The 55,242-nt window shown below is 40.3% G+C and carries 72 protein-coding genes (1 of these 72 only partly in view); 49 read left to right on the plus strand and 23 right to left on the minus strand.

All coding sequences use genetic code 11. From position 1 onward, the window contains the following. Positions 1-94: 94 nt before the first annotated feature. Genes AMR95_RS16440 through AMR95_RS16450 form a run of 3 tightly spaced genes read right to left on the minus strand, consistent with a single transcriptional unit; the run spans position 95 to position 1,349 of the window. Positions 95-220 (minus strand): hypothetical protein, encoded by a 126-nt coding sequence (locus tag AMR95_RS16440; protein ID WP_003215584.1) that lies wholly within the window; start codon positions 218-220, stop codon positions 95-97. A 42-nt stretch (positions 221-262) separates the two neighbouring features. Next, on the minus strand, positions 263-658 hold the full coding sequence (locus AMR95_RS16445; RefSeq protein WP_039179411.1) for a reverse transcriptase-like protein: 396 nt from the start codon (positions 656-658) through the stop codon (positions 263-265). 1 nt (position 659) lies between these two features. Next, a complete protein-coding gene (locus AMR95_RS16450; RefSeq protein WP_041085802.1) occupies positions 660-1,349 on the minus strand; it encodes a queuosine precursor transporter in 690 nt (229 codons plus the stop codon). A gap of 94 nt (positions 1,350-1,443) precedes the next feature. On the opposite strand from AMR95_RS16450, the gene AMR95_RS16455 reads away from it, so the two are divergent. The 3 genes from AMR95_RS16455 to AMR95_RS16465 all read left to right on the plus strand — a co-directional run bounded on the left by AMR95_RS16455 (position 1,444) and on the right by AMR95_RS16465 (position 2,651). Beyond that, on the plus strand, positions 1,444-2,115 hold the full coding sequence (locus AMR95_RS16455; protein ID WP_058838888.1) for a ribonuclease H family protein: 672 nt from the start codon (positions 1,444-1,446) through the stop codon (positions 2,113-2,115). Between the two features lies 1 nt (position 2,116). Beyond that, the gene (locus AMR95_RS16460; RefSeq protein ID WP_024422748.1) at positions 2,117-2,299 is read left to right on the plus strand and encodes a zinc-finger domain-containing protein; all 183 of its coding nucleotides are present in this window, start codon (positions 2,117-2,119) and stop codon (positions 2,297-2,299) included. A gap of 169 nt (positions 2,300-2,468) precedes the next feature. Then, positions 2,469-2,651, plus strand: coding sequence for a hypothetical protein (locus tag AMR95_RS16465; protein WP_039179402.1), 183 nt, complete (start codon positions 2,469-2,471; stop codon positions 2,649-2,651). Between the two features lie 51 nt (positions 2,652-2,702). On the opposite strand, the gene cspD is transcribed toward AMR95_RS16465, so the two are convergent. Continuing rightward, on the minus strand, positions 2,703-2,903 hold the full coding sequence (cspD, locus tag AMR95_RS16470; RefSeq protein WP_024422747.1) for a cold-shock protein CspD: 201 nt from the start codon (positions 2,901-2,903) through the stop codon (positions 2,703-2,705). 263 nt (positions 2,904-3,166) lie between these two features. Here cspD and AMR95_RS16475 point away from each other — a divergent pair, with 263 nt between their 5' ends. Continuing rightward, complete coding sequence (locus AMR95_RS16475) at positions 3,167-3,868, plus strand: AIM24 family protein (protein WP_058014857.1); 702 nt, start codon at positions 3,167-3,169, stop codon at positions 3,866-3,868. 33 nt (positions 3,869-3,901) lie between these two features. Here the strand turns inward: AMR95_RS16475 and AMR95_RS16480 are convergent, their stop codons facing one another. Both AMR95_RS16480 and metA read right to left on the minus strand, forming a co-directional pair. Beyond that, positions 3,902-5,053, minus strand: a complete 1,152-nt coding sequence (locus tag AMR95_RS16480) for a diglucosyl diacylglycerol synthase (RefSeq protein ID WP_024422744.1) — start codon at positions 5,051-5,053, stop codon at positions 3,902-3,904. Between the two features lie 227 nt (positions 5,054-5,280). Further along, positions 5,281-6,189, minus strand: coding sequence for a homoserine O-acetyltransferase MetA (gene metA, locus AMR95_RS16485; protein ID WP_058838889.1), 909 nt, complete (start codon positions 6,187-6,189; stop codon positions 5,281-5,283). 139 nt (positions 6,190-6,328) lie between these two features. On the opposite strand from metA, the gene AMR95_RS16490 reads away from it, so the two are divergent. The 12 genes from AMR95_RS16490 to AMR95_RS16545 all read left to right on the plus strand — a co-directional run bounded on the left by AMR95_RS16490 (position 6,329) and on the right by AMR95_RS16545 (position 17,185). Continuing rightward, positions 6,329-8,011: a formate--tetrahydrofolate ligase gene (locus AMR95_RS16490; protein WP_058838890.1), complete on the plus strand. Its 1,683-nt coding sequence runs from the start codon at positions 6,329-6,331 to the stop codon at positions 8,009-8,011. A 74-nt stretch (positions 8,012-8,085) separates the two neighbouring features. Beyond that, the gene (locus AMR95_RS16495; RefSeq protein WP_041085791.1) at positions 8,086-8,568 is read left to right on the plus strand and encodes a glutathione peroxidase; all 483 of its coding nucleotides are present in this window, start codon (positions 8,086-8,088) and stop codon (positions 8,566-8,568) included. A 1-nt stretch (position 8,569) separates the two neighbouring features. Further along, positions 8,570-9,193 (plus strand): HD domain-containing protein, encoded by a 624-nt coding sequence (locus AMR95_RS16500; RefSeq protein ID WP_058838891.1) that lies wholly within the window; start codon positions 8,570-8,572, stop codon positions 9,191-9,193. Positions 9,194-9,223: 30 nt separating this feature from the next. After that, on the plus strand, positions 9,224-10,360 hold the full coding sequence (locus AMR95_RS16505; RefSeq protein ID WP_058838892.1) for a conserved virulence factor C family protein: 1,137 nt from the start codon (positions 9,224-9,226) through the stop codon (positions 10,358-10,360). Positions 10,361-10,667: 307 nt separating this feature from the next. Beyond that, positions 10,668-12,344, plus strand: a complete 1,677-nt coding sequence (ilvD, locus tag AMR95_RS16510; protein WP_024422739.1) for a dihydroxy-acid dehydratase — start codon at positions 10,668-10,670, stop codon at positions 12,342-12,344. Positions 12,345-12,425: 81 nt separating this feature from the next. Continuing rightward, a complete protein-coding gene (locus tag AMR95_RS16515) occupies positions 12,426-12,860 on the plus strand; it encodes a BrxA/BrxB family bacilliredoxin (protein ID WP_058838893.1) in 435 nt (144 codons plus the stop codon). Between the two features lie 66 nt (positions 12,861-12,926). Next, complete coding sequence (locus AMR95_RS16520) at positions 12,927-13,715, plus strand: class I SAM-dependent methyltransferase (RefSeq protein WP_058838894.1); 789 nt, start codon at positions 12,927-12,929, stop codon at positions 13,713-13,715. A gap of 283 nt (positions 13,716-13,998) precedes the next feature. Further along, positions 13,999-14,616 (plus strand): YpjP family protein, encoded by a 618-nt coding sequence (locus AMR95_RS16525; RefSeq protein WP_058838895.1) that lies wholly within the window; start codon positions 13,999-14,001, stop codon positions 14,614-14,616. Positions 14,617-14,634: 18 nt separating this feature from the next. Further along, positions 14,635-15,162, plus strand: a complete 528-nt coding sequence (locus tag AMR95_RS16530) for a phosphatidylglycerophosphatase A family protein (protein ID WP_047203262.1) — start codon at positions 14,635-14,637, stop codon at positions 15,160-15,162. A gap of 103 nt (positions 15,163-15,265) precedes the next feature. Continuing rightward, complete coding sequence (locus AMR95_RS16535; protein ID WP_041085780.1) at positions 15,266-16,060, plus strand: thymidylate synthase; 795 nt, start codon at positions 15,266-15,268, stop codon at positions 16,058-16,060. Continuing rightward, the gene (gene folA / locus AMR95_RS16540; RefSeq protein WP_058838896.1) at positions 16,057-16,542 is read left to right on the plus strand and encodes a type 3 dihydrofolate reductase; all 486 of its coding nucleotides are present in this window, start codon (positions 16,057-16,059) and stop codon (positions 16,540-16,542) included. Before AMR95_RS16535 ends, folA begins: the two co-directional genes overlap by 4 nt. A gap of 19 nt (positions 16,543-16,561) precedes the next feature. After that, positions 16,562-17,185 carry a lysophospholipid acyltransferase family protein gene (locus AMR95_RS16545; protein WP_058838897.1) on the plus strand — a complete coding sequence of 208 codons (624 nt, stop codon included), beginning with the start codon at positions 16,562-16,564 and terminating at the stop codon, positions 17,183-17,185. A 36-nt stretch (positions 17,186-17,221) separates the two neighbouring features. Here the strand turns inward: AMR95_RS16545 and trhA are convergent, their stop codons facing one another. Together trhA and AMR95_RS16555 are read right to left on the minus strand one after the other, a co-directional pair. Beyond that, the gene (gene trhA, locus AMR95_RS16550; RefSeq protein ID WP_024428144.1) at positions 17,222-17,860 is read right to left on the minus strand and encodes a PAQR family membrane homeostasis protein TrhA; all 639 of its coding nucleotides are present in this window, start codon (positions 17,858-17,860) and stop codon (positions 17,222-17,224) included. Positions 17,861-17,874: 14 nt separating this feature from the next. Further along, complete coding sequence (locus tag AMR95_RS16555; RefSeq protein ID WP_058838898.1) at positions 17,875-18,828, minus strand: sigma 54-interacting transcriptional regulator; 954 nt, start codon at positions 18,826-18,828, stop codon at positions 17,875-17,877. A 181-nt stretch (positions 18,829-19,009) separates the two neighbouring features. On the opposite strand from AMR95_RS16555, the gene ilvA reads away from it, so the two are divergent. The 7 genes from ilvA to ypmT all read left to right on the plus strand — a co-directional run bounded on the left by ilvA (position 19,010) and on the right by ypmT (position 23,840). Continuing rightward, entirely contained in the window at positions 19,010-20,278 is a 1,269-nt protein-coding gene (gene ilvA / locus AMR95_RS16560; protein ID WP_025093104.1) for a threonine ammonia-lyase IlvA, read from the plus strand. Positions 20,279-20,314: 36 nt separating this feature from the next. Then, positions 20,315-20,566: a YpmP family protein gene (locus AMR95_RS16565; RefSeq protein WP_024422728.1), complete on the plus strand. Its 252-nt coding sequence runs from the start codon at positions 20,315-20,317 to the stop codon at positions 20,564-20,566. Positions 20,567-20,753: 187 nt separating this feature from the next. After that, entirely contained in the window at positions 20,754-21,596 is an 843-nt protein-coding gene (locus AMR95_RS16570) for a DegV family protein (RefSeq protein ID WP_024428148.1), read from the plus strand. A 23-nt stretch (positions 21,597-21,619) separates the two neighbouring features. Next, positions 21,620-22,210: an SCO family protein gene (locus AMR95_RS16575; protein ID WP_058838899.1), complete on the plus strand. Its 591-nt coding sequence runs from the start codon at positions 21,620-21,622 to the stop codon at positions 22,208-22,210. Between the two features lie 69 nt (positions 22,211-22,279). Beyond that, on the plus strand, positions 22,280-23,041 hold the full coding sequence (locus AMR95_RS16580; protein WP_058838922.1) for an SGNH/GDSL hydrolase family protein: 762 nt from the start codon (positions 22,280-22,282) through the stop codon (positions 23,039-23,041). A 10-nt stretch (positions 23,042-23,051) separates the two neighbouring features. After that, the gene (locus tag AMR95_RS16585) at positions 23,052-23,618 is read left to right on the plus strand and encodes a YpmS family protein (RefSeq protein WP_041085768.1); all 567 of its coding nucleotides are present in this window, start codon (positions 23,052-23,054) and stop codon (positions 23,616-23,618) included. Positions 23,619-23,642: 24 nt separating this feature from the next. Then, positions 23,643-23,840, plus strand: coding sequence for a protein YpmT (gene ypmT, locus AMR95_RS16590; protein ID WP_024422723.1), 198 nt, complete (start codon positions 23,643-23,645; stop codon positions 23,838-23,840). Positions 23,841-23,870: 30 nt separating this feature from the next. On the opposite strand, the gene AMR95_RS16595 is transcribed toward ypmT, so the two are convergent. From AMR95_RS16595 to AMR95_RS16605, 3 genes are all read right to left on the minus strand, one after another. Further along, entirely contained in the window at positions 23,871-24,536 is a 666-nt protein-coding gene (locus tag AMR95_RS16595; RefSeq protein ID WP_058838900.1) for a DUF4397 domain-containing protein, read from the minus strand. A 119-nt stretch (positions 24,537-24,655) separates the two neighbouring features. Beyond that, positions 24,656-24,916, minus strand: a complete 261-nt coding sequence (locus AMR95_RS16600) for a hypothetical protein (protein ID WP_024422721.1) — start codon at positions 24,914-24,916, stop codon at positions 24,656-24,658. A 54-nt stretch (positions 24,917-24,970) separates the two neighbouring features. Then, positions 24,971-25,402: a MarR family transcriptional regulator gene (locus AMR95_RS16605; RefSeq protein WP_007500780.1), complete on the minus strand. Its 432-nt coding sequence runs from the start codon at positions 25,400-25,402 to the stop codon at positions 24,971-24,973. Positions 25,403-25,540: 138 nt separating this feature from the next. Between AMR95_RS16605 and msrA the strand changes: the two genes are divergently transcribed. Both msrA and msrB read left to right on the plus strand, forming a co-directional pair. After that, a complete protein-coding gene (gene msrA / locus AMR95_RS16610; protein WP_024422720.1) occupies positions 25,541-26,074 on the plus strand; it encodes a peptide-methionine (S)-S-oxide reductase MsrA in 534 nt (177 codons plus the stop codon). Beyond that, positions 26,074-26,505 carry a peptide-methionine (R)-S-oxide reductase MsrB gene (gene msrB, locus AMR95_RS16615; protein ID WP_058838901.1) on the plus strand — a complete coding sequence of 144 codons (432 nt, stop codon included), beginning with the start codon at positions 26,074-26,076 and terminating at the stop codon, positions 26,503-26,505. The genes msrA and msrB overlap by 1 nt, the downstream gene beginning before the upstream one ends. A 51-nt stretch (positions 26,506-26,556) precedes the next feature. Here msrB and AMR95_RS16620 read toward each other — a convergent pair whose 3' ends face one another. Further along, positions 26,557-27,585, minus strand: coding sequence for an SDR family NAD(P)-dependent oxidoreductase (locus AMR95_RS16620; RefSeq protein WP_058838902.1), 1,029 nt, complete (start codon positions 27,583-27,585; stop codon positions 26,557-26,559). A 251-nt stretch (positions 27,586-27,836) separates the two neighbouring features. On the opposite strand from AMR95_RS16620, the gene AMR95_RS16625 reads away from it, so the two are divergent. Beyond that, positions 27,837-28,559 (plus strand): acylneuraminate cytidylyltransferase family protein, encoded by a 723-nt coding sequence (locus AMR95_RS16625; protein WP_058838903.1) that lies wholly within the window; start codon positions 27,837-27,839, stop codon positions 28,557-28,559. A gap of 29 nt (positions 28,560-28,588) precedes the next feature. Here AMR95_RS16625 and AMR95_RS16630 read toward each other — a convergent pair whose 3' ends face one another. Beyond that, on the minus strand, positions 28,589-29,551 hold the full coding sequence (locus AMR95_RS16630; protein ID WP_058838904.1) for a CgeB family protein: 963 nt from the start codon (positions 29,549-29,551) through the stop codon (positions 28,589-28,591). Between the two features lie 15 nt (positions 29,552-29,566). Continuing rightward, entirely contained in the window at positions 29,567-29,968 is a 402-nt protein-coding gene (locus AMR95_RS16635) for a hypothetical protein (protein ID WP_039179354.1), read from the minus strand. Between the two features lie 207 nt (positions 29,969-30,175). Between AMR95_RS16635 and cgeC the strand changes: the two genes are divergently transcribed. The 7 genes from cgeC to AMR95_RS16675 all read left to right on the plus strand — a co-directional run bounded on the left by cgeC (position 30,176) and on the right by AMR95_RS16675 (position 36,262). Further along, positions 30,176-30,496 (plus strand): spore maturation protein CgeC, encoded by a 321-nt coding sequence (gene cgeC / locus AMR95_RS16640; protein ID WP_041085753.1) that lies wholly within the window; start codon positions 30,176-30,178, stop codon positions 30,494-30,496. A 17-nt stretch (positions 30,497-30,513) separates the two neighbouring features. Next, positions 30,514-31,809: a glycosyltransferase family 2 protein gene (locus tag AMR95_RS16645; protein ID WP_058838905.1), complete on the plus strand. Its 1,296-nt coding sequence runs from the start codon at positions 30,514-30,516 to the stop codon at positions 31,807-31,809. Positions 31,810-31,954: 145 nt separating this feature from the next. Continuing rightward, positions 31,955-33,331, plus strand: a complete 1,377-nt coding sequence (locus tag AMR95_RS16655) for a sigma-54 interaction domain-containing protein (RefSeq protein WP_058838906.1) — start codon at positions 31,955-31,957, stop codon at positions 33,329-33,331. 117 nt (positions 33,332-33,448) lie between these two features. Continuing rightward, positions 33,449-34,849 carry a lysine 2,3-aminomutase gene (ablA, locus tag AMR95_RS16660; RefSeq protein ID WP_047203279.1) on the plus strand — a complete coding sequence of 467 codons (1,401 nt, stop codon included), beginning with the start codon at positions 33,449-33,451 and terminating at the stop codon, positions 34,847-34,849. A 2-nt stretch (positions 34,850-34,851) separates the two neighbouring features. Continuing rightward, complete coding sequence (locus AMR95_RS16665; RefSeq protein WP_012010281.1) at positions 34,852-35,133, plus strand: YokU family protein; 282 nt, start codon at positions 34,852-34,854, stop codon at positions 35,131-35,133. Positions 35,134-35,212: 79 nt separating this feature from the next. Next, the gene (locus tag AMR95_RS16670; protein WP_024422709.1) at positions 35,213-35,437 is read left to right on the plus strand and encodes a YozE family protein; all 225 of its coding nucleotides are present in this window, start codon (positions 35,213-35,215) and stop codon (positions 35,435-35,437) included. A gap of 144 nt (positions 35,438-35,581) precedes the next feature. Further along, positions 35,582-36,262: a hypothetical protein gene (locus tag AMR95_RS16675; RefSeq protein WP_039179337.1), complete on the plus strand. Its 681-nt coding sequence runs from the start codon at positions 35,582-35,584 to the stop codon at positions 36,260-36,262. Here AMR95_RS16675 and AMR95_RS19540 read toward each other — a convergent pair. Then, positions 36,259-36,393, minus strand: coding sequence for a hypothetical protein (locus AMR95_RS19540; protein ID WP_255290989.1), 135 nt, complete (start codon positions 36,391-36,393; stop codon positions 36,259-36,261). The genes AMR95_RS16675 and AMR95_RS19540 overlap by 4 nt on opposite strands. 119 nt (positions 36,394-36,512) lie before the next feature. Between AMR95_RS19540 and AMR95_RS19010 the strand changes: the two genes are divergently transcribed. The 5 genes from AMR95_RS19010 (at position 36,513) to AMR95_RS16695 (ending at position 39,421) form a co-directional block, all read left to right on the plus strand. After that, complete coding sequence (locus AMR95_RS19010) at positions 36,513-36,683, plus strand: YozD family protein (RefSeq protein WP_064497481.1); 171 nt, start codon at positions 36,513-36,515, stop codon at positions 36,681-36,683. Positions 36,684-36,733: 50 nt separating this feature from the next. Continuing rightward, positions 36,734-37,342 carry a phosphatase PAP2 family protein gene (locus AMR95_RS16680; protein ID WP_058838907.1) on the plus strand — a complete coding sequence of 203 codons (609 nt, stop codon included), beginning with the start codon at positions 36,734-36,736 and terminating at the stop codon, positions 37,340-37,342. A 54-nt stretch (positions 37,343-37,396) separates the two neighbouring features. Further along, entirely contained in the window at positions 37,397-37,714 is a 318-nt protein-coding gene (locus AMR95_RS16685; RefSeq protein ID WP_039179333.1) for a hypothetical protein, read from the plus strand. 112 nt (positions 37,715-37,826) lie between these two features. Further along, positions 37,827-38,522: a purine-nucleoside phosphorylase gene (gene deoD / locus AMR95_RS16690; protein ID WP_012010274.1), complete on the plus strand. Its 696-nt coding sequence runs from the start codon at positions 37,827-37,829 to the stop codon at positions 38,520-38,522. Between the two features lie 68 nt (positions 38,523-38,590). After that, positions 38,591-39,421, plus strand: coding sequence for a M15 family metallopeptidase (locus AMR95_RS16695; protein WP_039179330.1), 831 nt, complete (start codon positions 38,591-38,593; stop codon positions 39,419-39,421). A 50-nt stretch (positions 39,422-39,471) separates the two neighbouring features. Here AMR95_RS16695 and AMR95_RS16700 read toward each other — a convergent pair whose 3' ends face one another. Further along, a complete protein-coding gene (locus AMR95_RS16700) occupies positions 39,472-39,723 on the minus strand; it encodes a hypothetical protein (protein WP_024422704.1) in 252 nt (83 codons plus the stop codon). 92 nt (positions 39,724-39,815) lie between these two features. Continuing rightward, positions 39,816-40,514, minus strand: a complete 699-nt coding sequence (locus tag AMR95_RS16705; protein ID WP_039179329.1) for a class I SAM-dependent methyltransferase — start codon at positions 40,512-40,514, stop codon at positions 39,816-39,818. A 150-nt stretch (positions 40,515-40,664) separates the two neighbouring features. On the opposite strand from AMR95_RS16705, the gene AMR95_RS16710 reads away from it, so the two are divergent. Next, the gene (locus AMR95_RS16710; RefSeq protein WP_058838908.1) at positions 40,665-42,050 is read left to right on the plus strand and encodes a S41 family peptidase; all 1,386 of its coding nucleotides are present in this window, start codon (positions 40,665-40,667) and stop codon (positions 42,048-42,050) included. Between the two features lie 356 nt (positions 42,051-42,406). After that, positions 42,407-43,321, plus strand: coding sequence for a class I SAM-dependent methyltransferase (locus tag AMR95_RS16715; RefSeq protein ID WP_058838909.1), 915 nt, complete (start codon positions 42,407-42,409; stop codon positions 43,319-43,321). A 95-nt stretch (positions 43,322-43,416) separates the two neighbouring features. Here AMR95_RS16715 and AMR95_RS16720 read toward each other — a convergent pair whose 3' ends face one another. From AMR95_RS16720 to AMR95_RS16730, 3 genes are all read right to left on the minus strand, one after another. Further along, positions 43,417-44,904 carry a sodium:solute symporter family protein gene (locus AMR95_RS16720; RefSeq protein WP_039179321.1) on the minus strand — a complete coding sequence of 496 codons (1,488 nt, stop codon included), beginning with the start codon at positions 44,902-44,904 and terminating at the stop codon, positions 43,417-43,419. Further along, the gene (locus AMR95_RS16725; protein WP_024422700.1) at positions 44,904-45,107 is read right to left on the minus strand and encodes a DUF3311 domain-containing protein; all 204 of its coding nucleotides are present in this window, start codon (positions 45,105-45,107) and stop codon (positions 44,904-44,906) included. The genes AMR95_RS16720 and AMR95_RS16725 overlap by 1 nt, the downstream gene beginning before the upstream one ends. A 237-nt stretch (positions 45,108-45,344) precedes the next feature. Continuing rightward, positions 45,345-45,962, minus strand: a complete 618-nt coding sequence (locus AMR95_RS16730) for a nitroreductase family protein (protein WP_058838910.1) — start codon at positions 45,960-45,962, stop codon at positions 45,345-45,347. Positions 45,963-46,100: 138 nt separating this feature from the next. Between AMR95_RS16730 and AMR95_RS16735 the strand changes: the two genes are divergently transcribed. Both AMR95_RS16735 and AMR95_RS16740 read left to right on the plus strand, forming a co-directional pair. After that, the gene (locus AMR95_RS16735) at positions 46,101-46,433 is read left to right on the plus strand and encodes a winged helix-turn-helix transcriptional regulator (protein WP_024428324.1); all 333 of its coding nucleotides are present in this window, start codon (positions 46,101-46,103) and stop codon (positions 46,431-46,433) included. A gap of 75 nt (positions 46,434-46,508) precedes the next feature. Next, positions 46,509-46,727 (plus strand): hypothetical protein, encoded by a 219-nt coding sequence (locus AMR95_RS16740; protein WP_024422697.1) that lies wholly within the window; start codon positions 46,509-46,511, stop codon positions 46,725-46,727. A 40-nt stretch (positions 46,728-46,767) separates the two neighbouring features. Here AMR95_RS16740 and AMR95_RS16745 read toward each other — a convergent pair whose 3' ends face one another. After that, positions 46,768-47,241 carry a hypothetical protein gene (locus AMR95_RS16745; RefSeq protein ID WP_058838911.1) on the minus strand — a complete coding sequence of 158 codons (474 nt, stop codon included), beginning with the start codon at positions 47,239-47,241 and terminating at the stop codon, positions 46,768-46,770. 86 nt (positions 47,242-47,327) lie between these two features. On the opposite strand from AMR95_RS16745, the gene rarD reads away from it, so the two are divergent. The 5 genes from rarD to AMR95_RS16770 all read left to right on the plus strand — a co-directional run bounded on the left by rarD (position 47,328) and on the right by AMR95_RS16770 (position 51,188). Then, positions 47,328-48,239 carry an EamA family transporter RarD gene (rarD, locus tag AMR95_RS16750; protein WP_039179314.1) on the plus strand — a complete coding sequence of 304 codons (912 nt, stop codon included), beginning with the start codon at positions 47,328-47,330 and terminating at the stop codon, positions 48,237-48,239. Positions 48,240-48,317: 78 nt separating this feature from the next. Then, positions 48,318-48,599, plus strand: a complete 282-nt coding sequence (locus tag AMR95_RS16755) for a hypothetical protein (RefSeq protein ID WP_024428326.1) — start codon at positions 48,318-48,320, stop codon at positions 48,597-48,599. After that, entirely contained in the window at positions 48,596-48,946 is a 351-nt protein-coding gene (locus tag AMR95_RS16760; protein ID WP_008359999.1) for a YojF family protein, read from the plus strand. Before AMR95_RS16755 ends, AMR95_RS16760 begins: the two co-directional genes overlap by 4 nt. A gap of 18 nt (positions 48,947-48,964) precedes the next feature. Then, positions 48,965-49,630 (plus strand): bacillithiol biosynthesis deacetylase BshB2, encoded by a 666-nt coding sequence (gene bshB2 / locus AMR95_RS16765; RefSeq protein ID WP_039179311.1) that lies wholly within the window; start codon positions 48,965-48,967, stop codon positions 49,628-49,630. 349 nt (positions 49,631-49,979) lie between these two features. After that, positions 49,980-51,188 carry an MFS transporter gene (locus AMR95_RS16770; protein ID WP_058838912.1) on the plus strand — a complete coding sequence of 403 codons (1,209 nt, stop codon included), beginning with the start codon at positions 49,980-49,982 and terminating at the stop codon, positions 51,186-51,188. A gap of 118 nt (positions 51,189-51,306) precedes the next feature. Here AMR95_RS16770 and AMR95_RS16775 read toward each other — a convergent pair whose 3' ends face one another. Further along, the gene (locus tag AMR95_RS16775) at positions 51,307-52,662 is read right to left on the minus strand and encodes an MATE family efflux transporter (RefSeq protein ID WP_058838913.1); all 1,356 of its coding nucleotides are present in this window, start codon (positions 52,660-52,662) and stop codon (positions 51,307-51,309) included. A gap of 59 nt (positions 52,663-52,721) precedes the next feature. Then, positions 52,722-52,847: a hypothetical protein gene (locus AMR95_RS19545; protein ID WP_008359993.1), complete on the minus strand. Its 126-nt coding sequence runs from the start codon at positions 52,845-52,847 to the stop codon at positions 52,722-52,724. 82 nt (positions 52,848-52,929) lie between these two features. Here AMR95_RS19545 and cdaS point away from each other — a divergent pair, with 82 nt between their 5' ends. Next, positions 52,930-53,556 (plus strand): sporulation-specific diadenylate cyclase CdaS, encoded by a 627-nt coding sequence (cdaS, locus tag AMR95_RS16780; protein WP_058838914.1) that lies wholly within the window; start codon positions 52,930-52,932, stop codon positions 53,554-53,556. Between the two features lie 404 nt (positions 53,557-53,960). Beyond that, positions 53,961-55,242: the 5' portion of a C40 family peptidase gene (locus AMR95_RS16785; protein ID WP_058838915.1), read on the plus strand. The gene runs 41 nt beyond the window's last position; 1,282 of the gene's 1,323 nt are visible here — the first part of the coding sequence; it begins with the start codon at positions 53,961-53,963; its stop codon lies beyond the right edge, outside the window.

Raw genomic sequence — 55,242 nt, forward strand, 5'->3', positions numbered from 1 at the left:
CAAAGGTTTTCTATCACGCTGAAAAGAAGACAAAGGACTAAAATAAAAATCATTTTAGCCCTTTGTTAGAGATCAGCTAAGCTGATCTCTAAGGTCATCTTTTTGTATTGCTTTTCTTCGCTCTATTTTCGAGCTGAGATAGTGGCTGCTTATCTTTTGTTTGCGCATCACCTTGAGGGGTTGTCCCATTTGTGACACGACCTTTATTCTCTTTATCCAATCAGTATCACCTCATACATTAGCATAACCGAAAAAAAGCGATTCATCCTTTAGAAAGGTGAATCGCTTTTCTAGCGAGCTGATCAGCTACTTGATTTTCCTTGCTTGGAATCCACTTAATGAAAAATAAATCAAACTGCCGTTGAAGCTCGATCATCTCTTTTATAAAAGGCTGAAAGGCTGGATTTTTAGCAAATCCTGCATTGGCCGCACGGTCAACTACCTGTGAATCTGTTCGAAATGAAACGGAACGCAGTCCTTTTTCTACGCAGATTTTCATCCCTTCAATGAGAGCGGAAAATTCTGCTTCGTGATTGCTCATTGATCCGAGAGGAATCGAGAAAGATTCTGCCTTTCCATCATATTTAATGAAAATGCCGATGCCAGAAGGACCTGGATTACCTGCGCTAGCACCATCAATGTATATTTCAGCTGGCAATTTATTTCACCCTTTCATCAAGCGGAACCATTCTTTTCGCTGCATACGCATATGGTGTCCCAATCGCGGCCACGATAAATTTAATCACATAAGTCGTGATGAAGATTTCGATCCATACATGAAATGGATAGGTGCCAAGAAAGGCAATGGTTGTGAAGATCAGTGTATCAAGCAGCTGGCTGATCATCGTACTTCCAGCGTTGCGCACCCAAAGCGCACCATCGGAAGGAAATATCCGCCGAATAAACGAATATACATAAACATCTAACATTTGACTGATGATATAAGCAGCAAGACTGCCAAGTGCGACCCTTGGCATAAAGCCAAATATCGTTTCGAGCGATGTTTGAGAAATGTCAGATGGAGCGGGATGGAAAAGCAAAGCCTCCTGCATGACAACGGTTAGTGTTAAAAGGGTGGCAAAGCCAATCCAGACAGCTTTCCTCGCTTCATTTTGTCCATATTTTTCATTCAATACGTCCGTTGCAAAGAACACACTGCCATATAAAATGTTTCCAAGTGTTGCCGTTAAGCCAAACAATTCAACGGTTTTGACCACTTGTAAATTTGCAGCAACCGTCGCAAAGCCAATCCAGACGAAAAGGCCCATCTTGCCAAATCCTTTATAAAATAGAAGAACAATGATAAAATTAATGATCGCAAATAAGATCCAAATACCTTCATTAAACAAGTGACATGAACTTCCTTTCTCATTGTAAAATGTAACTTTTTGATTATAGCATAACGAACGTTTACCTTAAAAGCACGGGAAGGCGATGTGATCAATGAAATTAAGAGCGCACTATACAATGAAAGTGAAATCGATTGGGTCCATTGCTTTTTTCCAAGAAGATTGGATGGAGCTAAAAGAGGCCTTGCTTTTAGCAAAACATATCGATAAAAAAGAACCACAGTCACTCCTATCATTTGAAGATGAAAAAGGGGCGATGTGGTCTATTAAAGAACTTGAAAAGCTAAATGAAGAACTAAAGCTTGAACCTGATCAGCTTCAGGTCTATTTTGATGCAAGTTTTCACAAAGAAACAGGCGACTCTGGCCTTGGGGTTGTCGTCTACTATAAGCTCGGAGAAGATGCTTATCGTTTGAGAAAAAATCAGCCCTTCCAAGGAATCACCAATAATGAAGCGGAGTATGCAGCTTTATTTGAGGCAGTAAAAGCTTTGAAAGACCTTGGGGCAAGCAGAAATTCTGTCACGATTAGAGGCGATTCACTTGTTGTCATGAATCAATTAAAAGGAGAATGGCCTTGTTATGATGATATACATAACAAATGGCTCGACCGGATTGAAGCGGCTTTAAAGGAGCTGAGCCTTACGCCAACATATGAAGTCATCGATCGTAAACAAAATGCAGAAGCGGATCAGCTTGCAAGGCAGATACTTGCAGACGTCCCAATTGAAAGTAAATTGAAATTAGAAGCAGACGGAGCTGAATAATGTGGATAAAAAAACAGCAGTACAAGAATTGACGGATCTCCAAGACACGTATTGTTCAGATTGCTTGATTAAGAAGCACTTTCGAAAAGAATATGGCAAAAAATACGCCCACTCCTTTTGTATTCAGCAATGCACAGTAGGAGAGAAAATAAAAGAATACGGACAGACGCTGCTTAAAAAGTAAGCGGCTGCCCCGGTTTTCCTTACTCAAACATCCGCTCGTGAAAAAAAACGGATAGAATGTGTTAAAAAAGAACATATTCTGAAAAATGAGCCGATATAACTATAGAAAGTTTTGGTTGAGTTACTTTTTGACTAAGTGACGGATAATAGAGGAAAAGGGGAAGGCCGGCATGAATAATAAGGATTTCGAAACGGTATTACATCGAACATTTCAAGAGGTATACAGCGATCTAGAGCAGCTAGTAGATGTAGCAAAGAAGGGAAGACCTTTTCTCGAAAAAGATATTTCTGAAATTGAACAACGACTGAAGCAAAATATTTTAGCCATTGAAATTCAGCTGAAAATCAAATAAGAGAGGCATATGCCTCTCTTTATTTTGTCGTTTCATCATTGATTTAGTTGATTAAAGTTTTGTTACGTTTGCAGCTTGAGGTCCACGATTACCTTCAACGATTTCAAAAGAAACTTCTTGTCCTTCTTCTAAAGACTTGTAGCCGTCACCTTCGATAGCTGTGAAGTGAACGAATACATCGTCTCCGCCTTCAACTTCAATGAAGCCGAAACCTTTTTCATTATTGAACCATTTTACTTTACCGTTTTGCATATTGCTTTTTCCTCCTAGTACTGTAGCACACCTTTTGGGCATACTAAAAAAAATTTTCATCACCTAACGACTTTGCAGTTGTTAAATGATGGTTCCACTATACACCATCAAAAGTAACGCGTCAAGCAGGCGAGCCAAATTTTGAGCAGAATGTTTGATTTTTTTGTTTTTTTGGTGAATAACAATGAAAAATAAAACGTTCTTTTCGGAACCTAACGTGCAGCTTGTCCGTATATAAAAAAAATACAGAAAGAGGTGCAATCATGAATCGTTATACACTTGAAGAATTTGTTCAGAATACGCAGCAAGAAGATAAAGGAGAAGGGGTCTTCGAACTTGAAACACCAAGACTTTTAGAAATTAATTTGACAGACACCATTTGGGCAAAAACAGGTTCCATGGTTTCCTATCGAGGGAAAATCAAATTTGAACGTGAGGGTGTTTTTGAGCACGGCGTCTCAAAGATGTTCAAAAAAATGCTCTCGGGAGAAGGCACCTCACTAATGAAGGCGACAGGTGATGGGAAATTATATGTGGCAGATCAAGGCAAAAAAATCTCAATTCTCCGTTTGGCCCAAGGGGAATCTATTTTTGTGAATGGAAACGACCTGCTCGCATTTGAACCGTCTGTCCGCTGGGATATCAAATTGATGAAAAAGGTATCAGGCATGCTTGCAGGCGGATTATTTAATGTCAAATTAGAAGGGCCTGGCTTAGTTGCAATCACAAGTCATTATGAGCCGCTGACGCTCATTGTTCAGCCTGGTGACTCTGTTTATACAGATCCGAATGCGACTGTTGCGTGGTCAGGGGATCTAAAAACTGAATTTGTGACAGATGTTTCCTTTAAAACCTTTATTGGCAGGGGAAGCGGAGAGTCCATTCAAATGAAGTTTAGCGGAAGCGGCTTTGTTGTCGTTCAGCCGTTTGAAGAAGTATACACAACAAATGGAAATCAAGGGTAAAGAAAAAGGTGTCCGTCAATGACGGACACCTTTTTATGATAATGCGCGAGCATATGTTTTGTTATTCATGATGAGATCTGACTGCTCGACGATATCTTCCAAAATGGTTTGAGAAGATTGTTTTAAGTGCAGTTTTTTCATGTTTTGTTTCATTGTTTCTAATTTTTCTTCGTCCTGCAGCAAGTTGGTCACAGATTCTAAAATGTCTTCATGTCTGTTAATGACAATAGCAGCGCCATAATCCTCGAAGAAAAGAGCATTTTCTTTTTCTTGGCCAGGGACAGGCTTGTAAAGAATGACTGGGACACCGATTGCAGTTGCTTCTGTTAAAGTAATGCCGCCTGGTTTTGTAATCATACAATCTGTTACTCTGAACAATTCATCAATTTGTTCCACATATCCAAGCGCCTTCAATTGATCTGGGTGTGCCTGCTCAAGAACGCTAAGCGATTGTTTCAGTGCGGCGTTCTTTCCGCATACAACAACAATTTGTACTTCACTGTCGAGAAGCAGCGCCTCACATAATTCCTTCACATTTTTTAGTACACCGTGAGCACCGGCCATGATAAGAAGTACTTTTTTGTCGGATGATAATCCATATTTTTTATAGATCATCGATTTTGGCACGTCGGCTTCAAACTGTGGTCTAATAGGAATACCTGTCACTTTGACATCGCTTGGATGTGTGCCGATTTCCACTAATTTCTGTTTCACATAATCGGTTGCAACATAGTATCGGTCGATGTTTTCATGTACCCAAATCTTATGGAGACAAAAATCGGTCATGACATTAAAAGTCGGAATCACTTTACCTGTTTTGTTTCGATATTCTGGTACAACAATCATCGGGAATGTAATAATGATGATATCTGGATTGTGTAACTGAATTAATTCATCGAGACGCTTATTTCCCATCTTTAAATAAATGTTAAATTTGCGTTTATTGTAAATTTTATCAACACCGTAATAAAACAAGCGATAAAATTGTTTCCCAATGGAAAAGCTCTTCAAGTATAAATATTGAGTCACTTCTGACACAATGGGATTCGATTCTTGATACAAATTAGAAACTACAACATGTTCAAATCCTTGGGATTTGCATTCATCATACAGTGTTTTTGCTACCTGCATATGTCCATTTCCATAATTTGCGGTCAAGATTAATATTTTTTTATTGGTATTCAAGAATATTCACCTCAAATGTAATCAACAACAACAAAACTTCGTACGAAACTATTAATCTCATAGGTCTACATATACATAAAGATAACATATAAACAGTTAGAGCATATCATTCGTTACGAAAGAATTAAACTAATTTTAAAAAACAAACAGATTCAATTGATAATGGAAGACAGAGCCATTTGTATTTTAACACATTTTGACGATTTATCATCAGACCACAGTCTATTTTATTCCCAAACGTATGGTGTTTCTTGATAAACATAATAATTAAGCCAATTCATAAACAACAAGGTTGCATGGGCTTTCCAGCGATTTACTGGGATTAATGTGTCACCATCTTCTATAAAATAGTGGACAGGTTTTTGGACTGTATCATGTTTCAACAAATCTCTTTCATATTCCTGCATCAATGTATCTGTATCATACTCAGGATGTCCAGTTAAAAATACTTGTTTATCATCATCTGAAACAATTAAACAAACACCTGCTTCTTCAGACATACTCAAGACTTTCAAATTCGGCGTGTTTTTTAATTGTTCTGTATTAATATCTGTATGCCTAGAATGTGGGACATAGTATACTTCATCAAAACCTCTGACTAATCTTTCTTTTTTCTCTTTCACAATATGCTCAAATACACCAAATTTTTTCTCGGGAAGCTTGATCTTTTCAATCCCGTAATGGTGATATAAACCTGCCTGTGCACCCCAGCAAATATGAAGGGTAGACGTCACATTGGTTTTACTCCAGTCCAAAATGTCCTGCAGCTCTTTCCAATAAGAAACTTCTTCAAAAGGTAAGTGCTCAATTGGTGCGCCAGTGATGATCATTCCATCAAATTTTTTATGGCGAATCATTTCAAAGGTTGTATAAAATTCATCTAGATGCTCTCTCGACGTATTCTTCGGTGTATGTGTACTTGGAATCAAAAACGTAAAGTACACTTGTAAAGGAGAATTTCCGAGCATTCTCAGCAGCTGCGTTTCAGTTTGTATTTTTTTTGGCATTAAATTTAAGATCACGATATTCAAAGGACGGATATCTTGCTTGAATGCCCTTGTCTCATCCATGACGAAAATATTTTCGCTCTCTAGTATTTGTTTTGCCGGCAGATGAACTGGTATGTTAATAGGCAACTCGCCACCCCCTGAACCAAAGCTAATTTCACTTCATTATAGGAACTTTCTGGCGATATTTCAATGTTTCAATTATGTTACAATGAAAAATAGAGCAAAAAAGAATGCTGTTTCTGTAAAAAAAGGAGGCCGTTTTGTTATGATCACAAAGCATTTATCAGATATTGACATTGCCCAAAAGGCTAAGCTGAGACCAATTCAAGACATCGCAGCAAAGCTGCAACTACATGACGAAGAATTAGAATGCTATGGTTTCACAAAAGCGAAAATATCTTTGACTATTTCTGACCGTTTAAAGGAACAAAAAGAAGGACACGTGATTCTTGTCACTTCCATCAACCCAACGCCAGCAGGTGAGGGGAAATCCACGGTAACAGTCGGCCTTGGTCAAGCCTTTGAAAAAATTGGCAAGAAAGCGATCATTGCGATGCGTGAGCCATCATTAGGTCCTACAATGGGGATTAAAGGCGGGGCAGCGGGCGGAGGATATTCACAGGTGCTGCCAATGGAAGAAATCAATCTTCATTTCACAGGAGATTTTCATGCCATTACATCTGCACATAACGCCTTATCTGCTTTTATTGATAACCATATCCATCACGGAAATGAACTCGGCATCGACACGCGCCGCATTGTATGGAAGCGGGTGCTTGATTTAAACGATCGTGCATTAAGACAAGTTGTTGTCGGACTTGGCGGTCAGTTAAATGGGTATCCTAGAGAAGACGGATTTGACATTACAGTTGCTTCCGAAATGATGGCGATCCTCTGTTTAGCAGAAGACTTATCTGACTTAAAAAAACGTCTTTCTTCTATTGTTGTTGCCTATAATCAAGAAGGCGAGCCAGTCACAGTGGGAGCACTTGGATATGAAGGTGTCCTGACGTTACTTTTAAAAGACGCACTCAAGCCGAACCTGGTTCAAACGATTGAAGGAACCCCAGCACTTGTCCATGGCGGTCCTTTTGCCAATATTGCACATGGATGCAATAGTTTAATTGCAACCAAAATGGCAGCAAAATTAGCTGATTATGTCGTAACAGAAGCTGGATTTGGAGCAGATCTTGGAGCAGAAAAGTTCCTTCACATTAAAACAAGAGCTGGTGATTTCAAACCTGGTGCAGTTGTCATTGTGGCGACAGTGAGAGCATTAAAGATGCATGGCGGAATGAAGAAAACCGAACTCAAAGAAGAGAATGCACACGCCGTATTAGAAGGTATACATAATTTAGAAAAGCATATTGAAACCGTTCAAGCTTTTGGTCTTCCATATATTGTCGCGGTAAACCGTTTTATTACGGATACAAAAGAAGAAATTCAAGCGATAGAAGATTGGTGCGGCAAACATGGCCATCCAGTTAAAGCCGTGAATGTATGGGAAGAAGGAGGCGAAGGCGGGACAGCTCTTGCAGAGGAACTAGCGGAACTCATTGAAAAGAAAAAGAACAACTTTACCTATTTGTATGAAGAGAACGATTCCATCGAAGAAAAGTTATCTAAAGTGGCCAAAGTGGTTTACGGGGCAGATGGGGTCACGCTCACATCCAAAGCAAGAAAGCAGCTGGCTGCCATTGAGGAAAACGGCTGGGCTCATTTGCCGGTTTGTATGGCAAAAACACAATATTCTCTTTCGGATGATCCAGCTTTAATCGGCAGACCTAAAGGCTTTACCATTACGATTCGCGAGTTAAAGCCATCTGTAGGAGCAGGATTTATTGTGGCCTTAACCGGAAGCATTTTGACAATGCCTGGATTACCTAAAAAACCTGCGGCTCTCGAAATGGATTTATTAGAAGACGGCAGTGTGACAGGACTCTTTTAAACGGGAGCATAAAAAGCGATTTTCTAAAAGAAGCATGTTACGATAGGAAAAAGTGAATCCTAGGAGGCTATGAGATGTCAATTTATGATATTCAGGTCAAGACCATTAACGGTCAGGAAAAATCGATGGCAGATTACAAAGGAAAAGTGCTCATTATTGTAAACACAGCAAGCAAATGTGGACTGACTCCTCAATTTAAACAATTACAAGAGCTATATGATCAATATCATGAAAAGGGCCTTGAAATTTTAGGATTTCCGTGTAACCAATTTATGAACCAAGAGCCAGAAGGAGAAGAAGCCATTCAAGAATTCTGTTCTTTGAATTATGGAGTGACCTTCCCTATGTTTGCGAAAGTAGATGTTAATGGCGAAGAGGCGCACCCGCTGTTCAAGCATTTAACAAGTGAAGCGAAAGGTGTGCTTGGGACAAAAACAGTGAAATGGAATTTCACCAAATTTATCGTGGACCAAAACGGAGAAGTCACTGAACGCTTCTCTCCAAAAACGCCACCAAAAGAATTAGAAAGCTCAATCATCGCTCTGTTGGACAAATAAGATGCTGACAGTCATGCAGCGAAAACAATTGGAGGCAGCTGCCTCCTTTGTTTCAGACAGGCTGAAGGATGAACCAACTGGACACGATGCGGCTCATGTTGCTCGTGTGCGCCAGCTTGCCGTCCGTATTGCACATCAGGAAGGCGGCTCTTTCTTTATCATCGAAATGGCGGCAATTGTACATGATGTCATTGATGAAAAGCTGTCAAGTGAATGGAAAGTCACTAAGGAGCAGCTTGAGCACCAGCTCCTTTTGTGGGAATTGGATACGAGGGATATCCGCTACATCATGGACATCATTACAACGATGTCTTTTCGTCACCGGCATAAGCAGTTTAGGCCGATGACGTTAGAAGGGACTATTGTTCAAGATGCGGATAGGCTGGATGCGATAGGAGCAAGCGGTATCGCTAGAGTTTTTACGTATGCTGGCGCAACAGGTGAGCCCCATTATACAAAGGACACGCAGCAGGGCTCTGTGCTAAAGCATATGGAAGAAAAACTGCTCAAATTAAAAGACTTGATGAACACTCGTGCAGGGAAGCAGCTTGCTGATGAGCGGCATGAATTGATGATTTTATTTATCAAGAAATGGAAAGAAGAATGCGGCCTTACAGATGAGTAGGGTCTTTATGTGTGTAAGGAGGATATATCAATGAAAATAACAGCCATAGAACCGACGCCAAGTCCGAATACCATGAAGGTTATTTTGACAGAAGCACTTGCCGGCGGTAAAAGCAACAACTACAAAAAGGATCAAAAAGACGAAGCCCCAGAAATGATCAAGCGTATTTTAAGCATTGAAGGTGTAAAAGGGGTTTATCATGTCGCAGATTTCTTAGCGGTCGAGCGAAATGCAAAGTTTGACTGGCAGGGTATTTTACAGCAGGTCAGAGAAGCCTTTGGACAAGAAACAGAAGGCCTTCAAGAAGGTTCGCAGTCAGGCGATGACACATTTGGTGAAGTGAAAGTATTTGTCCAAATGTTTAATGGGATTCCGATGCAGGTCAAACTGTCAGACGGTGAAAGAGAAGAGCGGTTTGGCATGCCTGACCGTTTTCAAGCAGCCATTTTAAAGCTTAGAAGCAGCTCAGACAATGTCGTGTTTGAACGTGTGTGGAAAGAACATGGCGTTCGTTTTGGGGAATTTGCTGATATCGGTCAGGAAGTCACAGAGGAGCTGCAAGCAGCCTACGATGATGAGCGTTTAGCCCGATTAACAGAGGCAGTTAAAGAAGGGCAGGAAGCTGTAGATAGACAGGTGAACCGAAAAGCATATGATGTAACAGAAGACATGCTGCAAGAGGAAGATTGGAAAAAACGTTTTGCCCATTTAGAGCAAATGCAGCCAGAGCAAAAGGATATACCTGTTTTAATGAAAGCAATGGAGGATCCAAAAACGTCTATTCGCAGACAAGCCGTTGTGAATGCTGGCATGATTGAAGATCCTGCCATTCTGCCTATTTTATATAAGGGGCTCGAGGACAAAACAGTGACGGTCCGCAGAACGGCTGGCGACTGTATTTCTGACCTTGGTGACCCTAGCGCTACCGAAGCCATGATCGCAGCATTAAAGGACCCGAGTAAGCTCGTCCGCTGGCGTGCAGCGATGTTCCTTTATGAAGAAGGGGACGAAACGGCACTTGAAGCATTAAAAGAAGCAGAGCAAGACCCTGAGTTTGAAGTCAGTCTTCAAGTCAAAATGGCGATTGAACGCATTGAGCATGGAGAAGAAGCGAAAGGCTCTGTGTGGAAGCAAATGACAGAAAGTAGAAAGAATGCATCAGAATGATGAGAAAAATGAACAAGCTGCCAATGAAAAGCAGCTTGTTTTTCTAAAAAAGATAGACAGAAAAATTTTTTTAGAAAAATTATTTTGAATATTGTTGAAATATGCGAAAAAACTCTATATAGTAGTACCAATATAGAATATTGGAGGTCAGATTTTATGACACAAACCTTGCTGAGCGCTTGCTTCAGCAGCCATGTTAGTCATCAGTCATTCATAGGTGGCTAAATAAACAGAAAATTTGTAAAATAAAATCAACTCAAAATCATGCAGTCAACAAGACTTGTAGTATAGGAGGCTTTTTAAACAGATGGCAGAACTACGCAGTAATATGATTAAACAAGGAATCGACAGAGCACCTCACCGAAGCTTACTAAGAGCAGCGGGGGTAAAGGATGAGGATTTCGGCAAGCCATTTATTGCCGTATGTAATTCCTATATTGATATTGTCCCAGGACATGTCCATCTTCAGGAATTCGGGAAGATTGTGAAAGAAGCCATTCGTGAAGCTGGCGGCGTTCCATTTGAATTCAATACGATTGGCGTCGATGATGGAATTGCCATGGGTCATATCGGGATGAGATATTCATTGCCAAGCCGTGAAATCATTGCTGACTCTGTAGAAACCGTTGTATCTGCTCATTGGTTTGATGGAATGGTTTGTATTCCTAACTGCGATAAAATCACACCAGGAATGATGATGGCAGCGATGCGCGTGAATATCCCGACTGTTTTTGTGAGCGGCGGACCGATGGAAGCGGGTAGAACAAGTGATGGCAGAAAAATCTCTCTTTCTTCTGTTTTTGAAGGTGTTGGTGCATACCAGTCAGGTAAAATCAATGAAGAGGAATTAAATGAATTAGAACAGTTTGGCTGTCCAACCTGCGGATCTTGTTCAGGTATGTTTACAGCTAACTCAATGAACTGTTTGGCAGAAGCACTCGGGATTGCTCTTCCTGGAAATGGAACAATTTTGGCGACATCACCAGAGCGAAGAGAATTTGCGAAGAAGTCTGCAAAACAACTCATGGAGCTCATCAAAAAAGATATTAAACCACGGGATATTGTCACTGAAAAAGCAATTGATAATGCATTTGCATTAGATATGGCACTTGGTGGTTCAACCAATACCGTTCTTCACACATTGGCGATTGCGAATGAAGCAGGTGTTGAATATTCACTTGAACGCATCAATGAAGTAGCCGAACGTGTGCCTCATTTATCGAAACTTGCTCCAGCTTCAGATGTTTATATTGAGGATTTACATGAAGCAGGCGGCGTTACAGCCGCACTAAATGAATTGTCTAAAAAAGAAGGCGCTCTTCATTTAGATACAATGACCGTCACTGCGAAAACGCTTGGCGAGAACATTGCGGGACATGAGGTAAAAGATTATAACGTCATTTATCCAATTGATAAGCCATTTACTGAAAAAGGCGGCTTAGCCGTTTTATTTGGAAACCTTGCGCCAGATGGAGCCATCATTAAAACGGGCGGGGTACAAGACGGGATCACACGCCATGAGGGACCTGCGATCGTATTTGAATCCCAAGAAGAAGCCCTTGAAGGCATCATTAATAGAAAAGTAGAAGCAGGACATGTTGTCATCATTCGCTACGAAGGACCTAAAGGCGGACCTGGCATGCCTGAAATGCTTGCACCTACTTCACAAATCGTCGGTATGGGACTTGGACCAAAGGTTGCTTTAATTACAGACGGACGTTTTTCCGGCGCTTCTCGCGGATTGTCTATTGGACACGTCTCACCAGAGGCAGCTGAGGGCGGCCCGCTTGCCTTTGTTGAAAATGGTGACCATGTCGTTGTCGATATCGAGCAGCGCATTTTAAGCGTAGATGTCCCAGAGGAAGAATGGGAAAGAAGAAAAGCAAACTGGAAAGGCTTTGAGCCAAAAGTAAAAACGGGTTATCTTGCTAGATATTCAAAACTTGTGACATCAGCCAATACAGGCGGAATCATGAAAATTTAATCTGATATCGAACATTTGAAAATTGGCTCTCTCTATAGTATCCTTTATTCACAACATAAGGATTATAGAGGGGGCTTTTTTATGTCAATGGCATATGAAGAATACATGCGGCAGCTCGTTGTACCGATGCGTCAAGAGCTGACAAGTGCAGGATTTCAAGAACTAACAACGGAAGAAGAAGTAGAACAAACGATGCAAGAAAGAGAAGGAACGACATTTGTGGTTGTCAATTCTGTATGCGGGTGCGCTGCCGGATTAGCACGTCCAGCTGCTACACAAGCTGTGATGAAGGCAGAAAAAACACCAGATCGAATTGTTACAGTTTTTGCTGGCCAGGACAGGGAAGCAACGGCAAAAATGAGAGAATACTTCACAGGCGAAGAGCCATCGTCTCCATCTATGGCACTTTTAAAAGGAAATGAACTTGTTCATTTTATTCCGCGTGACGAAATTGAAGGTCATGAAATGGAAGACATCATGAAAAACGTCTTATCTGCATTCGAAAAACATTGCTAATACACATGTTGAAATGTCCTGTGATCACATCAGGGCATTTTTTCTTGATCATGATGGAGGAACCGCATGCTTATCACAACAAGCTTTAGAGCAAATGAACAAACGATTGAAACAGCAAAGGCCCTTGCAGAGGATTTACATGGCGAGTATGTAGAGAGGCGCAAACAATCTGTCAAGCAGCTTGCGATAAAACGAGGAGACGTCCTTGTAGTGGGGAAAGAAAGATTCGAATGGTATCAGCCAAATGGTGAAAAGTTTTTCTTTCATCCAAGCTCAGCAATGTTCAGGGTGAAGCGGCTCATGCGCGGAGAAAAGGATCCTTTAATCGAAGCCACGCAGCTTCAGCCTGGCGATTCCTTTTTAGATTGTACGCTTGGCTTAGGATCAGATGCCATTACAGCCAGCATGCGAGTAGGTACGAATGGAAGGGTCGTTGGTATCGAAAAGAATCCCATGACAGCATTGCTAGTGCGAGAAGGACTAAACACATGGGAGACAGGGATAAGAGAGGCAGATGAAGCGATGAAGCGGATATCTGTTGTAAGTGGAGACAGTATCGAGCAGCTAAAGAAGCTCTCTGATGGTTCATTTGATGTCGTCTATTTTGATCCGATGTTTGAGGAGACAATTCAAGAATCTGCAAGTATCGCTCCGCTACGTCATGCAGCAGAGCACCACTTTGACCACGAAATAGCCGTCCAAGAAGCACTGAGAGTGGCGAGAAAAAGGGTAGTTTTAAAAGATCATTGGAAAAGCACCCGATTTCTAGCAGATTCCTATCAATTTCACGTTTTAAAACGAAAAACAGCTCAATTTCATTATGGATATATTGAGAAAGAAAAAAGCCCTCACTAATAGACAATTCTTGAATTTCTTGTCAATCATCTAAAAAAGCCCTTATTTAGGGCTTTTAATCTGTAATCTCCATATAGACAAAATAAAATAACGTCAGCAAGGAAGCCGTAATGAAAAACCCTTCAAGCATACCCATTCCTCCCAAATTTTAGTCGCCTTTGCTTCCATTGTAAACGTTTTATTATGAAAAAGAAAGTCTCAAATCGATGGCCAAATTGAATGACTGAAAATTCATTATATGCTAGAATAGCAGTATGATAACTTATGGAAGGAATTAGATATCATGAAGATGTGGATGAGAAAAACGCTTGTTGTGCTCTTTACGATTGCAACTTTTGGTTTAGTCTCTCCTCCGTCGGCTTTGATGACAGACAAGCCTTCTGAACTTTCTTCATCTGATAAAACGCCTTATACAGCTGTTTATGATACATCAGATGAAATGCGAAGCTGGGAACTAACGCAAGAGGTAAGCAAAGAGCAGACAGATCCCTTTGAGCAATATAAGCAAGAGGTGCTGTCAAATGCAGAAAATCAATCCTTTCTCAAATTTGGCCGTAAAATCACACCTGTCATTGAGGACGAGTACAGAGAAGAGATTCAGCCGAAGATTGAACAAGTGTTAACCGACTATTTAACAAATTTCAAAGATGACGAAAAATTTCAAGATGTTGTTTTAACTGATCAGCCTTCAAGCGGAAATGGCGAAAAAATCTTCCACATTTACAACCGCAAGACAGGAGAAGATTTGCTCCGTTTCCATGTCAGAAGAGATCAGCCGCCTCACAGCGGATATTGGTTTAACTTTCATTACCATACAGCAGAAGATGGATTCCAGACGCATCATGAACTCGGTAATATTTACTGGGATAAAAACACCCCGCCGAGCTGGATGAGCCACTAGAAGGAGATGTCATGCCAATTGAAAAAATATACAATGAACGAAATGGTGCAGATTACAAAACAAATGTTAAACGACCGCGGAGTGAAAATTGAAGATATCGCACACATTGTGCTGAAGCTCCAAGAAAAATATCATCCAAACCTTCCACTTAGTGTCTGTATTGAAAATGTTGAAAAAGTGCTGAATAAAAGAGAAATTGTCCATGCAGTTTTAACAGGACTTGCCCTTGATCAGCTGGCAGAACAAAAGCTTTTGCCAGAACCTTTACAGCACTTAGTTGAAACAGATGAGCCGCTATATGGAATTGATGAGATTATTCCGCTTTCCATTGTCAATGTATATGGATCAATCGGTTTGACCAACTTCGGTTATTTAGATAAAGAGAAATTTGGTATTATTCGTGAATTAGATGAGGGCCGTCCAGGTGAAGTGCATACTTTCCTTGATGACCTAGTCGCTGCACTTGCCGCAGCAGCTGCAAGCCGCATTGCTCACTCACACCAAGATATTAAAGATGAAGAGCAGGAACGAGTGAATCAAGTATAAAAAGAAAAACATGTCTGCTCATCATGCAGGCATGTTTTTTTGGTTCCAACAAAAGCAGAAATAAGGTAAACTACAACAAGAACATAAATAAAGGATGAAAAAAATGAAACAATACAAAGAGTTATGCCGTCATGTATTACAGCACGGGGATGAAAAAGGTGACAGAACGGGTACAGGTACAATCAGCACGTTCGGTTACCAGATGAGATTTGATTTACAGGAAGGATTTCCTCTTTTAACGACAAAGAAATTACACCTGAAATCAATCATTCATGAGTTGCTTTGGTTTTTAAAAGGTGATACAAATGTCAAATATCTTCAAGAAAATGGTGTCCGGATTTGGAACGAATGGGCAGATGAAAATGGAGAGCTTGGCCGTGTGTACGGAGCGCAGTGGAGATCATGGGCGAGTGGAGACGGCGAGACCGTGGATCAGATCACAAAGCTGATCCATGATATTGAGCACAACCCGAATTCAAGACGACTGATCGTCAGTGCTTGGAATCCGGGGGAAATTGATCAAATGGCGCTGCCTCCTTGTCATTGTCTGTTTCAATTTTACGTATCAAACGGGAAGCTTTCCTGCCAGCTATATCAAAGATCGGCAGATATCTTTTTAGGTGTGCCGTTTAATATCGCTTCATATGCTCTCCTAACGATGATGATTGCTAAAGTCACAAATCTTGAGCCAGGCGAGTTTATTCATACACTTGGAGATGCTCATATTTACCAAAATCATCTTCCACAGGTGAAAATGCAGCTAGAGCGTGAGGAACGCACGCTTCCTAAGCTTCGCATCACAAGAGATGTAAAGAGCATTTTTGATTTTACGTTTGATGATTTTGTGCTTGAGAACTATGATCCGCATCCGCATATTAAAGGAGAAGTCAGTGTATGATTTCCATGATTGTGGCGACAGGAGAAGACAGAGTCATTGGTCAAGATAATCAAATGCCTTGGCATTTACCAGCAGATTTAGCGTATTTTAAAAAAGTCACAGGCGGACATACGATTGTCATGGGCAGAAAAACCTTTGAATCCATTGGACGAGCGCTGCCTAACCGCCGAAACATTGTGCTGACCACAAGTTCTTCTTTTAAAGCAGAAGGATGCGAGGTTGTTCATTCAATTGCTGACGTTTTGGCAATTGGGGAAAACGAGACAGAGCTATTTATCATTGGCGGGTCTAAGTTGTATGAAGAGATGATGCCATATGCGGATCGTCTCTATATCACGCACATTCACGATGCGTTTGAAGGAGACCGTTATTTCCCGCATTACAATGAAGACGAATGGACGATTGTATCACGCGAAAAAGGCCATCGTGACGAAAAGAACCCCTACAATTATGAATTTGTCATCTATGACAAAAAAGGATAAGTGAGTAGGAGGAGTACGGTTGTTTCGTTATTGGTTTTTAACGATTTATGTTGTAGTATCCTTTTTAAAAAGTATGAGGCATTTGTACGATCATGAATTAACGGATCCACGCATTTCCTATACGAAACGAATGCATCTCATTCATGAGCATGCAAAAAGGTTTGCCCGGGGATGTATTGATCAATCAGGATCAGTCATGACCATTCATCAGCAAAAGAAGCTGCCAGACAGCCCGGTTATTTATGTCACAAAAGAGCTGAATCCAGTCACGACGACATTATTGATCGGCCACCTTGAGCAGCCAGTTGCTTTTATGGCAAAGCCGAAGCTCTTTCGGTATCCGATTTTAAAACAATGGTTGAAAAAAATGGCGGTCATTCACCAGAATCAAACGGATGAGGTTTTATTAGAAGAAGCAAAGGAAAGAATCATGTCTGGGCAGAGTCTACTGCTTTCAGAAGAGTATCGTCATATTGCAGAGGCGCTTGCTGAAGAATTCGATTGTCCGCTTGTACCGATTGAAACGAGCGGAACGGATCGTCTTTTAACGGGGAAGTTCGTGAAGAGAATGCGTCCTGTTAATGTCGATATTCATATTAAAGCTCCTGTCATGATCAGTGATTACGCACAAAAGCGTGCATAGAAAAACCAGCATCCGAATAGTGGATGCTGGTTTTTTTCATGCAGCAGGAATGTTTACGCAATAGAATAAAATACAGAAGAACATCGATGCACTGCCGCCGAGAACAAAGCTGTGCCAAATCGCATGGTGATAGGGGATTTTCCGCCAAATATAAAAGATGGTTCCGACTGAATATAATATGCCGCCTAACAGTAAGAGTCCAAATCCTGCACCTGTTAATTGGATATAAAGCGGTTTGATGGCAATGATAATCATCCAGCCCATTAATAAATAGACGAGGGTAGATACGATTATAAAGCGTTTGACGAAAAAGATTTTAAAGACAATCCCACCAGCAGCAAGCGCCCATACAATCGCAAGGAGCGTATAGCCGAGTGCACCTTTTAGTGGTCCTAGTAAAAAGGGTGTATATGTACCAGCAATCAATACATAAATAGCCGAGTGGTCGAGGATTTCAAAAATATCTTTTGTTTTTTTGTGCCGAATGCTATGAAGCAAGGTTGAACTTAAATAGAGCAGCAGCATGGATGCGCCAAATATCGAAAAGCTGATAATATCTGTGACTGTGCCGTATTGAACAGCGAATAAGACGAGAAACACAATAGCTGGTATGGATAAAATAACACCAATGCCATGTGTAATGGCGTTTGCAATTTCTTCTTTTACAGTAAACAATGGATGTCCTCCTTTTATTGAACCGGTATATAACCATCAAGCGACTTCAGGAATGAAAGACCTTCAAGTGTAATCTTCGTTCCGGCCCTGCCTTTTCCTTTCGTCACGTATGCTTTTTTCTCAAGATCATCTAAGCGGTTTCTCACCTGCTGAGGGGTGAGCGGAATGTCTCCTTGCTTGCTTAGTTCAGACAAGATGCGTCTGCTGGCTGCTTCTCCTTTTTCATTGAGAGATTTAATGGCTTCCAGCAAGAAAACAAACTCTTGTTTTTCCATTAGTGTAAGCTGGTGTTCTTCCTTTTTACCTTTTACGGCTGAGGGAAGAGGTGCTAACACAAAGGGAGGTAAATGATGTAAAAATACCGTTTGGCCCTCGAGTATGGATGCAGCGTAATGAACGATATTTTTGAGCTCTTGCACATTTCCTTCAAATGGATACTGCTGCAAGGCTTCCCAAACACTTGGATCAATGTCAGGAGCCATGTTCAGCTCTTGAAAGAAAGCATTTGTTAACACAGGAATGTCAGTTTTTCGTTCAGCTAAAGCCGGAAGGGCCAAATGAAGAACATTCAAACGATAAAACAGCTCGGGTAAAAAGGTAGAAGAAACCCTGAGTGCCTCTATTGATAAAGACGAAGAAGCGATTACTTTTGTTGCAGGTGATGTTTCTAGAAAGTGAATGACCTTGTGTTGCATAGGAATACTTAATGCGGCGATCTCATCTAAATAAAGAATTTGATTGTTTTTTTCTGTGAAGGCTTTCTGTAAGATTTCTTCATTCAAGATGGGGCAATACATGTGTGTCATTGCTGTGTTCGCCATTTCTTGGGCAAATAGTGTTTTGCCTGTGCCTGTGTCTCCTGTTATTAAGACCGGCTGTTCGTTTTTCGAAAATTGTTTTGCCAGATGAATGGCATGCTTGATGTCTTGATGATCTCCATATATAGACGTGATCGATTGTATGGCCATGAGGTGGTTCCTTTCTTTGTGGTTCTAATTGGTTCAATTGTAACACCCAATTAAAACAAATGTACAGGAAAACGAGAAATTTTATAATATTTATGGTGGATCCGTGATCTATTGGTTTATTTTTTGAATATTCATGTTATAATGACAAATTAAATAAGGTTAAAGAGAAAGGATCTTGTACATGAAACCGTTGCTCAAAGAAAATACGCTAATTCAAGTGAAAGACATCTTAAAAGCCCATCAAAATTTGAAGGATGTAGTCATTCATACACCACTTCAAAAAAATGAGCGACTTTCTGAACGATATGAATGTAATGTCTACTTAAAAAGAGAGGATCTTCAAGTAGTTCGTTCCTTTAAATTAAGAGGCGCTTTTAATAAAATGAGCCAACTTCCAAAAGATAAACTAGAAAATGGCATTGTCTGTGCAAGTGCTGGAAATCACGCACAGGGCGTTGCCTATTCTTGTAAATATTTAGGCATCCACGGGAAAATCTTTATGCCTGCTACGACGCCAAGGCAAAAAGTATCCCAAGTGGAGCTGTTCGGAAAAGAATATGTTGAAATTATTTTAACCGGAGATACGTTTGATGATTCATATCATGAAGCCGTAAAATGCGGAGATGAAGAAAAGCGCGAATTTATCCATCCGTTTGATGATTTGGATGTGATGGCAGGACAAGGAACGACTGCTGTCGAAATATTAAATGATATCGAAGTGGAGCCTCACTTTTTATTTGCAAGTGTCGGAGGTGGAGGTCTGTTATCTGGTGTTGGTACATATATCAAAAATATCTCACCAGAAACCGAAATCATTGCAGTCGAACCGCTTGGCGCAGCTTCACTGCATGCGTCACATGAGAAGGGCGAGGTTGTGACACTTGATTCGATTGATAAGTTTGTAGACGGAGCAGCGGTTCAGCGGATTGGCGAAAAGACGTTTACATCGCTTCAGTCTGTTGTCGATAAAATCAGTCTAGTACCAGAAGGGAAAGTATGTACAACAATTTTGGAGCTGTATAATCAATGTGCGATTGTAGCAGAACCGGCAGGCGCATTGCCAATCGCAGCATTAGATGCCCATCGCGAGGAGATTAAAGGCAAAAATGTTGTCTGCATTGTCAGTGGAGGAAATAATGACATCGGCAGAATGCAGGAAATCAAAGAACGCTCAATGATCTATGAAGGGCTTCAACATTACTTTATTGTCAATTTTCCGCAAAGAGCAGGAGCACTTCGAGAATTTTTAGATGAAGTGTTAGGACCAAATGACGATATCTCACGCTTTGAATATACGAAAAAGAATAACCGAAGCAAAGGCCCTGCGCTTGTCGGCATCGAATTGAAAGAAAGAGATGACTATGCCGCGCTGATTGAGCGGATGGACAAAAAAGGCTTCCACTATGTTGAAGTGAATAAAGATCAAGATTTATTCCACCTATTTATTTAGGCTTAACAGATAATTGGAAAAGAGGATTGATCGTTTGTGCTGCTCAAAACAATATGTTTTAGACGGATGGATGGAGCTCAGATCAAGGTAACAGAAGTCCCTGTTCTAAAGGGGGATGAGACGTATCGTTTCATGCTCACCTTTAGACTTGAAGCTTTCTTGAAAAAAGTCTATGTATCTAAAGGAAAGAGAGCTGTGTACTCTTTCAGAGAGGATGTGAAACGTAACGTCAAGTGGAGCACATATGAACAGATCTATCAGGAGCCTACACTGAAACACAATGCGTAAGCAAGAATCTTTGTCAAAAGGAGGAAGCAGCCATTTTGAAATGGCTGCCGCTCAGTTTGGCAAGGATTTTTTTCGTGACAAGAAGAAATTGTGACAATTTCAAAAACGTTAGGTCAGTTGTTTTCAAGTGTGCAGGAAATAAGGTAATATCATAAGTAAAGACTAAGACAGCAAGGATGAGACGATAGTGAAACAAATTAAAATTGTAACAGATTCAACTGTGGACCTTCCGCAAGAGAAAATCAATGATCTTTCCATTCACGTGATTCCGCTCAATATCTCCATTTCTGGAGTTGATTATATTGACCGAGTGAATATACAGCCAGATGAATTTATTGAAAAAATGGAGGCCGCTGAGGAACTGCCGAAAACGTCTCAACCTGCGATCGGTCAATTCGTCGAATTATATGAAAAGCTGACGGCAGATGGAAGTGAAGTGATCAGTATCCATTTAACTGGTGGGATGAGTGGTACTGTTCAAACTGCTGAAAGCGCTTCGAAAATGGTAGATGGAAACATCACGGTGATTGATTCGAATTTTATTTCCTATGGATTAGGATTTCAAGTCATCAAAGCAGCAGAACTAGCCAAAAAGGGTGCAAGCCGTGAAGACATTATCACAGAATTAGATAAAATCCGTCTTCAAACAAAGCTATATGTCACAATTGATACATTAGAAAATCTCGTCAAAGGCGGCAGAATTGGAAGAGGAAAGGCGCTGATCGGCTCCCTACTTCACATCAAACCAATTGCGAGCTTAACAGACGGGGTATATACGCCAGAAGCGAATGTGAGAAGCTATTCTGCGCTTGTCCGTCATCTGACAAAACAGTATGTACAGGCGGTGAAGGGAAAAACAGTTCAAGCCATTGGGATCGCACATGCAGATGCATTAGAACTCGCTGAAAAGCTAAAAAAAGCGCTGCTTGATCATACACCTGAAGCACTGATTGACATCGCCTACACAACACCGATTATTTCGTGTCATACCGGAAAGGGCGCAATAGGTTTTACTTTTTATACCGATTGATGGAAAAAGGGGATGGGCATATCATGGATAGAAAAAGGGGAGCCTCACTTGGTGCGCTTATGATCATAAGCGTGCTTCTTTTAGTCTCATGTTCAAATGGACAAATCAAAGATGCGTTAAATTATCAAATAGAGCCGTTTGAGTTTGAAAACCAAGATGGTCAAAAGGTGTCATTGGAAGATTTGAAGGGGAAAGTATGGGTAGCAGATTTTATTTTCACAAGCTGTGAAACGATCTGTCCGCCGATGACCGCTCATATGACAGAGCTGCAAAAACGAATAAAAGAAGAAAAATTGGATGCGCATATCATTTCCTTTAGTGTGGACCCAGAGGTCGATTCACCGAAAAAGCTAAAAGAATTTGCAAAAGCCTATCCATTGTCCTTTAAAAATTGGGATTTTCTCACGGGGTATTCACAGTCAGAAATCGAAAAATTCGCAATGAAGAGCTTTAAGACCATTGTCAAAAAACCTGAAGATGAAGACCAAGTGATTCATCAGTCCCTGTTTTTCCTTGTAAATCAAGAAGGGAAAGTGATGAAAAATTATGATGGCGTGCAAAACACACCTTATGATGACATCATCAAGGACATCAAAACGCTGAACCGAAGCTAGCATAAGGATGTTCAAATGGGCGAAAACATGATACACTTTTTTAATCAGAAAAAGGAGGGACATCATCGTTTGAAGGCTCGTTTGATTTTGATTGTGATGTCTCTAGCATTTGTTCTTTCTGCATGTTCTGCGCAAGAGGCTGGCATAAAGGATAAACTAGAAGACACACAAAACGTAAAAGAACATATTACCATCGCAGCGGTTGGAGATTCCTTAACAGAAGGAATCGGAGATCAAGATAAAAAAGGCTATGCAGGCATGACCCGTGACAAGATAGAAGCGGTCGACGGCGTGCAATCTGTCACATTAAAAAACTATGCCATTAAAGGCAGTAGAACAGTAGATTTGTTAAAAAGATTAAAAGAAAAAAAGGTGCAGGACGGACTGAAAGACGCTGATTATATTTTCTTTACAATCGGCGGGAATGATCTCATGCATGTTGTCCGTCAAAATGTGCTTAATTTGACGTTTGCTCCTTTTAAAAAAGAGCAGGGTCCTTTTGAGGAGCGCTTTAAAACCATTCTTGCTCAACTGAGAGAACAGAATGGCCATGCGAAAATTATGTATGTCAGCATGTACAATCCTTTTAAGTTCAGTTTGTCTGAGCTGCGAGATATTGATGAAGTCGTCAAAGACTGGAATGCCGCTGCCAAAAAGGAACTCAAAAAAGACGGCAATGCGGATATGATCAATGTAGCAGACTTATTTGAAGAAGGTTCTGATGAAAAATTACTGGCAGATGATGATTTCCACCCAAACCAAAAGGGGTACTCTCTTATGGCAAATCGTTTATTCTCCGAAGTGAAAAAAGAAGGACTGCCGAAGGAATAGGGTGAAATAGATGAAAAAATGGAAAAGCTTATTTTTTATTTTACTTGCAATCAATCTATTGATTGTGATTGCCTGCGGTATTTTAATGCTGCTGCCAGGCGGTCAATCCGCTTCAACCAAAGAAGTGAAAAGCGAATATGCTTTTAATATATCCAGCTCAAAAGAATCGCTCACCAGTTTTGTGAATGATTATTTGAAAAATCAAGGATCAAATGATATGCCAGACTTTCATGTAGCGATCGATCAAGATGTGAAAGTAACAGGCGCAATTAAAGCTTTCTCTTCAACGATTGATGCAAACGTCTCATTTACGCCAACTGTTGAAGATAATGGTGATGTGCTTTTGAAAGTGGATGACTTTTCAATTGGACAATTGAGCATTCCAATTAGTTTTGTTTTAAGCTACATGGGTCAGTTCTATGAGCTGCCAGAATTCGTTCATGTAAAACCGGATCAAAAAACGGTTGAAGTGCGCCTTTCAGAAATGCCGCTGACGAATGATATGTATGTCAAAGCGAACAAAATTGATCTACAGAACGATGAAATTGAATTCTCATATTATCATCCAAAGCAATAGAACGTGTGAGTCAGGAGTGAAATCATGAAGCGAGTTTATCAATATTTTAGTTTACTGTCGTTTTTATTTGCTGCGTACTTTGGCATAACAGCTGCCAATGCTTTAAAAGCAGAAAATATCGATCAGTTTTACTTAAATATTGCCTACTGTGCATTATTTCTAGGCACGATGATTCTTGCTTTTGATTTTCAAAAGCAAGAAAAAGCTGAAGATGTCTCGTAAGGAGCCTTTTCCATTGGGAAAGGCTCTTTTTTATATTTGCCGAGACAAGACGACCTTCGCCATAAGTTCTGGCTCTCCGTTAGCAAATCCATGAAGCAGAATCAGGTATGCGCGCTTTGTTTGCAAATGAACTTTGGGGATATCAAGCAGTACACTTTGAGTGCCGGCGGCTTTCAATTCAAAATGATATTTATTCGGGGAGAAATGATGAATGTGGGTACTGTTTACATAATCAAGCTCTTTCGATATGATCCCTTGGTCTCGTTCATATATATCTATAGAAGGAAGGTCCGGAGACAGCTGTACAAATGTAAGTGCTGACAGGTCTTCTTGTTTGATCAAAGTAGTCTGCTGCTCAGTCAGCAGTGCAAAGCCTGCACGAGCACCTGTGATACAGAGTGTATAGACCTGGCCGCTCTTAAATTGAATGCGAGAATGAAGAATTTTTTCATTTGTAGCCAGTTTGAACACTTCTATTTCATACATTCCCTCATCCCACTCCATATAAGCGGTCAAATGGCTGTAAGGCATTGTTTTCATCAGCTGCTTCCGGTTCACATAAACAGCGAGCTCACTGAGATCTGGTGCAGCGTGAAATAATCGAATAAAGGCTTTTGATGAAGGGGTGCTTTGAAGATGCTCATAGGCGGCAGTGAATGGCCGATTTGGAAAGTCATGATAAAAGAGCTGCTGCATGTCATCAATCCCTTCTTTCTCATACAATGGTGTTTTTTGTAGCGTATGCATGAAAAAGACGATCTGTATAGGCAAAAGAAGCAAAGAAAAAAGCCTGACGTATTCCGTCAGGCCGGCATTTAAGAAGGAGAAGAATATTGATGATATTCAGCTAGTTTAATGAACGTTTTTTCATCCTCAATTAAACCACAAACGCCGCACTGGACTTTCATTTGAGGACCTTGATAGCTCAAGTGAAAAGGAGACAGCTGCTCTCCTTCGTATCTTTCAACAACTGCTCCTGTCGCTGGATCTAGCTTGACAGGTTCTGAAAGCTGCTCAATGAGATTAAAGCGCGTTCTGTTTGTTTTACAGTTTGGACAAAGATAAGGGCTTGTCATGGTTCATTCCACCTCTTTTTATCCGTAGCATGTCCTAAGCGCTAAAATCTATGCTTAATCCTTTTGACTTTTATCCAGCTTTTTGAATAATTTGATCATCGTTTTGAGTTCTTCGTCATCAAATGACTCAAATCGCTCCATAAAGTATTCTGTTTTCTTTTTCTCAAAATGCTCAGTAATTTCCTTACCCTTATCGGTTAAGTGGATTTTGATAATGCGGCGGTCCTCTTTTGAACGGATACGGGTGATCCAGCCTTTTTCTACGAGTGTGTCAGTCACAGCGGTAATATGACTTGCTGACACTCCAAGAATGGAAGCGAATTCCGTTACTTTTTTTGCACCTTGCTCACGGAGCAGATTTAAAATAAGAAATTCATTCCGAGATAATTCGTTTTCGAGCAGGCTGTTAATTTCATAACGGATCTGCTTAAATACGGTTCTCAGTAAAGTGTCCATTTCGTACATCATTTGTTTTCTTTGTTCCAATCATTAAACCCCCATTATATTTTAAAGATACGACAGAATGCTTTCTTTTATTTTAGGTATACAAGTCGTATCATTTTCATTATTTTTTATCATGTTATAATATGATGATACCATTTTTTAAATGAAGGGGGCACTAATATGTCTGAAAAACAAGAATTAGCCACATTTGCAGGAGGCTGCTTCTGGTGTATGGTTAAACCTTTTGATGAACAGCCGGGCATTATCAAAGTTGAATCAGGGTATACTGGCGGACATACAGTGAATCCGACCTATGAGGAAGTATGTACAAATACAACGGGACATAGAGAGGCGGTTCAAATTACGTTTGATCCTGACGTGTTCCCGTATGAGAAGTTGCTAGAACTGTATTGGCAGCAAATAGACCCAACGGACGATGGCGGGCAATTTGGTGATAGAGGAGAATCTTACCGTACTGGTATTTATGTTCATCATGACGAGCAGCGAAAGCTAGCGGAAGCATCGAAAGAGCAGCTGAGCCAAAGCGGCATTTTCAAAAAGCCAATCGTGACAGAAATTTTAGATGCAGGTCCTTTTTATCCAGCAGAGGAATATCATCAGCATTATTATAAGAAAAACAAAATGCACTACGAACGATATCATGTCGGTTCGGGCAGAGCCGGTTTTATTGAGTCCCATTGGAGTGATAAGTAATGTCAAATGAAAAAGAAAAGCGTATAAAAGAATTAAACCGCATGCAGTACGAAGTCACGCAAAATAATGGTACAGAGCCGCCATTTCAAAATGAATTTTGGGATCATAAAGAAGAAGGTATTTATGTGGATATCATTTCAGGAAAGCCGCTGTTTTCTTCTTTAGATAAGTTTGATGCCCACTGCGGCTGGCCAAGTTTTACAAAACCGCTTGAAGAGGAAGAAGTAGCAGAGAAGGTTGATACGAGTCATGGAATGGTGCGGACAGAGGTTCGCAGCAAAACAGCTGATTCTCATCTTGGCCATGTTTTTCCTGATGGACCAGGGCCAAACGGTCTTCGGTATTGTATTAACTCAGCCGCTTTGAAGTTTATCCCAAAGGATGATCTTGAAAAAGAAGGTTACGGGGATTTGAAACATCTATTTGATTGATCCATTTAAAAATCGTCACATGGAAAGCATTTGCTTCCGTGTGACGATTTTTTATTTTTTATGATGTGTATGATGTAATTGTTCGATGATGGTGAACAGCTTTTCTTTTGTAATGAGCGGTGCTTCTTTTGAGGTGTAATTCGTTAAATCGACTTTTTGAAAGGCAGGGTGCAAATGTGGTCTCGGTAAAATGGCATAAAATTGTTCATGTTCAAAGAGTGCATCTGCTTCGTGCGGGAATGTGAGCTCCTCGTGAAGCTTCTCGCCAGGTCTTTTTCCGACAACGAGAATATCTGGAGATTTAGCATTGATTTGGGCGGCATATTCATGAAATGCTTTTAAGAGATCGGCAAGCTGTAAGGACTCCATCTTGAGAATGAAGGTTTCGCCGCCTTTCATCATGATTGCTGCTTGAAGTGTGAGGGAAACAGCTTCTTCAATGGACATAAAAAAACGTGTCATATGAGGATCAGTCACGGTCAAAGGTTTTTCATTTAATAGCTGCTGGAGCATGATCGGAATGACGGAACCTCTAGATCCAAGCACATTGCCAAAGCGTACAGAGCAAAACTTGGTTTTTTGATTCGGAATACTTTCGTTTGCTTGGGAAAATAGTTTTTCTGAAATCAATTTTGTTGCACCCATGGCATTAGTCGGAGAAACCGCTTTGTCAGTTGAAATGTTGACAACATGACTCACTTCATGTTCGAGGGCGGCTTCAATGACGTGTTGCCCGCCGATGATATTCGTTTGAACGGCTTCGAACGGATTATCTTCACAAGTGGGTACTTGTTTTAAGGCCGCTGCATGAAAAATGATATCCACACCTTTGACGAGCTGTCTCACGCGGCTTGCATCCCGGACATCTCCTAAAGCGAATACGACCTCTGGATGATCTGCGTACTCATTTTTCATCATGTATTGTTTGCTATCATCTTTACTGAAGACGATTACCTTTTTTGGAGAGCAGCTTGTTAATTTATTCACGATTTGCCGGCCGATGGATCCTGTTCCGCCTGTAACTAATATCGTTCTGTCACGAAAAAAGGTCTTCAAAGTCGTTTCTATCTGATTGGACATATCTAATCCCCCAACTCTCATTTCTCTACTTTGCATCATATGTGAAAGAGCGGCATTCGTTTGAGGAAAAGAACCACTTCATGTATAAATTAGGTGAACAAATTATAACCATCTGCTTACCGTCTTAATAGAATATGGAGAGATAAGAGATTAACTAGAAAAACGAGAGACCTGAATACTTCAGTACTGCGATCAGCTCGGTCAGAGAAGAAAATGGTAAGGGAGCTGTGGGCGAGGGGAGAAGAGAAGACATGTATAGGGGAAATCGTATTTTAGCCATGATACCTGCATTTAGAAGTACCGACGGCCAGCATGATGAACATATACGCATATTGGCAGAGCGGCCGCTTATCTATTGGACCATTCAGCCGCTTTTGCAAATGATTGAGTTAGATGAAGTCATCGTCTCCTCAGAGGATGTCAATACGCAAATCATTTCATCTCACTACGGAGCAAATGTGATTGAACTGCCAAGTACACATGTAACAGAACAAACGCCGTCGCTGTTAGCTGTGAAGCATGCGCTTGCTTATTTAGAGCGGGAGGGGAAAACCTTTGATATTGTGCTATTTCTGCAGCCATCGTCTCCTCTAAGACAGCCGGCAGATATCGAGAAGTGCTTGCAGCTTTTAGTGGAGGGAGGATATGATTGCACCGCATCTTTTACAGAGGCGTTAGAAAACCCAAATGAAACTTGGACACTGCATGAAAACAATGAAGCTACTTTATATAAGGACAATCATTACTTTTTCATGCCAAAGCATGAGCAGCCATATACGTATGGACGGCTAAATGGTGCGGTATATGCTTTTCATGCTCATTATGCCAAAGAATGCATTCATTCCTTTTTAGAAGGATCTGTCGGAGCATATATGATGGATCACACGAGGTCGCTTGTGGTGAAACAGGAGGCGGACCGGAAAAAGGCAGAGCACGTCTTATTGGCTCGCCGAGATGCAGAAGATCATGCATAAGCTGACCTTCAACAAGAAAAAGCGCCCAGTTATAGGGCGCTTTTTACGATTTCATAAAGCCTTTGCGGCATCGTATCAAATGTATTCCAGCGAACGGCTTGCTCGTAGTTGTTCAGTGCGGCCGCCTTTCTTTCACCTGCATTTGACCCATAGTAATCCACCTGTTTGATCAAATCGTCCTCATCTTTGTAAAAAGCAAAGCTTGAAAAAGTAGGCGGCGGATGTAGATCCGTCAATTGAAAACTTCCAGTTGCAGCAATGTCAAATGCTCTGTTATTGAGGCTCATATTTTGAATCATGGCTTTATTTTTGTTATATACAAATTGAGACGGCCTATGCGGATTCAGGACAATCGCTGTCTGCTGATAGATGTCCGCCATTTGCTGAGGACTCAGCCAATTCGTTATAAGGGTGAAATCACGATAATGTCTGCGTGATTTATTTAAGTGACGGTGCCATTCCTTACCTGCAACGAGAATACGCCATTTGTTTTGCTTTAAGAGTGTATCGATGGCTTTGATTCGGTTGGGATAAGGGTAGCCAATGAGTGCAATGTCAAACGTGCACATCTCATCTGGCGATTCATTTTTCTGAAAAACACGTGTATTTGTCGGAATGGGAAAGTAGTGTGTATTTTCGGCGCCTAATTGTTTGTAAAATGGCAAAATCCCTTCATCAATCGTTAAGATAAGCTGAGCATCACGTGCGCAAGCAGCTGATACATCTGCATAAAAGGGATCTTCTGTCATCCAAAGAACAATCGGAATTTTTTCTTGTTTGAATTGATGAAGTACATCTTTCGGAACATGATCACCGATCATCATCAAAACAAAATCCGGAGAAAATGTCCGGATTTTGTGCATGTTAGTGGGTAGAGATTCTCTATCAATCTTTACACATGAAAAGGGGGAATCAATGAAGCTTTCTTCTACCCATTGATCAAACATGTGATAGATTCCGCCGTAGCCAGAACTGATATAAAGAAGCTTCATGATGACCCTCTCACATTAAGATGTGAATGTAACACTTTCAACTTTATCTACATCTAAAAGAGTCGTTGCTGAGCCGGTAGGTGTGACAGAGCTTTCTTGTGTAACAAATACAACACCTGTTGAAGCATCGAATGATACAAATTGAACTGGCCCAATTAAATCTCCTGAGTCAGTGACAATACTAATGACTGTTCCTGGTGCGAGTCTTGCAAAGATCCATCTTGCTGGCTGAGATACATCGAGTGTTGTAGCAGAATCTGAAGGTGATGCCTCAGCTGCCACTTCACTTAATAAATCGTTCAATTTCTCTTCCACTTGAACTCCTCCTTCTTCGAGATTAGCTGTTAATGCATGAGTAATTGGTTTGAAAAACACTTTCAATAGTTCTTTTTTTAATTCAGCACGCTTTTCGCTCATTTTTTCCCCATCCTTTCTTCATCAATTCAAACTCACCCCTATGTATATGCCGTTCATTTTTTTTGGCATAAGCAGAACGCTGATTCCTGATTCTTTTTTTCAATTAATCACTTCACACATTTTTAAAAATGTTTTCAAATGCTGAGGCTAAATGAAGTGGCGCTCATACTCTAGTAAAGATTAAATGTGAAGAGAGAGGGATTATGAATGGAATTTGAACAATTATTAGATGGTTGGAACGAAGAATTACTAGAGTCGGAAGGAGTGCTTGAAGTCATCTTGATTTTACTTCTTCTTCGCCTTTTAGAAGAAAGTGAGGAAGAGAATGTGTCAGACATCAAAGAATTACTTCGTCCATGGCTTGAGCTTGGCATTCCAGTGCCGCGTGTTCATTTGGTCAATGGAGATGTACTTCAAAACGTGGTTGTCGTGCAATTGTTTGATACGGTCGCGGTCTTTAAAAACGCGACAAATCAGCTAAGAGTGAGTGTTCCTTTTGTGAACATTGTCAGCTGGGGGGCATTTTAAACTAATCAAAAAGGATAATGATCATGAAAGTATCGGTGATTTTAACAAGCTACAATAAACCAGATTTCATTGATCGTGTGCTAAAGAGTATGGTAGAACAAACGTATCCGCATTGGGAGCTTTTGATTATGGATGATGGCTCAGAACAGGGCACCATTCAAAAGATCCAGCCCTATTTAAGTGATGAGCGCATTCAGCTGTATTCGCACACGGTTCATCCGGCAAAACGGCTGTTAACCGCACGATATGCGACGCTTATTAATGAAGCACTAACCCGTATAACAGGTGAGCTCATTTGTTATTTAACCGATGATACCGTGTACCATAAAGATCGTTTGCTTAAAATGGTGGATGTTTTTCGGTCGAAGCCTCATATAGATATTGTGTATTCCTCGCAGAGGGTTGTGCATGTGAATCAGCATTTAGTGGAAACGATGAGTTTTGTTCGAGAAGCAAATCAAATCTTAGAGCATGCGTCCTTTCAAGTGGACCATTGTTCGGTCATGCACAGAAGCCGCTTGCTTCCACTGATTTATGAAAAATACGGACAATATTGGGATGATGAGCCAAAGCACTGGCATCATGCAGATTCTGTTTTTTGGATGAGGCTGAATCATTTCGCTTCGTTTTTTCCATTAAAAGATGTACTGGATACAACGTATAAAACGCCCCATTCCTTTCATCATCAGTTTTCGAGTATGCCGTATGATTTAATTGACGGAACGGTCATTGAAAAAGAAGGGGATTATTATCAAATCGCAGACGGGAAACTTCATGAAATTGAAAAGCGCTGGATCAATGAAAAGAACAGGCGTGCGATCCGTGTTCCGCTATTATGTGAGATGAAATATGAAATAAAAGAGAAGCTGGCAGTACCCAATTATACAGTCGTCACCGCAGATCAGGGGAAAACGTTCTTTTATATTGAAAAACAGAAAAAAAGAAGGTTTGCTTCAAAACGTGACGTGCAATATTTTCAGTTTCACCCAAAGGAGATTTATACGATTTCAAATGACCAGCTTCAGTCATTTGAGGATGGCGATATCATCAAAGTTTCTCCTGTATTCAGTCCGCCAAACAGGCGGCTGTTTAAATGGAAACAAGATGTTTATTTACTTGTGCATCATGCCTTTTGCCGTATTGATCCTGAGGTGGTGAAGCGGTTTGCTTTTTATCATCAGCCGATTAAGCTGTACCCGTCCCAATTTACGTTATTTCAGGAAGGGAAGTCGATTGTTCCGCTGTATAGGGAATCGCTGCAAGAATTCGATATGTCTCTTTATCAGACATCCGGGCGAAAGCACTCCTCATAAGAGGGGTGCTTTTTAAAATTTTTGCAGGAAGTAGAAAGGAAAAAGCGAAACATGAAAAAGACAGGGAACCATTTAGAAATGATCAAGCCGCTGAAAACTCGGCAATTGATGCCGGTTTTTTGGCACTGAAAGTGAGGGGGAAAGAATGGGGAAAGTTGTCGAAAGAGCAGATTGGTTTGAATTAATTTTAGAAGCCATTGATGAAGCCATTCATGTTGTAGATGATCAAGGGATGACGATTTTTTACAATCATAATGCCGCTAAGTTTGACTGTTTACAAAAAGAAGAGGTGATTGGCAAGTACATCCTTGATGTGTATCCCTCTTTAACTGAAAAAACAAGTACGCTTATGCATGTGTTGAGAACAGGAAAGCCCATTTATCATTCGCTGCAAACCTATTTGAATAAAAACGGAGAAAAAATTGAAACAGTGAACACGACATTACCTATTATTGAAGATAACGAGTTAATAGGTGCGGTCGAAGTCGCAAAAGATGTATCCAAGCTGTCAGCCCTTTCCAATCGTTTAGATCAAAAAAAGCGAACATATGACGTGGATGGGGTAGAACAAATGCATGATTTTGCTTCATTTTTAACAAATGATCCGCTTTTAAAAGAAATGCTTGAAAGGGCAAAAAAAGCAGCTGCTTATCCGTCATCAGTTGTTGTCTACGGAGAAACTGGGACAGGAAAAGAAGTGCTTGTTCAAGCCATTGTCCATGAATCTGACCGAAAAAACCAAGTGTTTATTCCGCAAAACTGCGCAGCACTCCCAGAAACATTACTTGAAAGTCTATTGTTTGGATCTGTCAAAGGGAGCTATACGGGCGCAATTGATCGCAAGGGACTTTTCGAATTAGCTGATGGGGGCACGCTTTTTCTTGATGAGCTCCAAGCGATGCCGCTCACGCTTCAGACGAAATTATTACGTGTGTTAGAGGATGGCGTTGTCCGCCGCATCGGTGATGCAAAGTCCATTCAAGTGGATGTTCGGCTCATTACTGCGCTCAATATGGACCCATTTGAAGCAGTGAAAAAGCAAATTTTAAGAGAAGATTTATTTTATAGACTGCATGTGTCATCTTTTCATATTCCGCCGCTTCGTGAGAGAAAGCAAGATATCACGCTGCTATCCCGCCACTTCATTCAAACCTATCATCAGCAGTTTTCAAAAAACGTCACACGCCTTTCTGAAGAAACGGAACGATTGTTTATGGCGCACCACTGGCCTGGGAATGTTAGAGAATTAAAACATACGATAGAGCATGCCGTGTTGATGATGCCAAAGGAAGCGGAAGAGATCACCCCTCTATACCTTCCGGCTCATTTACGTGAGCAAAAGCTGAAAAAGGAAACATCTGAAGCCTCCTTAAAAAATCAAGTGTCTTCATTTGAACAAACATTGATTCAAGAAGCTTTACATCAGCATAATGGGAATATTAAAAAAACCGCCGCTGCCTTAAAAATCCCTCGACAAACGCTGCAATATAAACTGAAGAAATATGCAGATGCCGAAATGTAGGCACAGCATCCAATTGAATATGACGGGTAAAGCTCCTTTTGTAAAGAATAGGGGCATTTTCCCATGTTGGCACATAACTTGCATAGTATAAAGTGAATGCTGATAGGGGGAATGGATATGAATCAGAAATTGTATGAACCGGCGCGTCACTGGAAGGACATTGAGCTTTGGAAGGATGTACCTGAGGAAAAGTGGAACGACTGGATTTGGCAGCTGACGCATACCGTGAAAACGCTTGAGGATTTAGAAAAAATCGTAAACTTAACAGAAGAGGAACGAGAAGGGGTGAAGATTTCCACCAAAACCATTCCACTCAACATTACACCCTACTATGCCTCACTGATGAATCCAGACGATCCAAGATGTCCAATACGTATGCAATCTGTGCCAATTGCAGAAGAGCTTCATAAAACAAAATATGATCTGGAAGACCCGCTGCATGAAGATGAGGACTCACCTGTCCCGGGGCTCACACACAGGTATCCAGATCGCGTGCTGTTTCTTGTGACAAATCAGTGCTCGATGTACTGCCGCTATTGTACGAGAAGACGTTTTTCCGGTCAGATTGGTATGGGTGTGCCGAAAAAGCAGTTAGATGCTGCCATTGGATATATTAGAGAAACACCTGAGGTGCGGGACGTGTTAATTTCTGGCGGAGATGGGCTGTTAATCAATGATCAAGTGCTTGAATACATTTTGAAAAACTTACGTGACATTCCGCACGTTGAGATCATTCGGATTGGAACCCGCGCGCCGGTTGTCTTTCCGCAGCGTATAACAGATGAACTGTGCGAGATATTGAAAAAATATCACCCAGTTTGGCTGAATACTCACTTCAACACAAGTATTGAAATTACAAAAGAAGCAAAAGAAGCGTGCGAACGTCTTGTGAATGCCGGTGTCCCTGTAGGGAATCAAGCCGTCATCCTTGCAGGTATTAACGACAGTGTGCCGATTATGAAGAAGCTGATGCACGACCTTGTGAAGATTCGGGTCAGACCATATTATATTTATCAATGTGATTTATCTGAGGGCATTGGCCACTTTAGAACGCCGGTATCAAAAGGGCTTGAAATCATTGAAGGCTTAAGAGGACATACAAGTGGTTATGCAGTGCCAAGCTTTGTGGTAGATGCGCCAGGAGGCGGAGGGAAAATTGCCTTACAGCCAAATTATTTATTATCGCAAAGCCCTGATAAAGTCGTCCTTCGTAACTTTGAAGGTGTCATCACCTCTTATCCAGAACCAGAGCATTACGTCGCAGGCCAGGCAGATGCGTATTTCAATGAAATTTATGAAGAAAAACAAGAACCAGCAATTGGTATTACCGCACTATTTGAGGATGAAGCAAGATCGTTTACGCCTGAGAATTTAAATCGAATGAAACGTAGAGAAGCATATGAGACAAATCCTGAGCATGACACACTCAAAAACAAACGTGAAAAACGGGATGAATTAAAAGAGAAGAAATATCAAGCGCAGCTCAAAAAAGAACAAACCGTGAAGGAGGAGAAATAGCCTTGCTGACATGTGATTGGTGTGAGGAAAACAAAGCAAATGCGGAGCAGACAACAGTCTATTGGGAACTGATCACGGGCACACAATCAATTGAAATCATCGAAACGCCGTCCATCTCCTGCACGCACTGCGGTATGACTTATCAAAAGGATGAGACGGTCAAAGAGATTGAAGATCAATTAATTTTAGTGGACCAGACAAAACTTCCAGAAAAAATCTCCTATGAAGAATTAATGAGCATGGAGCGGTTATTAAAGCGAAATTACTTTGACTTTTCTTCATAAGTTGTACCTCCGCCTATACAAGTCATCAAATTGCTGTATAATATAACAACAAAATAGAGTGTCGCGGAGGGAAAAACAGGTGAAGTCGTTTTACCATTATTTAATGAAGTTCAGACATCCAAAACCGAAAGATGAAATCAGCCATTTTGCAAATGCTGCGTATGAGGATCACAGCTTTCCTAAAGCTTCCACAGATTATCATGAGCTGTGTGCTTATTTAGAATTAAATGGTGATTATTTAAGCTCAATGACAACATTTGACGAAGCGTTTGAGCAATACGAAGTAGAAGTCAAAAAAAAATAACACACAACCGCTTGTTCCATATGGGAGAAGCGGTTTTTTTATAAGAAATAAAATGGCGTTTTGCATGGTGTGGTTGCCCATGCAGAATTCCTTGCGCCGGCATACGATACGTTAAGACCAAAAGTCGGGCAAGGGGGAGACAGAATGAAGGCGAAAGCACCAAAATATCAAGTAGGGGATATTGTCGTCGTTGTCATGTACGGCACAGTCGGAACGATTACAAAAGTCCATCAAATTGACCAGCACTATTTATATGAGGTCAATCATAATGAGGTGCTTTATTTTGAAACATCACTTCAGCTTTACGATGAGTATAGCGGGGTGATTGTCGATACAGAAAAGCTGGACATTGAATATGAGTTCCTCATTGGCGATGTTGTATATGTAAAAGATTACGGAAAAGAGCTATTTAAAATCATCGGTCATCGGACCGAAATTTGGCGCTACCTTGAAGATGGCTGGGAGGATGTCATTTACGAACTTACGAGGCTGAAAGACGGAGAGTGGCTGGAAACAGAAGAGGAGGATTTAACGCTTGTCCTAAGGAAATATGAGATGGATCAGTTTGTTCATCAGCTTCTTTTTGTGCATTACGTCGGAGAAACCTCAAAAGAGTTAGAAGAAGATATGGTTCAAACGGCTCTATTGCAGCTAGAAGAGAAACAAGAAAGCGAAGCTTCACTTGAATTTCTCGCTGTATCTATAGTGGATGAGCTTCTTGATATTTATAACGATTATAAAATTCTCTACGAATTTTTCAAAGATCCAGAATATAAGGATATGATGGATTTTATTTTGGAAAGTTTACACGAACATTTTGGTTAAAGAAAGACTTGTCCTAACACGAATAAAAAATAAGGCACACAGAAAAATGCAATCACATAAAACCATCCCCTCAAGATACGGCCCATCACCTGATCAAATGTTTCTCCATCTAATATGCTTAACCATTTCATTCTTTCAAGCCCCTTTTCTTTTTGTTTACTGCATTTATATGTATGGAATGAGCCATTATGACAAACTGTAATAAAAAACAGCCGGCGTTCATACATCATAAAAAAGGAGGCGGAATGTAATGAAAGAAGCAGATTTGGTGATTGATACAGAGGAAATTGCGGAGTTCTTCTACATGGAGCTGATCAAAAGAGGGTACATACCTGCTGAGCTTGAAACATTTGAGCTGGCTGACATTACATTTGAATATATGCTGAAAAAAGCAATGATAGTTGAAGAAGAGGCGTGGTAGGCACTATACTTTGAAGAGATTCTGAAGAGAGAGGGAGGGGAATCCTTCGCGTGTACATCCTATTTCTTTTCATTTTATTTGGCGCCATTGCTGCGCTCATGGTATCTGGGGCTTTTCAAGATTTGGACAACCAGATCATCTTATGGTTTGAAAGCATCAGACTCCCTTTTTTAAATGATGTCATGCTGGCTTTGACGGACCTTGGCATCAGCGCGCTGCTCGTTCCAATCATGCTCATTTTTAGTGTGGTATTGTTTATGTATAAGCGCTACTACTCTATCATGATGCTTTTTCTATTATATCTCACAGAAAAAACAATCAATCATGAATTAAAGGGGCTGTTTGCTAGAGAGCGTCCGGCCTTTGATCACCTTGTAGGTGAAACGTATTACAGCTTTCCGAGTGGACATTCGATGAATGCAGCCACCATCTATCCTTTTATGGCTTATCTATTAGTTGAGATGATTCCATGGCTGAAAGAACGACAGAAAATCGTCTATTTGATCACAGGACTGGGCGTCCTAGTCATCGGCATCAGCCGGATGTATATTGGCGTGCATTATTTGACAGATGTCGCTGGAGGCTTTGCGATAGGACTCGCTTTATTTCTCATTTGTAAAAAGATTGACGAAAGATTGCCTGTCATTCGACAAAAATAGAAGAAGGAAATTGACAGATCCCAGCCAATTTTATATAAAAGGGGAGGGATTTGAATGCAATTGACGTTGAGATTTTTTCAAAAGAAACCTTCAGCATTTCACTTAACCATTTATCAAACACCTGAATATGGCGCTGCAAGTGGGCATCAGCCTGTGTACCGGACAAAGATTGGCGGCAGAACACACCTTGATGTACTGGAAAAAGCATTCTCGACATTTAATGTACATGATACAGTCCCTAATGATTACAATGCGCGGTTTATCACAACTGGCGATATTGTTGTGATTGATGATAGGAAAAAGGGGAAGTGCTATTATCAGCTCTCTCCGGCAGGATGGAAACGCAGTGAACGACTAATGACGATAGGCTAAATAGATGATGAATGATGCCAGCTTGAGATCCAGCTGGTATTTTCTTTTTTAAGCTCTATCGTTTATAATAAATAGGATAAAATACATAGTAAACGTAAGTGGAGGCTAAAAAATGAGTGTACATATTGGAGCAGAAAAAGGACAAATTGCAGAAACGGTATTGCTACCAGGCGATCCGCTTCGTGCGAAATATATTGCAGATACATATTTAGAAGATGTTGAGTGCTATAACGAAGTGCGCGGAATGTATGGCTATACTGGAACCTATAAAGGAAAACGTGTTTCTGTACAGGGCACTGGGATGGGCGTACCATCTATTTCGATTTATGTGAATGAACTCATTCAAAGCTATGATGTTCAAAACTTAATCCGCGTTGGATCTTGCGGAGCTATCAAAAGGGATGTCAATGTACGTGACGTCATTTTAGCGCAGACATCATCAACAGATTCACAAATGAACCGTGTGGCATTTGGGCCGATTGATTATGCGCCATGCGCCGATTTTGGCCTGCTTAAGAAAGCATATGACACAGCGGAAGCAAAAAATGTCGCTGTACGTGTCGGAAATGTATTTACAGCAGACCAATTTTACAATGAAAAACCACTTGAGCTCATGGCTCAATATGGTATCCTAGCGATCGAAATGGAGACAACCGCTCTTTATTCTCTTGCAGCAAAATTTGATCGAAAAGCGTTATCCATTTTGACAGTGAGTGATCATGTTCTAACAGGAGAAGAAACAACGGCTGAAGAGCGTCAAACAACGTTTGATGAAATGATCTTAATTGCGCTAGACTCCGTTTTATAATAGTATAAAGGGTGTGCTACTACGTAGCGCATCTTTATTTTTTTAGAAGAGCAAAAGGAAGGTATGTCATGAAGAAAAGCTACAAAATACTCTCAATCGCATCGATTCTTGGTTTGACAGCCGCACTATCAGGCTGCCAGTTGCTGGATCAAAAAAGCGGTACATCTGAATCAAACAAAACAAACGAACAAAAAAACGCAGCAAGTTCATCTCCCCAGCACAACTCAAACGATACGGCAGATTCATCGAATCAAGAGCTGACGTTAAAGAGTGAATATTTCAATGACATCAAGGTTGTGAGCGGTCTGAAAACCATTCAAAATCCTGAAAATGTGCTAGCACTTGTTAACAAAGAATATGCATTACCAGGAACCTATAAACCTTCTGATCTCGTTGTGCCAAAAGTAGAATTCTCTTTTTCGGAAGATATTGAAAAGCGGTATATCCGCAAAGAAGCAGCGGAAGCGCTTGAGAAGTTATTCAAAGGTGCAAAAAAGGAAAACTTCGAGCTTGCTGCAGTATCTGGCTATCGCTCCTATGACCGTCAAAAAGTCATTTTTGATAGTGAGGTCAAATTAAAAGGCAAAGAAAAAGCACAAGAAGCAGTCGCTTTACCAGGCGAAAGTGAACATCAAACAGGTCTTGCCATGGACATTTCCTCAAAAAGTGCCGGCTTTGAGATCTCTGAAAAATTTGGTGAAACACCAGATGGCAAATGGGTGGCTAAAAACGCCTATAAATATGGCTTTATCATCCGTTATCCAAAAGGAAAAGAAGACATTACGAAATATGAATATGAGCCGTGGCATTTGCGCTATGTGGGAAAAGAAGCTGCTAAAGCGATGCATGATCACGATTTAACATTTGAAGAATACATGAACAAAGTAAAGAAAATCTAAACAAGTAAAAGGCCTCCCAGTTATTCGGGAGGCCTTCTCTTATTCTTCTTTTAAAAAAAGAACAATCCTGCTAGTGCGAAGCCGGTAATGAACCCGAGTCCGATGCCATACGCTGCACCCCAGCCATAATATCCGCCCCAATAGCCAAAGCCAAAGCCCCCGCGAGACCCGCCGACTGGACGAATATAAACTTTGCGGTTTGTCACACGCTCAATGCGTCCGACATGTACTCTGCCATTACGATCAGTGATTCTAGCGACTTTCCCCATGTGCTGCTGACAAAGCTTGTAGTAGCGCTCCATGTTTTTCCTCCTTATGACAAACTCTTTTCACTCTTATCCTATGCGAGAGACCTCATAGAGTTTGGACAAAACATATAGGGGATTCGCTCATTTTATACAGTGCATTCAAATAGAATGTGACTTAGCTGCTTGCGGTGTGCTTGAATGAGATCGTAGTGTGTTTGCAGCGTCTCGTAAAGAGAAGGCGGTATGTGTTCAGATAATTCCATTTCTGTTGGTTCCTCCTGCACCATATGTTCATCGAATGAGAGAATCTGAATGTCACGGAAGCCTGCTGCTGTTAACTGCTCCTTCCATTCTTCAAGCGACAATAGCGAGTGAAAGCCGTAAAAATCTCGAACAACGGCCATCTCTTCACGTGTAAGAGGGGCTTTTAACACAGCTTCATTTGCAATCAATTGACTGCCAGGAGCAAGGACCCGTTTGATCTCAGCAAGTGCGACAGGCAGCTTGGTAAAGCTTAAAACAGATTCACTGATGAGTAGAGAGAACGCTTGATCTGGAAAAGGTAGCTGCTCAATGGATGCCTCTAAGGCGCGGGTTGGCAGTTCTTCCCGCTTGAATCGCAGGTTCGCCTTTTCAATCATCAATGGATGCGTATCAATGGCCTCCACCTGATAACCTATATTTCCTAAGTAGGCGGCCGTCTGTCCTGTACCGCATCCGGCATCCAGTATACGTGCATGAGGCGGCAGTTTTATATGCTCAATCATCGTTTTTGTTAACTCAATTCCGCCAGGATGGGCACCTGATACGCCAAAATAGGCAAGCATTTCTACATAATCACTCATATCATCCCTTCTTTCCTTATCCTGTTCCTCTCTAAAGATTATGCAATAAAGGAGCAAATGGCTTATCTTTTCAAGTAGAAGTTGATCCTTTGGTTGACGGATGAAGCATCGTCCTTGATAATAATGAAAGGAGATAAAGGTGGTGTTTTTTTGAAAAAACAAATGAAGTTCGTGGTAGCCATTCTGGTGACTGCTGCACTGTCCTCTGCGATTACATTTGTGATCACAAAACAAGGTGCTGTCAGCGTCTCTGGAGACGAGAAGTTTAGTAAACTCATGGCTGCGTATACGAAGGTAAAGGATGAGTATTACGAAAAAACGGATGATCAAAAACTAGTAGATGGTGCGATCCAAGGAATGATTGCATCACTTGATGATCCATACTCTACATATATGGATCAGGAGGAAGCCGAAGGATTTAACAACACCATTTCTTCATCATTTGAAGGAATTGGTGCACAAGTAGAAGAGAAGGATGGACAAATTTTAATTGTCGCACCGATTAAAGGCTCTCCTGCTGAAAAAGCTGGTTTGAAACCTCATGATCATATTTTAAAAGTGGATGGAAAAAGCACCAAAGGCATGTCGGTCAATAAAGCAGTCTCTCTCATCAGAGGAAAAAAAGGAACGGATGTCCAGCTGCATCTCAACCGTCAAGGAGTGGGCAATGTAGATGTGACCATCACAAGAGACACGATTCCACTTGAAACGGTGTATGCCAAACTCACAAAAGACAAAATAGGAGAAATCCAAATTACGTCCTTTGCTGAAACTACATCGAAAGAGCTGGATAAAGCAATTGATGACCTCGAGAAAAAAGGGGCGAAAGGTTTTGTCATTGACCTAAGAGATAATCCAGGCGGCATTATGACAGAAGCCATTGAAATGAGCAATGACTTTATCGATAAAGGGAAAGTCATTATGCAGGTTGAAGAAAAAGGGAAGAAACAAGTGTACAAGGCTGAAAAAGAACGCAAAGTCCATCAGCCGGCAGTTGTTCTTGTAAATGGCGGCTCAGCCAGCGCTGCTGAAATCATGGCGGCGGCTCTGCACCAATCTTCAGGCATTCAAATTGTGGGTGAAAAGACGTTCGGCAAAGGAACTGTTCAAAATGCGCAAAACTATAATGACGGTTCTAGTGTCAAGTTAACCATTGCAAAATGGCTGACTCCAGACGGTTCTTGGATTCACAAAAAAGGAATTGAACCACAGGTCAAAGCAGCTCTTCCAAGTTATGCAAAGCTGCCGTACTTAAGCCCGAAAAAATCGTATGAGCTAAATGACAATGGAGATGAAGTCAAAGCGGCTCAAAAAATGTTCCAAGCGCTCGGCTACAAAGCAAAAGCAAACGGTGAGTACGATCAAGCATTCCAGACTATCGTCAAAAGCTTCCAAACAGACAACGATTTAAAGGCAGACGGTATTCTGACAGGAGATACAACGACCGTTCTGATGACAAAGATCCAAGATAAGTTAAAGAACAACGATACACAAATGAAAAAAGCCATTGAAGTCTTGAAAAAAGAAATGAAATAAAGAAAAAGCAGTCCTCATCAGGGGACTGCTTTAAGATTGTAGAAAAACCCCACCTTTATTTTAAGTGAAGTGGGGTTTTTTGATAAAAACATATAGAGTTTTAAGCTGAACACGGGTCTTTCCATGTCTAGTTTGCTTCCTTTTAAAATTCATGGCAATGAAAGTAAGTATACTTTCTTTTTTGATCCATGTAACGCTGTTAGGTGTTACTATTTGTATGGAAAAAGACTGTTTTAAACTTGACAAAAAAATGTGATTATGCTATAATTTACTTTCTTATTTTTAGGATATATAATAGGATTCTCCTGGCCAGGAGAATCCTATTTTTTTGTTCTAAAATAAAGGAGTGTGTTTGTATGAAGAAAGATGAGTCCAGTGTCACTTCGTTAATATCAGCTTTTGCTAGATCCTATCATAGTCAATTTGATACGCCTAAAATCTTTAATGATTATATAGCTAAAGAATTAATTTCTGAAAAAGAATTCAATGACATCAAAGAAAATATGGTTCAAGGCATACATTTCTTCAACAAAGATATCGCACAAAAATTCAAAGGAAATACAGAAGAAATATTAAAATGGATTACACAAGTCCAGCTGTCTCCAATAACCTTATCACGTGCTGCGTATTGCGAAAAAGTATTGCTTCATGAGATAGCGTTAGGATTAAGACAATATGTCATACTTGGCGCTGGATTAGATACTTTTAGCTTCCGACATTCAGAATTGGAAAACAGCTTAGAAATATTTGAAATTGATCATCCAACTACACAGGAATTTAAAAAGCGAAGATTGGACGAGGCTAACTTAAAAATCCCAAGTAATCTTCATTTTGTTTCTATGGACTTCACCAAAAATTTGTCCTATCAAAACCTAATATGTCAAGGATTTGATAACAAAAAGACGTTCTTTAGTCTTCTGGGTGTTTCTTACTATTTAACGAAAGAGGAAGTTTCAAGCTTAATAGATTATTTATTCACCAAGGTTCCATCAGGGAGTTCAATCGTTTTTGATTATGCAGATGAAAAACTATTCGAAGAAAAAGGAACCTCTAATAGAGTTGAAAATATGGTGAAAATGGCTTCAATAGGCGGAGAACCGATGAAATCATGTTTTTCGTACTTTGAAATCGAAAAGGTGTTAGAGAAATCAGATTTACTCATTTATGAACATTTATCACCTGAAAAAATTAATAAACTGTATTTTAACAATAGAGAAGATTACCTATCAGCTTTTGAGACCATTCATTACATTCATGCCGTAAAAAAATAAAACTCCAGCATGTACATTGGAATTGTGTTATACAAAAAATCTTGTAGACTTTGTCTACAAGATGAAAGCAGTCCTCATCAGGGGACTGCTTTTTCTTATCTTGTAATCGCTTCTGTTTTTTCATCATCCTTTTCAAATAGTTCATTCATGACAGAATTGGATGTGACCTTCTTTTGGAAGAATGGATTTAAAATCAAGATGACTACGACGTTTGCTAGTAAACCAAGAAAACCTTCATAAAGACCGAACGTGACTTGTGAGATATTCGCTGTAAAAGTGACGATGATTCCAATGACTAACCCAGCAATCGTTGCTTCTCTCGATTGTTTTTTCCAGAATAAGCTGATGGCAATAGCTGGGAAGATTTGGACCATTCCTGAAACACCAATGAGCTGAAGTGTGACAAGTGCAGTTGGGAACAGCATTCCGAATAAAAGAGCGAGCCCGATGACGATAAACACCATCGAACGTGTAATGATGGTCAATCTTTTAGGTGACACATTCGGATGAATTAAGTCACGGTATAAATTATTGGCAAATAAATTCGATGCGCCAATGGCCATGATGGAGCATGGAATCAGGGAAGCCAGGGCAATCGTTGAATAAGCAAGCCCCTGCATCACGCCGCCATATGATGTTTGAATTAAATGAAGAAGAGCAAATCTTGGATTTGTATCTTCTGGTAAGACTAAAAAGGCAATAAATCCAAGGAAGATGACCAAAATCAATACAATATTATAAAGAGGCAAAAACATGCTGTTTTTACGGATGGCATCTGCGCTTTTGGCTGTAAAAACCCCAGTTGCCGCGTGTGCCCACATAAACAAAGCAAGGGCAGAAACGCCTGAAGCAGTAATGAACCATAAAATCCCCTTAGGGCCGCCTTCAGGGATCGTGAGAAGCTGAGGCGCTTCTTTGGCTAACGTGTTCATCATCGGTGTCCAGCCGTTAAAATGAATAATTGGCAGTGAAACCACCATAAACAGCATGATCACCCAAACGAGAATATCCTTAATAATGGCTGTATATGTAGGACCTTTAATACCACTGAAAAATGTATAAAGTGCGACTAAAATAAATGAAATGATAACAACTGCATTGACATTAATATAATTCGTTCCAGCGACAGTTAACGTATCTTGAATCCCGCTCAGCTGAAGACAAATATAAGGAATCAGCATAAGTACCCCAACAATCGCAATCAAACTAGATAACAGCTTGCTGTCAAACCGCTCACGTGCATAATCGGCAAGTGTTGTAAGGTTGTGACTTTTCGCTACCGTCCATAGTTTCGGTAAAAAGAAATAAGCAATAAAATAAGCTAGGACTGAATACGGAATAGCGAAAAAAGCGACGCTTCCAGCTGTATAAGCTGTACTTGTAAGCCCTAAAAAGGTATAAGCTGTATATAAGTCTGCGCCAACGAGGAACCAGACAAGCAGTCCGCCAAATTTTCTCCCGCCGACAGACCATTCTTCTACTGACTGTCTTGATGATTTGTCACGACCAGCGGCAAAACCGATGACCACGACGATGAAAATAATACTTGCAGTAATCAATAAAGCTGTTAAATTTCCTTGCATTAGTCAGTTCCTCCATTTGAATGTTGCATCTTATAAATGATAAATGTGCAAATTGGTGTGAGTACAATCCATAGTAAGAGCCAGAAGTGGAAAAAGGGCAGGCCGATGACAAATGGATGAATGCGATTCGCAAATGGCAGTAATGCGAGCTGTCCAATGAATGGAATCGCGATAAGTAGTGCCAGCATCAATTTTTTGTTCATGATTTCCTCCTGAATATTTTGTAATTTCATAATAATAGCAGTTGTCAGATTAGATCACAAGACCATTTTCAGAAAAAACAATCATTTTGGTGAATATCATACTAATATAACGCTTTCATTCTTAAAAAGGAGAAAGAGTGAAGATGTAAAGAGGGAGAAGGTGAAAGAAAGTATGTAGAAATAATATTTAAAACAAATAAAAAAGCCCCAGCATAAAAGCTGAGACCTTGCCAATTTTTAAAGGAAATCAGATACTTCTTCGATGTCGAAACGATTGCTTTTATGAGCTTCTTTTGCTGCTTTACCAACAGAAATCAGCATCACTGGGTCGTAGCGGCCGCTTACATTGAATTCCTTGATGTATGCTTCTTTACTGAAGCCACCCATTGCACACGTATCATAGCCCATTGCTTTCGCCGCAATCATTAATTGCATAGCAGCTAATGAAGCATTTGAATACGCTGCTTCTCGTGCATATTGCTCACTTTGGTATGCACCATTGATTTGAGTCATCAATGTTTCTTTAATGTCTTCAGTAATAAAGCCTTGTTCAGCCAGCTCACTGTAGATTTTTTCGCCATTTTGGTTAGCTTCAAGGTCACCTAGAACTGCAATAACAGCTGATGCTTGTGATATTTGCTTTTGGTTGTACGCGATTGGAAGTAACTTCGCTTTTGCTTCAGCACTATGGAAAACAGTGAAGTGCCAATGTTGAAGGTTCCAAGCAGATGGTGCTTTTGTTGTGATTTCAAGAAGCTCTGTTAACTCTTCTTTTGTCATTTCATGAGTAGTATCATACTCTTTTACTGAAGCTCTTTGTTTTAAGATGTCAATCGTTTTTTGATCGGTCGCCATATGGATATTTCCTCCCGTTTTTGCAAATAGTATGGTACAATAACTAAAAAGTGAGAAACTTACTTATTGTAACTAGAGATATTTTAAATTGTACACCGTTAGTTTGTCAAACAATCATGAAAAGAAAGGCTGAAATTTATGGAATTCCAATTATGTCCACACATTCAGCAAGCTTTTTTACTCCTAGGCAAAAGGTGGAATGGGCTTATTATACATGTATTGCTTGATGGTCCAAAGCGTTTTAAAGACCTCACAGACACGATTCCATCTATCAGTCAAAAAATGCTTGCAGAGCGTTTAAAAGAGCTCGAGCAAGAAGGAATTATAGAGCGGACTGTCCTGCCCGAGACGCCTGTCAAAGTCATTTACAGCTTAACTGAAAAAGGGAATGCGCTACATGATGTGTTTCATGAGGTATCTCGGTGGGCAGGGGAGTATACAGACTCTCACGGCAAAAAGGAGCAAGCCTAGTTTCAGGTTTGCCCAAACATTTTGACTCTTGATGAATATGCTGATGTTAGGCACATGACAAAGGAGGAGAAATGCATGTACCCTCATACTCCGTATTTTCGAGGCGGCGCCCCTGGCATTCCGCCATATGAATCCAGAGTCCCTTTGTTTTTTGGTTTTGGCGCTCCTTTGGTCGGCGGACTGCTTGGCGGATTTCTAGGAAGTGCGATTTTTAATTATCCCCGTCCATATTACCCCCCGCCACCACCGCCTGCTCCACCACCTTATGGCGGCGGATATCCACCATATTATTAAGAAAAAAGAGTAAGCCTGCTTCCATTCCAAAGCAGGCTTTTTATAATGGAATATCAATTTCAGAAATTCCTGGATCATCATGCTTTAAAAACATAATTTCCAATATACCGTCTTGATACGACGCCTTCGTTCCTTTTCGCTTCACAGCAGCAGGGAGGACGACTTTTTTCTGCGCCCCTTCTTCAGGAAAATGATCAATAAACAGCAGATTGGCTGTATGTTTGATTTTGACTTTTTCTGTGTTCGGACGAGCAAGTTCAATTTTGACAAACACATGATCAGTCGTCTCGAACACTTCGACATCTGGCTCTTTTTCTTTTTGAACGTCAGTTTCTCTTGTTTTTTGATTTTGAGATAGGGGGTCCTGAAATGGGAACTGAGCAGGATAATTGGAGCCGAATACACTTTCCATGACTTGATTGACATACTGCTCAACGTCTTTAGGATCTGAATTCTTTAAGGCTTCTTTTGAGAACTGCTTTTGAAAAGGGAATAATCGGTTCCAGTCGAACATGCGAATCATCCTTTCTAAATGCCCTGAATTAGTATATGCCCATTCGTCAGCGTGCGTGCTATAATATACGTTAGATTTAGAAAGGGATGGTTACATTGAACGAACAGCATTCAAAAGGTGTTCTCTACACGGCAGCATCTTTTACACTCTGGGGTTTATTCCCGTTATATTGGAAGCTGATGGAGCATATTTCGTCAGGCGAAATTTTAGCGCACAGAATTGTATGGTCATTTGTGTTTATGTGCGGTATTCTTTTGTATTTAAAACAAGTCCGCCCAGCGATGCAGACAGTAAAGGGTCTCATACTGGATGGTAAAGCATTTTTTTCATTACTTTTATCTGCTATTTTAATTTCGGTCAACTGGTATGTATATATTTGGGCAGTCAATCATGGTCTTATGCTAGAAGCAAGTTTAGGGTACTATATTAATCCGCTTGTATCCGTTCTATTAGGGATTATTTTCTTAAAAGAACGACTAAATAAATTGCAAACCATTGCCATCCTCATTGCCGCATTTGGGGTGATCCTTTCAACAGTTCAATACGGGTCATTTCCTGTCGTTGCTTTCTTATTAGCCTTTAGCTTCGGTTTTTATGGTCTGATTAAAAAAAGGATGAGCTTCACGAGCGCGATTGGTTTGACGATTGAAACGCTGCTTCTCGCACCGGCTGCACTAGTGTACTTATTATTTTTCTTAAAAGAACCTGTTGTGACTATGAATCCTAACAGCTTCGGGTCGCTCGGACTTTTATTTTTTGCAGGTGTTTTTACAGCCGTGCCGCTTCTTTTATTCTCAGAAGGCGCAAAAAGAATTCCTCTTTATCAAGTGGGCATTTTGCAATACATTGCACCGACAATTACGCTGTTTTTAGGGCTGTTTGTCTATCACGAACACTTATCCGCAGCTAAAATTGTGACGTTTCTTTGTATTTGGGTGGCGATTTTACTGTTTACCACCTCTCAATTACGCATGAAAAAAACAGCGAATTCTCATTAAGCCAAACGAGCAGTTTGCTTTTTTTTGCAGGCGGATCATGTCATAATAAGTTGTTACCAAAACTGTAGAGGTGATCATATGTCGTCAGCTCATGAGCTTGCAGCCGCCTATCAATCTTTATGGAAAAATCGTCAGCTTGATGTTGATGATATGTCTTCTTTACACGAGGCCATATGTGATGATTTACTTGATGCACGAACTCATCCGAGGGCGAGGAAATCATTACACCAAAAGTATGTGCTTGCTGTGGAGAGAATTTTAGAAAGTGAGCTTAAGCATGATCATCAGCTGCAGCTGATCAGCTTACATACAAAAAAGCTGCGAGAATTAATTCAAAATGAAGGAAGGAACCACTCATGAAACCAATTCAAACGGAAGATGTCACAGCACATCTTGAATCGTTTTTAAATCGTCCAGTCTTCGTTCATCTTGAAACGACAACTGGTTCTTATTCAGCTCATGTAAACGAACAAAATATGACGGTTGTGGCATATATCCGCAACGCGAAAGTCGTCTATTCACAGGCGAAAATAAAAGGACAAGGTCCATACCGTGTTGGAATGAAAACAGAAGATGGCTGGATTTACGCAGAAGGATTAACCGATTATGTGTTTGATGACCAAGGCCGCCTGCTTTTAGCTGGGCACTTGCCAGACGGGAAACTAGCGATCTCATTACAAATTAGTGAAACACCATTTCAGGTGTAGAAGAAAGGGTGACGAGTCATGAACGAACATGTACTAGTGATGCTGCCTCACCCCGATGATGAATCCTTTGGGGTTGCAGGTCTCATTGCACAAAGCAGAAAACGCGGAATTCCCGTCACATATGCATGCGGGACACTTGGGGAAATGGGCAGAAATATGGGAAGCCCAACATATGCTAACCGTGAAACACTTCCGGAATTAAGAAAACAGGAATTAATCAATGCCTGCAAAGAAATGGATATCACAGACTTACGTATGCTTGGCTTGCGTGATAAAACATTGGAATTTGAAGACGACGAGTATTTGGCAGATGTGATGGAATCCATCATTGATGAAGTCAAACCGACACTCATTGTGACATTTTATCCAGGACACGGTGTACACCCTGATCATGATGCGACAGGCGAAGCTGTCATTCGCGCTCTATACCGCAAGAAAAAAGAAGACCGCCCTGTCACATACTGCATGGCCATTACGAAAAATAGAGAAGAAGTGCTTGGAAATGCGGATATTGTCATTGATATTACAGATGTTGCAGATATCAAATTAAATGCACTAAGAGCGCATAGAACGCAAACAGAAGGCATGCTGAGAGAACTTGAACAAAAACTGAAAAACAAAGAACCAGTCGTCCAAAAATGGTTTGATGAAGAAATTTTCTGGACGTACCAATGGAATGATTAAATAAGAAAGAGGCTGTCGATATGTTTTGACAGCCTCTTTCTCTTTTTTGATCTAAACAGCTATCATTGAAACAAATTCTTTATTAGAAATATATTTCTCATCCATTTTATGTATTGACTGAAGATATTCGATATGGTAAATTTCACCTATTGAAAAGCGAATTTTGTTATAAAATTTGCTATTATTTCTATCTATACACCTAATTGTCTGAATATTAATCATTTAAAGTGCAGGATGTAATAAAAAATCTTTATAAAATGTCGCTAATCGTTTAGTCTGCATTTTTCGTGGAATGACAATCCTGAGATTCAGTAGAAGGAACATTTTATTCAAAAAGGGAGTGATTAAAATGGGCAAGCTAAGATTGTTATTAGCGGCAAACCTTATTTCTACTGTGGGTACTGGAGTTACTTCTTATTTAATTATTTGGTTGTTAGTAGACCAATTAAATCAGTCAGTATTATATGGTATTTTAACTATGGTTACGATGGCTTTTGTGTTCTTTTCCTCGCCCTTTTTAGGCAGCTTGGTTGATAGACACTCTCGAAAAAGCATATTTCTTAAATTAGAGATCATTGGTGCAGTCACGCTGTTTATTTTTCTCATTCTCTTTGATATTTCAAATCTTCTCAATATGATACTTGTTGTTTTATTGACCTTGTATAATACGACATATGACTCAATAAAATATCCAACTTTATCAGCTCTAACTCAGGAAATGTTTAATCAAAGTGAATATAGCAAAGTGAATAGCAGTTTAGAAGTTCAAGGTCAAGCAGCATTAATGATTAGCTCTGGATTAGCTGCTTGTTTGATCGGACAAATATCGATGACCCTTATATTGATTATGAATGTGATCACATACGTTATCGCATCAATCCTCATTTATAAATTGCCTTATCAATCTAGCAGTTCAATTAAGGAACAATCCCATTCTACAAAAAGTGTATCATATTGGGCGAATTTCACATCATCACTTCAATATCTTTATCATCGTAAAGTTATGTTTGTTCTTTTATTAACAACTTTTGTGCCCAGCATTGTCATTATTGTGGCAAATTATTTGGATCCGATTTTTGTTTATCATTTCTTGAATGAGGGGCCTTCAGTGATTGGTATCGCAAATATTTTTTACGCAATTGGAGCAATTAGCGCTGGCTTCATCACGTATCAAATGTCGAAGAAAGTCGGGGATATTCCGGGAATTATCTTGTTTATGATTCTTTTTGCCACCTCAATAATGGCCATTTTCATAATTCCACATTCATTCACATTTATTGCAGCAAGCCTTCTTTTGGGGAACGCAAATGCATCAATTAGAATTTTTAGAAAAAGCTATCTGTTTCATTATGTTGATAATGCGTTTATGGGACGTGTCAACTCTTTAATCAATGCGTTTAAGTTATTAGGTCAGATTTCGCTTATTGGTATTTTAACGATCACAGTGGTACCAGCAGGAAATTCAAATGTCGGCTATGTTATTTTATTTCTGATCGTCATTGTCTCTCTTTTCATCACATTCTATTTATATGTGAAAAAAGTCCGTAAATTAAAATAACAATGACCCTCTCACGCCTCCTGCTTCCGAGCAGTAAAAAAATAAGATCGAATCAATTAAGTTATCTACTGATGAGTAGTGAATCAAATAAAAAATCAACCGAGAAGGATTCGGTTGATTATGTATTAGAGAGTGTATATCGTCTTTCAATCAATTTAAGACGGATAAAGAGGACGATGGCACCTGCGGCAAGCCCGGCAATCAGCCCAATCCAATAACCAAACGCACCAAAGGAGGTATATGTGCCAATGAGATAACCGGCAGGAAGACCGATGACCCAGTAAGAGACAAAAGCAGCAATCAGCGTATAATTCACGTCTTTATAGCCGCGCAGAGCCCCTTGAATGGGTGCAGCAATCGCATCTGACAGCTGGAAGAAGATCGCGTAAATCAAAAAGTGCTGAGTCATTTGTAAAACAGCTGATTCAGCTGTATATAAACCAGCGATCTCTGGTCTGAATAACAAAATAAGTGCGGCAGTACATAATGAGAATAATACCGCCGTACCAATGCCGATATAGCTATAGCTTTGCGCGTCTTTATATCTCTTAGCCCCCGCTTCAAATCCAACAACGATCGTTAAAGCCATAGAGATACTAAGCGGTAAAATATAAAGAATAGAAGCAAAGTTCATCGCTGCTTGGTGACTGGCGATTGTAATGGTATCAAAGTGACCCATTAACAGCGTCACTGCTGCAAAGATACTCGTTTCAAAAAAGATCGCAAACCCGATAGGAAGGCCAATTTTCAGTATTTGCCCTACACGGGAGATATTGATTCGAGGCAGTTTTTGAAACAAACGAAATGAGGCGAATGGCTCTGCTTTAATGACAATACAAATACTCATGATGAAAATCGCCCAATACGTCATTGCAGATGCAAGGCCGGCACCCGCACCGCCAATCTTTGGAAAGCCAAAATTCCCAAAAATCAATACGTAATTTAAAACAAAGTTAATAGGAAGTGCTGTGAGCGTGATGAACATCGTCACACGTGTTTTCCCTAATGCATCAATAAATGACCTAAGCACCGAATAACCAAACAGCGGGATGATGCCAAAAGCAAGAAAGCTGAGAAAATGCCGGGCAATATCCTCTACAGATTGCTCGAGTCCAAGTCCTCCGAGTATGTAAGGAACGCTGATCGTACCAATGACAATCACAGCGATACTTAAAAGAAAGGACAAATAGATCGCCTGAAAGACCGCCCGGGGAACATCTTCTTTATGCCCAGCCCCCATCAGCTGAGCCACAATCGGAGTAACAGCCATCAAAATACCGGCAAGTCCTGTATAAACAGGTGTCCAAATACTAGAACCGATCGCAACACCCGCAAGGTCTTCTGCACTTACTTTTCCAGACATCACCGTATCTAAAAAGGTAATAAGTGAAAGACCTGCTTGGGTGATTAAAATCGGAATCAAAATGGTTAAAAATAGTGTCAGCTTTGCTCGAATGCTATTCGTTTCTCTCATCATAAGTTCCTCTCTGAACAGAAATAACGAGAGGAATTATATCATGCTATGTAAAAAAATCAATTCTCCGTCGGATTATTTTTCTTAGATGGCTTCGTTTTTTTAAACATTTGGGCATAAATAAAAGAAAGACTGACAACACCTAAAATGCTGCAAGCATATTGGATGATTTTCTGAATGGTCATATTAAGTTCACCTCCATACAAATAGAATGTGCACAATTTGCTATTTTATAACAACAAGCGAAAGAAGGAGGGAAAAGGTCAGATGATCCACCGGACGAACGAAGAAGTCATATTTAAAGCAGGAATGAGAACACACTTGATGAACATTAAGAAGGATGCAAGTGACATCATTGATTCTCTTGATGAAACAGAGCAGTGCTTACTTTGTGATCTCGAATCATTGCATGATCAGTTTAATGAAATGCATGCAGAGGCTTCGTCGTTTTATTTGCAAGCGTATATGGAAGAATTCACACCAGGATTTGCTCAATTTTCTTTAGCAATTGAGCATTTATCAAAACAAAAGCATGGTGCACTCATTGTGATCCAAAGAAGGGATGAGGTTGAAGATTTTATTCAAAAAGGGACAAACCTCCATGCGAAAATTAGTGCTTCCTTAATAGAAAGCATTTTTTACCCGGGAAATCCACTTCATGATGGGGCTCTTTTAGTCAAAGAAAATACACTTGTTTCTGCTGCAAATGTGCTGCCGCTTACATCAAAAAAAGTGAGCCCGTCGCTCGGCACAAGGCACAGGGCAGCGATCGGACTCTCTGGTATGACCGATGCACTTGTTCTTGTCGTATCAGAAGAAACGGGAAAAATGTCGTTTGCGAAAGAAGGCGTGCTTTATCCGCTTACCGTAAAAGATCCGGAAATAAGAAAATAAAAACGAACGCTGCATTCTTCATTCGGAAGGATGCTTTTTTATTTGTGGAGAAAAAATAGGCAATTAAGCAAAAAGTCATTTGATACAGAAAAATTTGTCATGTAGAATAGAACTATGAAACTAGCAGCGTGCTTGTTTTGACAAATTTCTAAACGTCAACTTAAAAATTCCTTAAAAAATGTTTATAAATAAAACAAACAGCCGATAGAAACGATATGGCTTTGTTTTTTAGCATTTTGAGTTGGCTGCTTTAGCCTATTTGTTATTGCCCAACGTCTTCATGTCGAGTAATATAATAGAAATAAAGATAAAATAGTGCAAGAGAAGCAGAACCATTAAATGCTAAACTCGAAACTAGTACATAAGTCTTAATGAACCAAATTACGAAAGGCGGAGATTTCTTTATGAAGAAAAAAGTAGTAACCGGCCTCACAGTTTCAGCGATCGCTGGCTCAGCTGTGTTTGCTGCACCGGCAGAAGCACAGACGATCAAGGTGAAAAGCGGTGACTCACTTTGGAAGATTGCCGAACAGTACAATACAAGTATTTCGGAGCTTCAATCTCTTAATCAATTAAAAACAACGATGATTTTTGCAGGCCAAAGCTTAAAAATTCCTGGTGCAAAAAGCAAAAAATCGAGCTCATCAACAAGTTCAAAATCAACGAAATCAAGTGCTTCAACGACTTCCAGCTATACTGTAAAGCTTGGAGATTCTTTATGGCTGATTGCAAAAAATCATAAAATGTCAGTTGCGGGCTTAAAGAGCCTAAACAGCTTAAACAGCGACTTGATTCGTCCTGGTCAAAAGCTAAAGGTATCTGGCAGCACGAAGACGAGCGGAAGTCAGTCATCAAATTCAAACTCATCTTCAAATTCCAGCTCAAGCAATAAGACAACGAACTCAAATAGTTCATCGTCTTCAAGTACATATAAGGTCAAATTAGGGGATTCTCTTTGGAAAATTGCGAATTCGCTAAATATGTCGATTGGTGAAATCAAAACATTGAACGGATTAAAATCTGATATGATTTATCCGAATCAAGTATTGAAAGTAAAAGGGACGGCTGCATCAAAACCAAGTCAGTCAAAACCTACTAAACCAAGCAATTCAAACAGTAACCAGTCTTCTAGCGGGAAAACAACATCTTATACTGTAAAATCAGGCGATTCGTTATGGAAAATTGCGAATCAATTCAAAGTACAGGTTCAATCCATCCGCACAGCCAACAGCTTGAAAAGTGATGTGCTTAGAATTGGACAAGTATTAAAAATTAATGGTGCAGCTTCCGGCTCAACTGGATCGAACGGTTCTACGTCTAACGGTTCAACAACTCCAGTCAACAATAACAAAAACGATGTACCAATGAACGCAAAGATCACGACAATGATCCAAGAGGGGAAAAAGCTGACAGGCGTTCCTTACAGATGGGGTGGTAATACTCCAGCAGGATTTGACTGCAGCGGCTTTGTTTACTATCTCATTAACAAAGTTTCATCTGTATCCAGACTAAGCACAGCAGGCTACTGGAATATGATGACTTCTGTTAGCACACCACAAGTTGGAGATTTTGTTTATTTTACAACGTATAAAGCGGGCCCTTCTCATATGGGACTATACCTTGGCGGGGGAGATTTCCTTCATGCAAGTGACAATGGAGTAGGGATCTCGAACCTAAGCAACCCAT

It is taken from the genome of Bacillus sp. G1(2015b) (assembly GCF_001482475.1).
In the GTDB taxonomy this organism is placed as follows: domain Bacteria; phylum Bacillota; class Bacilli; order Bacillales; family Bacillaceae; genus Bacillus; species Bacillus safensis.

Coding starts and splice junctions, on each gene's coding strand:
- AMR95_RS16625 (WP_058838903.1), top strand. CDS start 27,837: ATGTATAGGGGAAATCGTATTTTAGCCATGATACCTGCATTTAGAAGT.
- AMR95_RS16600 (WP_024422721.1), bottom strand. CDS start 24,916: ATGACAAGCCCTTATCTTTGTCCAAACTGTAAAACAAACAGAACGCGC.
- AMR95_RS16705 (WP_039179329.1), bottom strand. CDS start 40,514: ATGAGTGATTATGTAGAAATGCTTGCCTATTTTGGCGTATCAGGTGCC.
- msrA (WP_024422720.1), top strand. CDS start 25,541: ATGTCTGAAAAACAAGAATTAGCCACATTTGCAGGAGGCTGCTTCTGG.
- AMR95_RS16490 (WP_058838890.1), top strand. CDS start 6,329: ATGATCACAAAGCATTTATCAGATATTGACATTGCCCAAAAGGCTAAG.
- AMR95_RS16475 (WP_058014857.1), top strand. CDS start 3,167: ATGAATCGTTATACACTTGAAGAATTTGTTCAGAATACGCAGCAAGAA.
- AMR95_RS16725 (WP_024422700.1), bottom strand. CDS start 45,107: ATGAACAAAAAATTGATGCTGGCACTACTTATCGCGATTCCATTCATT.
- ilvD (WP_024422739.1), top strand. CDS start 10,668: ATGGCAGAACTACGCAGTAATATGATTAAACAAGGAATCGACAGAGCA.
- AMR95_RS16495 (WP_041085791.1), top strand. CDS start 8,086: ATGTCAATTTATGATATTCAGGTCAAGACCATTAACGGTCAGGAAAAA.
- AMR95_RS16685 (WP_039179333.1), top strand. CDS start 37,397: ATGCAATTGACGTTGAGATTTTTTCAAAAGAAACCTTCAGCATTTCAC.
- AMR95_RS16645 (WP_058838905.1), top strand. CDS start 30,514: ATGATCATGAAAGTATCGGTGATTTTAACAAGCTACAATAAACCAGAT.
- cspD (WP_024422747.1), bottom strand. CDS start 2,903: ATGCAAAACGGTAAAGTAAAATGGTTCAATAATGAAAAAGGTTTCGGC.
- AMR95_RS16730 (WP_058838910.1), bottom strand. CDS start 45,962: ATGGCGACCGATCAAAAAACGATTGACATCTTAAAACAAAGAGCTTCA.
- AMR95_RS16500 (WP_058838891.1), top strand. CDS start 8,570: ATGCTGACAGTCATGCAGCGAAAACAATTGGAGGCAGCTGCCTCCTTT.
- ilvA (WP_025093104.1), top strand. CDS start 19,010: ATGAAACCGTTGCTCAAAGAAAATACGCTAATTCAAGTGAAAGACATC.
- AMR95_RS16735 (WP_024428324.1), top strand. CDS start 46,101: ATGGAATTCCAATTATGTCCACACATTCAGCAAGCTTTTTTACTCCTA.
- AMR95_RS16535 (WP_041085780.1), top strand. CDS start 15,266: ATGAAACAATACAAAGAGTTATGCCGTCATGTATTACAGCACGGGGAT.
- AMR95_RS19010 (WP_064497481.1), top strand. CDS start 36,513: ATGAAAGAAGCAGATTTGGTGATTGATACAGAGGAAATTGCGGAGTTC.
- AMR95_RS16775 (WP_058838913.1), bottom strand. CDS start 52,662: ATGAGAGAAACGAATAGCATTCGAGCAAAGCTGACACTATTTTTAACC.
- AMR95_RS16745 (WP_058838911.1), bottom strand. CDS start 47,241: ATGTTCGACTGGAACCGATTATTCCCTTTTCAAAAGCAGTTCTCAAAA.
- AMR95_RS16675 (WP_039179337.1), top strand. CDS start 35,582: ATGAAGGCGAAAGCACCAAAATATCAAGTAGGGGATATTGTCGTCGTT.
- ablA (WP_047203279.1), top strand. CDS start 33,449: ATGAATCAGAAATTGTATGAACCGGCGCGTCACTGGAAGGACATTGAG.
- AMR95_RS16505 (WP_058838892.1), top strand. CDS start 9,224: ATGAAAATAACAGCCATAGAACCGACGCCAAGTCCGAATACCATGAAG.
- AMR95_RS19545 (WP_008359993.1), bottom strand. CDS start 52,847: ATGACCATTCAGAAAATCATCCAATATGCTTGCAGCATTTTAGGTGTT.
- AMR95_RS16465 (WP_039179402.1), top strand. CDS start 2,469: ATGAATAATAAGGATTTCGAAACGGTATTACATCGAACATTTCAAGAG.
- bshB2 (WP_039179311.1), top strand. CDS start 48,965: ATGAACGAACATGTACTAGTGATGCTGCCTCACCCCGATGATGAATCC.
- AMR95_RS16585 (WP_041085768.1), top strand. CDS start 23,052: ATGAAAAAATGGAAAAGCTTATTTTTTATTTTACTTGCAATCAATCTA.
- AMR95_RS16575 (WP_058838899.1), top strand. CDS start 21,620: ATGGATAGAAAAAGGGGAGCCTCACTTGGTGCGCTTATGATCATAAGC.
- AMR95_RS16595 (WP_058838900.1), bottom strand. CDS start 24,536: ATGCAGCAGCTCTTTTATCATGACTTTCCAAATCGGCCATTCACTGCC.
- AMR95_RS16455 (WP_058838888.1), top strand. CDS start 1,444: ATGAAATTAAGAGCGCACTATACAATGAAAGTGAAATCGATTGGGTCC.
- AMR95_RS16630 (WP_058838904.1), bottom strand. CDS start 29,551: ATGAAGCTTCTTTATATCAGTTCTGGCTACGGCGGAATCTATCACATG.
- rarD (WP_039179314.1), top strand. CDS start 47,328: ATGGTTACATTGAACGAACAGCATTCAAAAGGTGTTCTCTACACGGCA.
- AMR95_RS16620 (WP_058838902.1), bottom strand. CDS start 27,585: ATGTCCAATCAGATAGAAACGACTTTGAAGACCTTTTTTCGTGACAGA.
- AMR95_RS16755 (WP_024428326.1), top strand. CDS start 48,318: ATGTCGTCAGCTCATGAGCTTGCAGCCGCCTATCAATCTTTATGGAAA.
- AMR95_RS16760 (WP_008359999.1), top strand. CDS start 48,596: ATGAAACCAATTCAAACGGAAGATGTCACAGCACATCTTGAATCGTTT.
- AMR95_RS16700 (WP_024422704.1), bottom strand. CDS start 39,723: ATGGAGCGCTACTACAAGCTTTGTCAGCAGCACATGGGGAAAGTCGCT.
- AMR95_RS16740 (WP_024422697.1), top strand. CDS start 46,509: ATGTACCCTCATACTCCGTATTTTCGAGGCGGCGCCCCTGGCATTCCG.
- AMR95_RS16515 (WP_058838893.1), top strand. CDS start 12,426: ATGTCAATGGCATATGAAGAATACATGCGGCAGCTCGTTGTACCGATG.
- msrB (WP_058838901.1), top strand. CDS start 26,074: ATGTCAAATGAAAAAGAAAAGCGTATAAAAGAATTAAACCGCATGCAG.
- AMR95_RS16520 (WP_058838894.1), top strand. CDS start 12,927: ATGCTTATCACAACAAGCTTTAGAGCAAATGAACAAACGATTGAAACA.
- cgeC (WP_041085753.1), top strand. CDS start 30,176: ATGGAATTTGAACAATTATTAGATGGTTGGAACGAAGAATTACTAGAG.
- cdaS (WP_058838914.1), top strand. CDS start 52,930: ATGATCCACCGGACGAACGAAGAAGTCATATTTAAAGCAGGAATGAGA.
- AMR95_RS16525 (WP_058838895.1), top strand. CDS start 13,999: ATGAAGATGTGGATGAGAAAAACGCTTGTTGTGCTCTTTACGATTGCA.
- AMR95_RS16715 (WP_058838909.1), top strand. CDS start 42,407: ATGAAGAAAGATGAGTCCAGTGTCACTTCGTTAATATCAGCTTTTGCT.
- AMR95_RS16635 (WP_039179354.1), bottom strand. CDS start 29,968: ATGAGCGAAAAGCGTGCTGAATTAAAAAAAGAACTATTGAAAGTGTTT.
- AMR95_RS16770 (WP_058838912.1), top strand. CDS start 49,980: ATGGGCAAGCTAAGATTGTTATTAGCGGCAAACCTTATTTCTACTGTG.
- ypmT (WP_024422723.1), top strand. CDS start 23,643: ATGAAGCGAGTTTATCAATATTTTAGTTTACTGTCGTTTTTATTTGCT.
- AMR95_RS16555 (WP_058838898.1), bottom strand. CDS start 18,828: ATGGCCATACAATCGATCACGTCTATATATGGAGATCATCAAGACATC.
- AMR95_RS16655 (WP_058838906.1), top strand. CDS start 31,955: ATGGGGAAAGTTGTCGAAAGAGCAGATTGGTTTGAATTAATTTTAGAA.
- deoD (WP_012010274.1), top strand. CDS start 37,827: ATGAGTGTACATATTGGAGCAGAAAAAGGACAAATTGCAGAAACGGTA.
- folA (WP_058838896.1), top strand. CDS start 16,057: ATGATTTCCATGATTGTGGCGACAGGAGAAGACAGAGTCATTGGTCAA.
- AMR95_RS19540 (WP_255290989.1), bottom strand. CDS start 36,393: ATGAAATGGTTAAGCATATTAGATGGAGAAACATTTGATCAGGTGATG.
- AMR95_RS16720 (WP_039179321.1), bottom strand. CDS start 44,904: ATGCAAGGAAATTTAACAGCTTTATTGATTACTGCAAGTATTATTTTC.
- AMR95_RS16695 (WP_039179330.1), top strand. CDS start 38,591: ATGAAGAAAAGCTACAAAATACTCTCAATCGCATCGATTCTTGGTTTG.